General features: G+C 40.0%; 53 protein-coding genes and 1 pseudogene (1 of these 54 running past the window's edge). 27 read left to right on the top strand and 27 right to left on the bottom strand.

Going from position 1 to position 57,671, the window contains the following annotated elements; translation table 11 throughout:
• The 3 genes in view from EDC17_RS06735 to EDC17_RS06725 are tightly spaced (at most 2 nt apart) and all read left to right on the top strand, a layout consistent with a single transcriptional unit that may run on beyond the window.
• On the top strand, nucleotides 1-1,200 hold the 3' portion of the coding sequence (locus EDC17_RS06735) for a DUF3945 domain-containing protein (protein WP_072997316.1). It extends 252 nt beyond the left edge of the window; the window shows 1,200 of its 1,452 coding nt (coding positions 253-1,452); its start codon lies off the left edge, out of view; it ends in the stop codon at nucleotides 1,198-1,200.
• Nucleotides 1,201-1,202: 2 nt separating this feature from the next.
• Nucleotides 1,203-3,296 carry a type IA DNA topoisomerase gene (locus tag EDC17_RS06730; RefSeq protein WP_072997315.1) on the top strand — a complete coding sequence of 698 codons (2,094 nt, stop codon included), beginning with the start codon at nucleotides 1,203-1,205 and terminating at the stop codon, nucleotides 3,294-3,296.
• A complete protein-coding gene (locus EDC17_RS06725) occupies nucleotides 3,286-4,164 on the top strand; it encodes an ORF6N domain-containing protein (RefSeq protein ID WP_072997314.1) in 879 nt (292 codons plus the stop codon). Before EDC17_RS06730 ends, EDC17_RS06725 begins: the two co-directional genes overlap by 11 nt.
• A gap of 31 nt (nucleotides 4,165-4,195) precedes the next feature.
• Here the strand turns inward: EDC17_RS06725 and EDC17_RS06720 are convergent, their stop codons facing one another.
• Nucleotides 4,196-4,372 carry a histone H1 gene (locus EDC17_RS06720; protein ID WP_072997313.1) on the bottom strand — a complete coding sequence of 59 codons (177 nt, stop codon included), beginning with the start codon at nucleotides 4,370-4,372 and terminating at the stop codon, nucleotides 4,196-4,198.
• Nucleotides 4,373-4,545: 173 nt separating this feature from the next.
• On the opposite strand from EDC17_RS06720, the gene EDC17_RS06715 reads away from it, so the two are divergent.
• Together EDC17_RS06715 and EDC17_RS06710 are read left to right on the top strand one after the other, a co-directional pair.
• A complete protein-coding gene (locus tag EDC17_RS06715; protein WP_072997312.1) occupies nucleotides 4,546-4,983 on the top strand; it encodes a DUF1896 domain-containing protein in 438 nt (145 codons plus the stop codon).
• Entirely contained in the window at nucleotides 4,970-10,414 is a 5,445-nt protein-coding gene (locus EDC17_RS06710; RefSeq protein ID WP_072997311.1) for a helicase-related protein, read from the top strand. Before EDC17_RS06715 ends, EDC17_RS06710 begins: the two co-directional genes overlap by 14 nt.
• Before the next feature lie 38 nt (nucleotides 10,415-10,452).
• On the opposite strand, the gene EDC17_RS06705 is transcribed toward EDC17_RS06710, so the two are convergent.
• The 16 genes from EDC17_RS06705 to mobA all read right to left on the bottom strand — a co-directional run bounded on the left by EDC17_RS06705 (nucleotide 10,453) and on the right by mobA (nucleotide 29,988).
• The gene (locus tag EDC17_RS06705; protein ID WP_072997310.1) at nucleotides 10,453-10,857 is read right to left on the bottom strand and encodes a VOC family protein; all 405 of its coding nucleotides are present in this window, start codon (nucleotides 10,855-10,857) and stop codon (nucleotides 10,453-10,455) included.
• A 59-nt stretch (nucleotides 10,858-10,916) separates the two neighbouring features.
• Nucleotides 10,917-11,645 (bottom strand): helix-turn-helix transcriptional regulator, encoded by a 729-nt coding sequence (locus tag EDC17_RS06700; RefSeq protein ID WP_072997309.1) that lies wholly within the window; start codon nucleotides 11,643-11,645, stop codon nucleotides 10,917-10,919.
• Nucleotides 11,646-11,803: 158 nt separating this feature from the next.
• Nucleotides 11,804-12,628, bottom strand: a complete 825-nt coding sequence (locus EDC17_RS06695; protein ID WP_072997308.1) for an RteC domain-containing protein — start codon at nucleotides 12,626-12,628, stop codon at nucleotides 11,804-11,806.
• 63 nt (nucleotides 12,629-12,691) lie between these two features.
• Nucleotides 12,692-13,792, bottom strand: coding sequence for a BamA/TamA family outer membrane protein (locus EDC17_RS06690; RefSeq protein ID WP_165894377.1), 1,101 nt, complete (start codon nucleotides 13,790-13,792; stop codon nucleotides 12,692-12,694).
• Between the two features lie 211 nt (nucleotides 13,793-14,003).
• Nucleotides 14,004-15,161 (bottom strand): acyloxyacyl hydrolase, encoded by a 1,158-nt coding sequence (locus EDC17_RS06685; RefSeq protein WP_221405655.1) that lies wholly within the window; start codon nucleotides 15,159-15,161, stop codon nucleotides 14,004-14,006.
• A gap of 35 nt (nucleotides 15,162-15,196) precedes the next feature.
• Nucleotides 15,197-15,955 (bottom strand): LytR/AlgR family response regulator transcription factor, encoded by a 759-nt coding sequence (locus EDC17_RS06680; protein WP_072997304.1) that lies wholly within the window; start codon nucleotides 15,953-15,955, stop codon nucleotides 15,197-15,199.
• The gene (locus EDC17_RS06675) at nucleotides 15,952-16,863 is read right to left on the bottom strand and encodes a sensor histidine kinase (protein ID WP_165894376.1); all 912 of its coding nucleotides are present in this window, start codon (nucleotides 16,861-16,863) and stop codon (nucleotides 15,952-15,954) included. Before EDC17_RS06675 ends, EDC17_RS06680 begins: the two co-directional genes overlap by 4 nt.
• 181 nt (nucleotides 16,864-17,044) lie before the next feature.
• Nucleotides 17,045-17,455, bottom strand: a complete 411-nt coding sequence (locus EDC17_RS06670) for a DUF2147 domain-containing protein (RefSeq protein ID WP_072997302.1) — start codon at nucleotides 17,453-17,455, stop codon at nucleotides 17,045-17,047.
• Between the two features lie 22 nt (nucleotides 17,456-17,477).
• Nucleotides 17,478-17,987, bottom strand: coding sequence for a hypothetical protein (locus EDC17_RS06665; RefSeq protein WP_072997301.1), 510 nt, complete (start codon nucleotides 17,985-17,987; stop codon nucleotides 17,478-17,480).
• A gap of 43 nt (nucleotides 17,988-18,030) precedes the next feature.
• Nucleotides 18,031-22,494, bottom strand: coding sequence for an efflux RND transporter permease subunit (locus EDC17_RS06660; protein ID WP_132777335.1), 4,464 nt, complete (start codon nucleotides 22,492-22,494; stop codon nucleotides 18,031-18,033).
• A 14-nt stretch (nucleotides 22,495-22,508) separates the two neighbouring features.
• The gene (locus tag EDC17_RS06655) at nucleotides 22,509-23,597 is read right to left on the bottom strand and encodes an efflux RND transporter periplasmic adaptor subunit (protein WP_072997299.1); all 1,089 of its coding nucleotides are present in this window, start codon (nucleotides 23,595-23,597) and stop codon (nucleotides 22,509-22,511) included.
• A 322-nt stretch (nucleotides 23,598-23,919) separates the two neighbouring features.
• Nucleotides 23,920-24,531 carry a GNAT family N-acetyltransferase gene (locus EDC17_RS06650; RefSeq protein ID WP_072997298.1) on the bottom strand — a complete coding sequence of 204 codons (612 nt, stop codon included), beginning with the start codon at nucleotides 24,529-24,531 and terminating at the stop codon, nucleotides 23,920-23,922.
• Between the two features lie 248 nt (nucleotides 24,532-24,779).
• Entirely contained in the window at nucleotides 24,780-26,777 is a 1,998-nt protein-coding gene (gene mobC, locus EDC17_RS06645) for a conjugal transfer protein MobC (RefSeq protein WP_072997297.1), read from the bottom strand.
• 148 nt (nucleotides 26,778-26,925) lie between these two features.
• Nucleotides 26,926-27,984, bottom strand: a complete 1,059-nt coding sequence (locus EDC17_RS06640; protein WP_072997296.1) for a 3-oxoacyl-ACP synthase III family protein — start codon at nucleotides 27,982-27,984, stop codon at nucleotides 26,926-26,928.
• 278 nt (nucleotides 27,985-28,262) lie between these two features.
• Nucleotides 28,263-29,549 carry a conjugal transfer protein MobB gene (gene mobB, locus EDC17_RS06635; protein WP_072997295.1) on the bottom strand — a complete coding sequence of 429 codons (1,287 nt, stop codon included), beginning with the start codon at nucleotides 29,547-29,549 and terminating at the stop codon, nucleotides 28,263-28,265.
• Complete coding sequence (mobA, locus tag EDC17_RS06630; protein ID WP_072997294.1) at nucleotides 29,521-29,988, bottom strand: conjugal transfer protein MobA; 468 nt, start codon at nucleotides 29,986-29,988, stop codon at nucleotides 29,521-29,523. The genes mobB and mobA overlap by 29 nt, the downstream gene beginning before the upstream one ends.
• A 699-nt stretch (nucleotides 29,989-30,687) precedes the next feature.
• Between mobA and EDC17_RS06625 the strand changes: the two genes are divergently transcribed.
• From EDC17_RS06625 to EDC17_RS06615, 3 genes are read left to right on the top strand one after another with little or no spacing between them, the layout of a single operon-like run.
• Nucleotides 30,688-31,455, top strand: coding sequence for a ParA family protein (locus EDC17_RS06625; protein ID WP_132777334.1), 768 nt, complete (start codon nucleotides 30,688-30,690; stop codon nucleotides 31,453-31,455).
• A gap of 12 nt (nucleotides 31,456-31,467) precedes the next feature.
• Nucleotides 31,468-31,872 carry a DUF3408 domain-containing protein gene (locus tag EDC17_RS06620; protein WP_132777333.1) on the top strand — a complete coding sequence of 135 codons (405 nt, stop codon included), beginning with the start codon at nucleotides 31,468-31,470 and terminating at the stop codon, nucleotides 31,870-31,872.
• A gap of 3 nt (nucleotides 31,873-31,875) precedes the next feature.
• Nucleotides 31,876-32,511: a conjugal transfer protein TraD gene (locus EDC17_RS06615; RefSeq protein WP_132777332.1), complete on the top strand. Its 636-nt coding sequence runs from the start codon at nucleotides 31,876-31,878 to the stop codon at nucleotides 32,509-32,511.
• Between the two features lie 60 nt (nucleotides 32,512-32,571).
• Here the strand turns inward: EDC17_RS06615 and EDC17_RS06610 are convergent, their stop codons facing one another.
• From EDC17_RS06610 to EDC17_RS06600, 3 genes are all read right to left on the bottom strand, one after another.
• Nucleotides 32,572-33,366, bottom strand: coding sequence for a cation transporter (locus EDC17_RS06610; protein WP_026706462.1), 795 nt, complete (start codon nucleotides 33,364-33,366; stop codon nucleotides 32,572-32,574).
• A gap of 3 nt (nucleotides 33,367-33,369) precedes the next feature.
• A complete protein-coding gene (locus EDC17_RS06605) occupies nucleotides 33,370-35,541 on the bottom strand; it encodes a TonB-dependent receptor (RefSeq protein WP_037438485.1) in 2,172 nt (723 codons plus the stop codon).
• An 85-nt stretch (nucleotides 35,542-35,626) separates the two neighbouring features.
• Complete coding sequence (locus EDC17_RS06600) at nucleotides 35,627-35,938, bottom strand: hypothetical protein (RefSeq protein ID WP_026706464.1); 312 nt, start codon at nucleotides 35,936-35,938, stop codon at nucleotides 35,627-35,629.
• A 192-nt stretch (nucleotides 35,939-36,130) separates the two neighbouring features.
• Between EDC17_RS06600 and EDC17_RS06595 the strand changes: the two genes are divergently transcribed.
• From EDC17_RS06595 to EDC17_RS06530, 14 genes are all read left to right on the top strand, one after another.
• Nucleotides 36,131-36,436 (top strand): DUF4134 domain-containing protein, encoded by a 306-nt coding sequence (locus EDC17_RS06595; protein ID WP_037438482.1) that lies wholly within the window; start codon nucleotides 36,131-36,133, stop codon nucleotides 36,434-36,436.
• Between the two features lie 11 nt (nucleotides 36,437-36,447).
• On the top strand, nucleotides 36,448-36,780 hold the full coding sequence (locus EDC17_RS06590) for a DUF4133 domain-containing protein (protein WP_037438481.1): 333 nt from the start codon (nucleotides 36,448-36,450) through the stop codon (nucleotides 36,778-36,780).
• Nucleotides 36,777-39,281 (top strand): TraG family conjugative transposon ATPase, encoded by a 2,505-nt coding sequence (locus EDC17_RS06585; protein ID WP_037438480.1) that lies wholly within the window; start codon nucleotides 36,777-36,779, stop codon nucleotides 39,279-39,281. The genes EDC17_RS06590 and EDC17_RS06585 overlap by 4 nt, the downstream gene beginning before the upstream one ends.
• A gap of 28 nt (nucleotides 39,282-39,309) precedes the next feature.
• Nucleotides 39,310-39,942: a DUF4141 domain-containing protein gene (locus EDC17_RS06580; RefSeq protein ID WP_037438479.1), complete on the top strand. Its 633-nt coding sequence runs from the start codon at nucleotides 39,310-39,312 to the stop codon at nucleotides 39,940-39,942.
• Between the two features lie 2 nt (nucleotides 39,943-39,944).
• Nucleotides 39,945-40,940: a conjugative transposon protein TraJ gene (traJ, locus tag EDC17_RS06575; protein ID WP_037438478.1), complete on the top strand. Its 996-nt coding sequence runs from the start codon at nucleotides 39,945-39,947 to the stop codon at nucleotides 40,938-40,940.
• An 18-nt stretch (nucleotides 40,941-40,958) separates the two neighbouring features.
• Nucleotides 40,959-41,582, top strand: a complete 624-nt coding sequence (gene traK, locus EDC17_RS06570) for a conjugative transposon protein TraK (RefSeq protein ID WP_037438477.1) — start codon at nucleotides 40,959-40,961, stop codon at nucleotides 41,580-41,582.
• Between the two features lie 11 nt (nucleotides 41,583-41,593).
• The gene (locus EDC17_RS06565; RefSeq protein WP_037438476.1) at nucleotides 41,594-42,022 is read left to right on the top strand and encodes a hypothetical protein; all 429 of its coding nucleotides are present in this window, start codon (nucleotides 41,594-41,596) and stop codon (nucleotides 42,020-42,022) included.
• A 23-nt stretch (nucleotides 42,023-42,045) separates the two neighbouring features.
• On the top strand, nucleotides 42,046-42,333 hold the full coding sequence (locus EDC17_RS06560) for a hypothetical protein (RefSeq protein WP_002978260.1): 288 nt from the start codon (nucleotides 42,046-42,048) through the stop codon (nucleotides 42,331-42,333).
• A complete protein-coding gene (traM, locus tag EDC17_RS06555) occupies nucleotides 42,320-43,669 on the top strand; it encodes a conjugative transposon protein TraM (RefSeq protein WP_132777331.1) in 1,350 nt (449 codons plus the stop codon). The genes EDC17_RS06560 and traM overlap by 14 nt, the downstream gene beginning before the upstream one ends.
• A gap of 24 nt (nucleotides 43,670-43,693) precedes the next feature.
• Nucleotides 43,694-44,587 carry a conjugative transposon protein TraN gene (gene traN, locus EDC17_RS06550; RefSeq protein ID WP_037438474.1) on the top strand — a complete coding sequence of 298 codons (894 nt, stop codon included), beginning with the start codon at nucleotides 43,694-43,696 and terminating at the stop codon, nucleotides 44,585-44,587.
• Nucleotides 44,588-44,607: 20 nt separating this feature from the next.
• On the top strand, nucleotides 44,608-45,168 hold the full coding sequence (locus EDC17_RS06545; RefSeq protein ID WP_037438473.1) for a conjugal transfer protein TraO: 561 nt from the start codon (nucleotides 44,608-44,610) through the stop codon (nucleotides 45,166-45,168).
• A gap of 12 nt (nucleotides 45,169-45,180) precedes the next feature.
• The gene (locus tag EDC17_RS06540; protein WP_074964051.1) at nucleotides 45,181-45,630 is read left to right on the top strand and encodes a DUF3872 domain-containing protein; all 450 of its coding nucleotides are present in this window, start codon (nucleotides 45,181-45,183) and stop codon (nucleotides 45,628-45,630) included.
• Nucleotides 45,631-45,732: 102 nt separating this feature from the next.
• Entirely contained in the window at nucleotides 45,733-46,005 is a 273-nt protein-coding gene (locus EDC17_RS06535; RefSeq protein ID WP_003002444.1) for a molybdenum ABC transporter permease, read from the top strand.
• A 10-nt stretch (nucleotides 46,006-46,015) separates the two neighbouring features.
• Complete coding sequence (locus EDC17_RS06530) at nucleotides 46,016-46,816, top strand: TIGR02391 family protein (protein WP_037438472.1); 801 nt, start codon at nucleotides 46,016-46,018, stop codon at nucleotides 46,814-46,816.
• 39 nt (nucleotides 46,817-46,855) lie between these two features.
• Here the strand turns inward: EDC17_RS06530 and EDC17_RS06525 are convergent, their stop codons facing one another.
• Nucleotides 46,856-49,507 (bottom strand): phospholipase D-like domain-containing protein, encoded by a 2,652-nt coding sequence (locus EDC17_RS06525; RefSeq protein ID WP_037438471.1) that lies wholly within the window; start codon nucleotides 49,505-49,507, stop codon nucleotides 46,856-46,858.
• A complete protein-coding gene (locus tag EDC17_RS06520; protein ID WP_037438470.1) occupies nucleotides 49,507-51,108 on the bottom strand; it encodes a hypothetical protein in 1,602 nt (533 codons plus the stop codon). Before EDC17_RS06520 ends, EDC17_RS06525 begins: the two co-directional genes overlap by 1 nt.
• 169 nt (nucleotides 51,109-51,277) lie before the next feature.
• On the opposite strand from EDC17_RS06520, the gene EDC17_RS06515 reads away from it, so the two are divergent.
• The 3 genes from EDC17_RS06515 to EDC17_RS06505 all read left to right on the top strand — a co-directional run bounded on the left by EDC17_RS06515 (nucleotide 51,278) and on the right by EDC17_RS06505 (nucleotide 52,531).
• Nucleotides 51,278-51,556: a helix-turn-helix domain-containing protein gene (locus EDC17_RS06515; protein ID WP_132777330.1), complete on the top strand. Its 279-nt coding sequence runs from the start codon at nucleotides 51,278-51,280 to the stop codon at nucleotides 51,554-51,556.
• 13 nt (nucleotides 51,557-51,569) lie between these two features.
• Nucleotides 51,570-51,869, top strand: coding sequence for a helix-turn-helix domain-containing protein (locus tag EDC17_RS06510; protein WP_037438468.1), 300 nt, complete (start codon nucleotides 51,570-51,572; stop codon nucleotides 51,867-51,869).
• Nucleotides 51,870-52,141: 272 nt separating this feature from the next.
• Nucleotides 52,142-52,531, top strand: a complete 390-nt coding sequence (locus tag EDC17_RS06505) for a response regulator transcription factor (protein WP_037438467.1) — start codon at nucleotides 52,142-52,144, stop codon at nucleotides 52,529-52,531.
• An 11-nt stretch (nucleotides 52,532-52,542) separates the two neighbouring features.
• Here EDC17_RS06505 and EDC17_RS06500 read toward each other — a convergent pair whose 3' ends face one another.
• Together EDC17_RS06500 and EDC17_RS06495 are read right to left on the bottom strand one after the other, a co-directional pair.
• Nucleotides 52,543-53,529, bottom strand: coding sequence for a hypothetical protein (locus tag EDC17_RS06500; RefSeq protein ID WP_037438466.1), 987 nt, complete (start codon nucleotides 53,527-53,529; stop codon nucleotides 52,543-52,545).
• Between the two features lie 96 nt (nucleotides 53,530-53,625).
• Complete coding sequence (locus tag EDC17_RS06495) at nucleotides 53,626-54,093, bottom strand: DUF1905 domain-containing protein (RefSeq protein WP_037438465.1); 468 nt, start codon at nucleotides 54,091-54,093, stop codon at nucleotides 53,626-53,628.
• 200 nt (nucleotides 54,094-54,293) lie between these two features.
• Here EDC17_RS06495 and EDC17_RS06490 point away from each other — a divergent pair, with 200 nt between their 5' ends.
• The gene (locus EDC17_RS06490; RefSeq protein ID WP_262496547.1) at nucleotides 54,294-54,575 is read left to right on the top strand and encodes a transposase; all 282 of its coding nucleotides are present in this window, start codon (nucleotides 54,294-54,296) and stop codon (nucleotides 54,573-54,575) included.
• A 221-nt stretch (nucleotides 54,576-54,796) separates the two neighbouring features.
• A complete protein-coding gene (gene nhaA / locus EDC17_RS06485) occupies nucleotides 54,797-55,984 on the top strand; it encodes a Na+/H+ antiporter NhaA (protein ID WP_002978293.1) in 1,188 nt (395 codons plus the stop codon).
• Nucleotides 55,985-55,986: 2 nt separating this feature from the next.
• On the opposite strand, the gene arsB is transcribed toward nhaA, so the two are convergent.
• The 3 genes and pseudogenes from arsB to EDC17_RS06470 form a co-directional block, all read right to left on the bottom strand.
• Complete coding sequence (arsB, locus tag EDC17_RS06480; RefSeq protein WP_132777329.1) at nucleotides 55,987-57,027, bottom strand: ACR3 family arsenite efflux transporter; 1,041 nt, start codon at nucleotides 57,025-57,027, stop codon at nucleotides 55,987-55,989.
• A 2-nt stretch (nucleotides 57,028-57,029) separates the two neighbouring features.
• Nucleotides 57,030-57,407, bottom strand: coding sequence for a glycine cleavage system protein GcvH (gene gcvH / locus EDC17_RS06475; RefSeq protein ID WP_002978297.1), 378 nt, complete (start codon nucleotides 57,405-57,407; stop codon nucleotides 57,030-57,032).
• A 16-nt stretch (nucleotides 57,408-57,423) separates the two neighbouring features.
• Nucleotides 57,424-57,671: pseudogene (locus tag EDC17_RS06470) on the bottom strand (YfcE family phosphodiesterase); the annotation flags it as partial.

Here is a 57,671-nt window from a genome sequence, read left to right as displayed (position 1 = left end):
AAAGTTGCTGAACCCGAAGCTATTGAAAAGGCAAAGGAAATGCAGAAGCAGGTTGACAAGCCCACTCCGGAGGGCGAAAAGATGATGAAAGAACACGAAGTAAAAACCGACATACAAGAGAATAATAAACAAGAAAATAAAAATGATATGGCAACAGCACAAACAACACCGGAAACAAGCGAATACCGCTACAAGCCGGAGCAGATCGATTGGGATACAATGAAAAATATCGGATTGAGTAAGGAATATCTTGAAAAAAGAAACCTGCTCGATCCTTTGCTAAGAGGTTATAAAACCAACGAACTTGTGCCAATAGGCATCAATCTCGGCGGTTCCATCCTCCGCACAGATGCCCGCCTGTCTTTACAGCAAGGCGAAGACGGAAATGCTATCGTGGCAATACACGGTATCAAAAAAGAACCTAATCTGCATTTTGAGTTCTTCGGACACAAGTTTACAGATGAGGATAAGAAAAACCTGCTCGAAACAGGTAACATGGGGCGTGTGGTTAATCTAATCAATTCTAAAACAGGCGAACTAATGCCGTCTATTATCAGTATTGACAGGCTTACCAATGATGTAATTGCCCTGCGAACAGATTTCATTAAAATTCCCGATGAAATTAAGGGGGTAAAACTGAACGATGAGCAAAAGCAAACCTTAATGGAGGGCAAACCGCTCAAATTGGAGGGGATGATTTCCACAAAAGGAACGGAGTTCTCGGCAACCGTACAGTACAATGCTGATAAACGCTATACTGAATTTTTGTTTGACCGTAGTAACTCCAACGGACAAAAGCAAAATAACCAACAAAACAATCAGCAAAGCCAACCACAGGAAGCCCCAAAAACATTTCGGGGTAAGGAACTGACCGATGAGCAGTATAAGGATTTCAAAGCGGGTCAAACCGTGTATATGGCAGGTCTGGTCGATAAGAAAGGGCAAACGTATAACGGTTACATCACGTTCAACAAAGACACCGGAAAAACTGGCTTTGAGTTTCCAAATCAATATAAAGAAAGAATGCAACCTACCGAAGCCCACAAAACGCAAACTGCCGTCAATTCGCAGGGTAAAACCAACGAAGCGACCAAAAACATCAAAGAGCCTTTGAAGTCCGGGCAACAAAGACCTAAAAATGAAAAACAGCAGGAGCAACAAAACAAGCCTGCAAAATCAAGAGGTAGAAAAGTTAGTTAGTTATGAAAACAGTTATAGCAGAAAAACCAAGCGTAGCAAAAGAAATAGCCAGCCTGTTGGGAGCATCCGAAAAAAAGGACGGCTACCTTATAGGGAATGGCTATTTTGTTACGTGGGCATTCGGACATTTGGTCGGATTGGGAATGCCCGAAGATTACGGAATTTCGGGGTTTGATCAGGCATCATTGCCGATACTCCCCAATCCGTTTATTTTGACTGTCCGAAAAGTCAAAAAGAACAAAGGCTATACAGCCGATACAGGAGCATTGAAACAACTAAAAGTTATCGAACAACTTTTTCAACGTAGTGATAGCATTGTCGTTGCGACCGATGCAGGGCGTGAGGGCGAACTTATTTTTAGATACATTTATGAACACCTGAAATGCCGTAAACCCTTTGAACGGCTGTGGATAAGCTCGCTTACCGAAAGAGCCATCAAACAAGGCTTTGAGAAACTGAAAGACGGAAAAGAATTTGACGGATTGTATCAGGCAGCACAAGGCAGAAGCCGTGCCGATTGGTTGGTAGGTATCAATGCCACACAAGCATTGAGCATAGCCGCAGGCAACGGCATTTATTCACTCGGCAGAGTGCAGACACCTACATTGGCGTTAATTTGTAAACGCTATTTGGAAAACAAGAATTTTACGGTAAAGAAATATTGGCAAATACAGTTGTTGCACCGAAAAGAGGATATAGATTTTAAAAGCATTTCTAAAACCAAATGGGAAGACCAAAAGCTCGCAAATGATACATTGCGGTTAATCGGAAGACACGGCACTGCTACGGTTGTAGCTGTGGAAAGCAAAAACGCAACGGAGCAACCACCTTTGCTTTTTGACCTTACAGGCTTGCAAAAGGAAGCAAACAAAAAGCTGAACCTGTCTGCCGAACAAACCCTGAACATCGCTCAAAGCCTTTATGAAAAGAAATTCATCACCTACCCACGTACAGGAAGCAAATACATCCCTGAAGATATGTGGAGTGAGATTCCCAATCTCGTAAGAGCCTTGCAGGACAACGAAAATTTTAAACAAGCCATAGCCAAAATGAAATGGGGTCGTTTCAATAAACGGATTGTAAATGATCTCCGTGTTACTGACCATCATGGATTGTTGATTACTGATAAAATCCCGTCCGCACTCAACGCAGACGAAACAAAAGTCTATAACATGATTGCCTTTCGCTTGCTCGAAGCCATTTCGCAAGCCTGTGTCAAAGAGATAACCGATATAGCATTGGAAGTTTCACACTATGATTTTACGCTGAAAGGATGTAAGATCCTGGATGCAGGTTGGCGTTCCATAAAAGGCAATTTTATGGATGAAGACACCGAACCGATACAGGATTTGCCCGAACTTAAAAAGGGCGATGAACTAAAAATAAAAGAAGCCTCCGTTTTGGAGAAGAAAACCAAACCACCTGTGCTTTATACCGAAGCCGGACTTTTGTCAGCTATGGAAACCGCTGGTAAGGAAATAGAAAATGAAGAAGAACGGAAAGCCCTGCAAAATATCGGCATCGGTACGCCTGCGACAAGAGCCGCAATAATCGAAACCTTGTTTACCCGCAATTATATCCAAAGGGAAAAGAAATCTTTAATCCCGACCGAAAAAGGATTACAGGTTTATGAATTGGTCAAAGACCGTAAAATTGCAGATGTAGCGATGACTGCCGAATGGGAATTAGCATTACAGAAAATTGAAAACAACGAAGTAGATGCAAGGGTATTTCAGAGGGAGATGGAAACTTATGCCAAATCCATCACGGATGAATTGTTACAAACCTCCATTGCCAACGGGAACCTACCCCAACTTGCCTGCCCGAAATGTAAAACCCGGCAACTCATTATCCGTGACAAGATTGTCAAATGTCCTGACGAAAATTGTAGCTGGGTGCAGTTCCGCAATGTATGTGGAGTGCAAATCGGGATAGATGATATAACGAGCCTTGTCAATAAAGGCAAAACCTCGTTAATCAAAGGAATGAAAAGCAAAGCCGGAAAGAAATTCGATGCTTACATCGTGCTAAAAGAAAATGCCGAGAGTTCGTTTGAGTTTGAGAACAAGAAAAGCAATAAACGAAATGGAAAATAAACAGACTATTGTACCTAAAGAAATCAAAAATCTGATTTATACCATACGTGACAAGCAAGTGATGTTGGACAGCGATCTCGCTTCTTTATACCAAGTGGAAACAAAGAACCTCAACAAAGCCGTAAAAAGAAATATTGAGCGGTTTCCTGCTTCTTTTTGTTTTCAACTGACCGATAAGGAAGTTGAAGACTTGAGGTTCCAAATTGGAACCTCAAGTTTGAGTTACGGTGGACGGCGTTACCTGCCCTATGTTTTTACCGAACAAGGGGTTGCAATGGCTTCTGCTATACTTCGTTCTGATGTTGCTGTCAAAGTCAGTGTAGAAATTATGGAAGCATTTGTAGAAATGCGTAGAATGCTTATTAGCAATGCTTCTTTATTCCATCGTTTGGATAATATTGAATTAAAGCAATTAGAAGCCGATCAAAAATTTGAAGAAATCTTTAAGGCTTTGGAAAGTGACAAGCTCCATAGCGAAAAAGGTATCTTTTACAATGGACAGGTCTTTGATGCCTATACCTTTGTATCAGACATTATCCGAAGTGCCGATAAATCAATTATCCTGCTCGATAATTACACAGATGATACAGTGCTGACCTTGTTGGGCAAACGTAAGGATAACGTAACAGCAAAAATCTACACCAAAAATATCAGCAATCAGTTAAGGCTGGACTTACAACGATACAACAGCCAATATCCCCCGATTGAAATTGAGATTTTCTCCGATGCCCATGACCGATTTTTGATCATAGACCAGACGCAACTGTATCATATTGGAGCTTCGCTAAAAGACCTGGGCAAAAAATGGTTTGCTTTTTCCAGAATGGATATAGAAGTCGGCAGGATGCTTCAACTTCTGAACGAATAATAAACCCTCTGAAATTTCAGAGGGTTTTATTTTAGTTTTTTGATGCTTCCAACGAAACTTTTCTAAACTCTTTTAAAAGTTTCTCCAATTCAAGAGAAGCCTTACGGGCTCTTGTTCCTGCGGCTTTGTTCCCTTTTTCTGCCTGTAATTCCGCATCAGCTTTGAATGCTTCAATGCTTGCGTTGATTTTTTCGATTAGTTCATTCATTATGATAATGGATTAAAATTTATAACAAACAAAAGTACATTTTTAAGCCCTTACATCAACTACGTTTTACGACAAATCCTGCCTCTCAAAGCCAAACCCTGCCACATCTTCAAAGGCTCTTGATCTCTACTCTAATTTTAGGCTTTACGCAAAATTTCTAAACAAAAATTATTATGAGTACACAGCAAAAAGACTTGTCGTATTTCCGTTTACGACTGCAAGAGCATCTTAATTCGAGCTTTCCCGAAAAAGCCAACGATCAAAAATTTATCGACCAGCGTTCCTCGTGGGCAGCGAATGCTTATGAGGGAGCGTTCCGCTCCGGCAACGCTATCGACCAATGCAATGAGATAGCCAATTACATTCTGTTTGAAAACCTGCATTTCTCCAAATTCGATACCATTTTTCAAGTGGTCTGCAATGAGTTTGATACCCTTATGGCAGACGAGGAACTGCGACCGTTCGCCTTCAAAATGTTTCCCGTCTGTGAGCCTGTTTTTGCCAAATATAAACTGACAGATGATTTCGCTTACGGTTATGAGTTTGATGTCCTCTATACCGAACTGACGGGAACTATCGCAATATGGATAGAGGAAAATGGGCTTCAGTAAAAGGCAACACCTCCAGCACAACATCGAAGCCCTGCGGATTGCTTTTACATTAGAAAAGGAAAGACGACAAGCCACCGCAGAGGAAAGACTGCTAATGAAGCGTTACAGCGGATTTGGCGGTCTTAAATTCGTGTTGAATCCCATAGCGAATGAAATAGACATCAATCATTGGCGAAAAACCGAACATGATCTTTTTCCGATAACACAGGAACTCCATAAACTGCTCAAAGAAAATTCCGAAGACGATAAGCAATACCGTCGGTATGTAGATAGTATGAAAAGCTCGGTACTGACTGCTTTTTATACACCACCACAGGTCATAGATACGATTGCTTCGACATTGAGGAATAGCGGTCTTAATATTGATACATTCCTCGAACCCTCCGCAGGTATCGGCTCCTTTATACAATCATTTGCAGAGAACCGGGAGGCTAAAGTTACTGCTTATGAAAAGGATTTGCTCACAGGCAAAATATTAAAGCACCTTTATCCTGAAAGCACTATCCGCATTAGCGGATTTGAAGAGATACCTGAAAAAGAGCAAGGCTCGTATGCTGTAATTGCAAGCAATATCCCTTTTGGGGATACTTCGGTATTTGATCTGTCGTTTTCCCGAAGCAAAGACCCCGCAAAAGTACAGGCTGCCCGCAGCATCCACAATTATTTCTTCTTAAAAGGAAATGACATGCTTCGTGAGGGCGGTTTACAGGTGTTTATTACTTCTCAGGGTATTCTGAACAGTCCAAAGAATGAGCCAATACGCAGGGCGTTAATGGAAAACAACAATCTGGTTTCGGCTATTCGATTGCCGAATAACCTGTTTACGGATTATGCAGGTACAGAGGTTGGAAGTGATTTAATCATATTACAAAAAGATATACAAAAACAAAAAAATTCCTGGAGAGAAAATAAGTTCTGCGGCACATACATAACAGCGGAAAACTTCTCAACTAACGTATTATTGGGAGATCTCGACAGGGTGGTTCATACCGACAAAAAAATAGACACCGATCCTTACGGACAACCTGCTCTCATCTATACTCACAAAGGGGGTATTGAGGGCATAGCAAAAGACCTCAATCAAATGCTTTCCGATGATTTTGGAAAATATTTGGATTTAGGTTTATACAAAGGCAAACGGAACGATGACCCCATCACACCAATACCAATTACCCCGACAGTCGCACCTCCGGTTGCCGAACCTTTAACAGTTCAGACGGAACCACCTAAACAACGAAATATTCCACCTGCAACCGTTCAGGAAAGTCCACAGGAATTAAAGCAACTGAGCATTTTCGATTTGTTTGAGAATGCAGGGGAACCCGTAGCGGTTCTTGCTCCACCAAAGAAAACTACCCAGAGTAAAAGAAAGACAGTAAAAAGCAGGCGTGCTCCTATGGGTCGGCAAACCGACCTGTTCAGCGGTACAATGCAACAATCTTACACGCCTCCTGCTTCAAACGGTACAGTAAAGAGAAACACTCGACCGAACAACACCGGACAGGAAATAATCGGCGACTTGTTTTCACAAGTTGGCGGGAATGGCCACGCTGATAAGCCAGCCGATCCCGACATAGCAATCAACACCATCCCCGAACCTGCTCCGTACAGTGGCGAACTGCAAGCATTCCACCGAAACGACTGCCTTGTCGTGGATAATGGCTGGGTGGGTCATCTGCAAGAAGTAGAGGCAAAAGACGGTACGGCTGTTTTCCACCCCTTGCAATTGCCGCCTTTACAGAAAGCAAGAGCCGAAGCGTATATCGGGGTGCGTGATGTTTATCAACTGCTATACACCAAAGAAGCAGAACAACAGATCGAGCATAAAAAAGAAAGGGAAACTCTTAACCGTCTTTACGATGCCTTTGTGAAGCGGTACGGGAACCTTAACAATGCCGATAACATCAAGTTGATAAAAACAGATAGTGCCGGAAAGGAAATACCTTATTTGGAGCGTGTAAAAGGCGGTATTATTCATAAATCGGATATTTTCAGTCGTCCTGTAAGTTTCTCAACTGTAACCATAACAACCGACAATCCCGAAGAAGCGTTATCCGCTTCGCTGAACAAATACGGGAGCGTGGATCTGGGCTATATGTCCGAAATCAGCAATATGCCTGCTGATGCTTTGAGGGAAGCCCTGCACGGTCGTATTTATTACAATCCGCTCGAAAAGGAATATGAAATTGCTGAACGTTGGGTTGCGGGCAACGTTGTGGAGAAAGCACAAGAGGTCAGAGCCCACCTCGAAAACAATCCCGATGATGCCCAAGCCAAAGAAAGCCTTACCGTATTAGAGGAAGCAAGACCAAGACGTATCGAATTTGAGGAACTCGATTTTAATCTCGGCGAACGCTGGATACCCGCAGGCATTTATGCCCGGTTTGCATCGCACCTTTTCGATACAGAAGTCCGTATCCATTACTCCGATAGTGCCGACGATTTCTCCGTAACCTGTAAGCAAAAGAACGTACACATTTGGGATAAATATGCGGTCAAAGCCAAAAGCCGGACGTATGACGGAATTGCCCTGCTCAAACACGCCCTCATCAATACCACGCCCGATATTTCTAAAACAGTACAGGTAGATGGCAAAGATGTTAAGGTAAGGGATATGGAAGCCATACAAATGGCGAATACCAGGATTGACGAAATCCGAACTGCCTTTACCGATTGGCTTCACGCCCAAAACGATGTGTTCAAAAAAAGGCTGACCGACCAATACAACGACACCTTTAACTGTTTTGTCCGCCCGAACTACGACGGCTCACATCAGGAGTTTCCGGGATTAGACCGAAAGGGATTGGAGATTGACGACCTGTATTCGAGCCAAAAGGATGCGGTCTGGATGATAAAGCTCAACAACGGTGCTATCTGCGACCACGAAGTAGGTGCAGGAAAGACGTTGATAATGTGTACGGGAGCACAGGAAATGAAGCGTTTGGGCTTGGCACACAAACCGATGATTATCGGACTGAAAGCCAATGTACCCGAAATTGCCGAAGCCTACCGCACCGCTTATCCCCACGCCAAAATCCTCTATCCGGGCATTGATGACTTTACGCCCGAAAAACGTCTGCGGATTTTCGGTGATATTAAAAACAACGAGTGGGATTGTGTGATACTCACACACGACCAATTCGGGATGATACCGCAATCACCCGAAATACAAAAGGAAATCCTGCAAATCGAATTAGACAGCGTAGAAGAAAATCTTGATGTTTTGCGTAGTCAAGGAGATGAAGTAACCAGAGGTATGCTTGCCGGAGCGGAAAAACAAAAGGAAAACCTCGAAGTAAAGCTCAAAACGCTGCAACACGATATTGAAAACCGCAAAGATGACATTGTAGATTTCAAAATGATGGGTATAGACCATTTGTTTGTAGACGAAAGCCACCAATTCAAAAACCTGATGTTCAACACAAGGCATTCGAGGGTTGCGGGATTGGGCAATCAACAGGGAAGCCAAAAGGCACTGAACCTGCTGTTTGCTATCCGTACCATACAGGAGCGTATTGATGCGGATATGGGGGCAACTTTCCTGTCGGGAACTACCATAAGCAATTCGCTTACCGAACTGTACCTGCTCTTTAAATACCTGCGACCAAGAGCATTGGCAAAACAGGGTATTAACTCCTTTGATGCGTGGGCAGCGATTTATGCAAAGAAAACGACCGATTATGAATTTTCGGTAGCTAATAATATCGTGGCAAAAGAGCGTTTCCGATACTTTATCAAAGTACCGGAACTGGCTCAATTCTATTCCGAAATCACGGATTACCGTACTGCGGAAATGATTGGTATTGACCGCCCAGAAAAGAACGAGGTGTTTTATAACATACCGCCTACGCCAGACCAGGAGCAATTTATCGAAAAGCTGATGGAGTTTGCCAAAACAGGCAAAGGCGAATTATTGGGCAGAGAACCTTTATCTAAAAAAGAGGAAAAAGCAAAAATGCTCATCGCTACGGATTACGCCCGTAAGATGTCTTTGGATATGCGGATGGTAAGCCCTCATTACCAAGACCACCCCGACAACAAGGCTACGCATTGTGCGAATAATATCGCTAAGTATTACCACAAATTCAATGCACAGAAAGGAACGCAATTCGTGTTTTCGGATTTGGGAACATACAAACCGAACCAATGGAATATCTACTCCGAAATCAAACGCAAGTTGGCGGAAGACCACGGCATACCTGCACACGAAATCCGCTTTATACAGGAAGCGAAAAATGACAAGCAACGCAAAGAACTTATACAAGGAATGAACAGCGGTAAAATCCGTGTGTTGTTCGGTTCTACGAGTATGCTCGGTACAGGTGTCAATGCACAGAAAAGAGCCGTTGCCGTACATCATCTGGATACGCCTTGGCGACCGTCCGACCTTGCCCAAAGGGATGGTCGGGCTATCCGAAAAGGCAATGAAATAGCCAAACATTTTAACAACAATAAAGTGGATGTCATTATTTATGCAGTAGAAAAATCGTTGGACAGTTACAAGTTCAACCTGCTGTACAACAAACAGCTATTTATCGACCAGTTAAAATCCAATAATCTCGGCAAACGGACGATTGACGAGGGCAGTATGGACGAAAAATCGGGCATGAACTTCTCAGAATACGTGGCTATTCTTATGGGCAATACCGACCTGTTGGACAAAGCTAAAATAGAAAAACAGATTGCCGGACTGGAAAGCGAAAGGCAATCGTTCAACCGTTCAAAATCGAGTGCCAAATATAAATTGGAAGACTATACGGCAGAACTCGACAGAACCCAATCCCGATTTGACCGTATGAGCCTTGACTGGAATAACCTGCAAGGGCGTATTCAAAAACTGTCGGATGGTACTGTTGCTAACCTTATTAAGCTGGACGGCTTGTCGCCAAATGCGGATACAAAACAAATCGGTACAAAGCTCAATCAGCTTGCGGACAAATCCCGTACAGGGGGGGATTATGAGGAAATCGGAAGCCTCTACGGTTTTCAGCTTTTGGTAAAAACGGAAATGTCGCAAAAGGACGGTGCGGATATTCGGGTAAACCGATTTTTGATACAGGGCGAGGGAAATATCAAATATACCTACAACAACGGTATCCTTGCCAAAGATGAGAAGCTGGCATCTATGAATTTCCTTAATGCACTGGAAAAACTACCTTCCTACATTGAACAGGAACAAAAGAGAATAGCCGAAATTAAAAAGGATTTACCTGTTCTTCATGAAGTGTTGAACGGTACGTGGAGTAAAGAGAACCGATTGAACGAACTTAAAACCGAGCTGGCTTCTGTTGAGCGGAAAATACAGTTATCTATCAAGCCCAAAACACACGACGAACCCGAAGAACAAACTGAAAAACAGCAAGAAACACCAAAGGTTTCGGAAAGTATTGTGCGAACAAAAGGCATTCATTTACCAAGAGGGGTATTATAAAAGGGGCTTTTTATAAGCTCCCTTTTTCTTGGCAGACGTTATTTTACATAGTTCAGATACCAATGTACCCCAAACTTATCTATGACACACACCAGGTTGGTGTCAATCGTTGTTTGGAAAAAATCAAATGTTACATTTCCGTCAATTTTCAATTTCTCAAAAACTGATTTTTGTTCATCAGGATTATCAAAATTTACTGTCATTCCAATACCGTTTCCAAAACTGATTTCTTCCTTTTCAAAACCGTCAGAAATATAGAAATGAACGTTTTCCGCTTTAAATTCAGCGTGGGCAATTTTGTTCTTATAGGCTTCCGATACCTGATAAGGTGTTTCTGAATACCGTTGTACAAAAATTGTCTGTCCTCCAAAACAATCTTCATAGAATTTCAAGGCTTCTTCTGTTCTGCCTTTAATCGTAAAATAAGCAACTAATGTTTTCATATTCAATTATTTTTAGGCAAAGATTGTTATTAACCCTGCCATAAAATTGAACGGAGTTGCTATTTTACGCTTTGAGAGGGCAATATGCCGAATGCCTTATAATATGTTCGTGTAAAATGTGCTTGGTCTGAAAAACCACCTAAATAAGAAGAGTGTGTAAGGCTCTGTTTTTGATAAACTGCTTTTAGGGATTTGACTAATTTCGTATATAAAACAAACTCTCTAAAAGATATTCCTGTTTGCTGTTTGAAAAGATGAGAAAACCGATACATTGATAAATGGCTGTGTTCAGAAATCTGTTTGAGCGTTATGTCTTCTGTTTTTCGGATTTTATCTATTGCTTTTCTAATTCTTTTGTCTATCGCAATACCAGAAGTATAGCCAATTTCGGAAATAATTTTGTCAATTATTTTTTTGGTCAAGCTCTCGTCATTCTGCTCATCTGAAAGCCATTTTTCTAAACGTTTGGTTATATTTTTTACCTGAATAAGCGATAATTGTTTGAAGGGCTCTTTTCTGTCGGTTAGTTTTAAGCCTTGTTCAGAGAAAGGCTCGATATGGATAAAAGCAATGTAGCTGTTATCAGGATTGACAAGTTTTCGGATAGTGTTAGCCTGCATAATTACTCCCTTGCAGGAAACCTTTTGCCGCTCACACCAATAATCAATTTCATCTGAAAACGATACAGCAACGGTAATAGCGTGATGCAGATGTTCGCTGGTCTGGATGTCTTTACCGATATAAATCCCGCCAATGTCCGAAAACCCTATTTTTATGTGTTTTTTCACGATTTTTTATTGTCTTACAGACTTAGATATTGTCCTGGTTATTTACTCATTATCTTAGATGGTTTCCTTTCCGTTTCATCCTGCAAAGTTATCAAATTCAAATAAGCAAATGTTTATATCTTATGGATAAACTACATTGCGGGTATTATCAAACAAAACTACTTATCATCGTACTCATCCATTTTTCTAATCAGTGCATCACGTAAGTTGTCAAGGAATTTCGTTCGGTTTATTTTTCGGGCTTTCAGTTCCAAAAATGTATGATAAAAATCTCCTAAGTCAATATTAAATGTGCTTTCAAATGTTTTGGCAATAACCTTGATGTCGGCATTTCCATTGTCAAATATGCCGTGTGCATATAGAGCATATATCAACTCCGTTAATGCTGTTTTGCTACCTGTCCAGTTCAGTACAGGCTTTTCAGAAGTCTTATTTTGATGCGTGTTATGAAGCTGATCTTCAAGATAAACCCGTATCAGGTCATTAGCTATAATCTTCGCCGCTTTGTAATCATGAGACGTGGAAAATCTGTGGTCGGTTTCAAAATAAACAGTATCCAGACTCAATTTTATATCATATTTACCTCTGATAAAGAGCTTGTCATCAATGAAAGAATTATTAGTCCGGTAGTATTTATAAAATTCGAGATTGTTGTCAAAATACTTTTTGAGTTTTCTCAATTCTTCATTTAGATATTTTTTTATAGCCTTACTATTGTTTGGCTTTTTGGTTTCAATTTTATAAATGGCATTGTAGTAAACGAGCTTTGCCACAATTGCAGGCTTCTGATACTTGAAAAAACGGATTTCTTCATCTGTATTCTTAAAACCTCTTTTTAGAACATATTCTTTTACTTCAGACAGACAGTTTACAATGAGGTGAATAATGGTTTCTATACGTTGTATGGAATAATCGGTTTCCAACTCACATTCATGAATTGTGGTTTCCAGACTATGGAGTTTTTCATTCAAAAATTTATTCATTCAGCTTTATTTTAGTGTTTTTGGTTTAAAAGGAAAAGTCTATACAGGCGTAGCCACAGAAGATTAAAAATATTCCCCCAATGTTATGTAAAAGCCGTGGTAGCCACGGCTGAAACCATAATCCAACGATATATTTGTGCCGGATAATTTATCGACCTTAATCCTTAGCCCACCACCGACGCCTAAACTCCATTTAGAGAACAGCGGATTTTTATAGTCCTCTGTGCTATTGAGGTTTGAAAACAGTGTAAATCCGAGCAGTCCATCACGTGTGATGTCCTTTCTATATTCCGCTTCCAGATAAAACAGGGATTTCGCACGAAACCTGCTCTGCTGAAAACCACGACCCGAAGTATTGAAATCATCCCATCCAATGGATGGCAGATCAAAATAAGGAGCATTGGAATTAAATGTTGTCCAGTAATAGCTCCATAATGCGATCAGGTTCTGCCGTTCAGGAGACTTGGTCAATCTGTAATATTTTTTGGCATCCACATACAAAGAATGCCAATAACGATCACTACCCATAAATTCGGGATTCATCCTGTACGTAATATTTAAGTAGCTTCCCTTTGATGCATTTATCGAACTACCCCTCGTATCATATAGTAAATCGAAGCTGATACCGGAGGAGGTGCTGGTTGTTCCGTTCGTGGTTCCATAATTGTATCCGGAAAATTGTGTAAGTGTTGGGTCTTGGGAGTTTGTTTTAATCTTTGAATTGACATCAAGATGATATCCAACCCCTAACAACAGTCCGGGAGAAACCTGTCTGAATATTTGCTGGTAAACACGCAGATATGACCTATCGACTAATAACTTGTCATCATCAGTTTTTAGCTTTCCTAATCCGTAGGTGTATTCCGGGTATTTCAAAATCCGCATATCGCCTCGTAAAGCCCATTTGTTACGATCCAGCCAGATGTAGGAACGTACAGGGAGTCCATACCTGCCCTCAAAATCGAAATAGGGAACAAACCAGACTTCGGATAAATTCGTGTTTTTTCGGCTTCCGAGATAAAAACTTCCTGTTACCGTGGTGACCAAAGCCCTGCCACCTCCGGGAACATCTGTAGTCAATGGCAGTACGGAAAAGCTGAATGGCTTATCCGTGGTGTCACGAGGTTCCGGAGGTATGTATATTAAACATCTTTTCGATGACATCAAACAGATCCTTCTGCTTAATGGTATCCTGTTTGGCTTCAATGCCAGTAGAATCTGTGGGAGTCTGAGCATGAAGTGCCAGAGGGAGGAAACTGAGGCACAGTACTGTCCACTGCATCCCTGCTCTTATCCGCATGGGCCATTGGGGACACTCATTACTGAATGTTAAGCATTCTTTTTTATTTTTCACTACTTTCATGATTTTATGAAATTATCTATTGATGGTATAACCCACTGTCCATTCGACAAAATCAGCCTTGCCCATATGTGCTTTGATGGATACCCCGGCATTGATATTTTTATACACGTAATACCGAGCTCCAGCCCTTAGGAAAAAGGGATTTACCTCACCGTTGAACTCCTGCCTGTGCAGGTAATAGCCGATATTTCCGTTTAGCACAAGGCGTTCATCCAGGATATGTACGATATACAGGGTCGGCCCTCCCGAAAACTGGGAGCCAAAGGCTCCTGCCTTTCTGCCCGCCACTTTGCTATCGTTCCCAGAACCAGAATAATAAAAGTCCACTCCGGCTCCCAGACGCCATTTGTGGGATACGTGCCTGCTGGCATAGATCCCGATAGTCGCTTTGAGGTAGCTGTCGTCCGAGTCGGGACTGAGCTGTTTGACACCCGTCCCGAGATTGATGTGGTACAGCCATTTTTTTGGAAATGGTGCGATAGGGGCATCGTGCCTTATCATAGCTTCCGGATGTGGCTGATAGCTGACCGAAAGTGACAGTGGCACCAGATTGATACCTCGGTTAGGCAGTGCCATGGCTCCGTTTGAAAAATGGTGGAACGACACGCCGATCCCTGCCTTCCATTTTGCATGGAGGCGGTACTGTGCACGAAGGCCAAAATCGATAAAAACGTTGTTCCGGGAGCCAATTGCCAGGTTCAATGGATTGTCAACCTTGTCATAGGGTTTGAAGTTACCTGTCAGACCCAGTGCGATCCGGTAGTCAAACGACCATCTGCGGTCACTTTCCGGGGAAAAGGGAACCTGCACGAAGCCGTACACGGCGAACGGATTTCCTATAATGTCGTTGTTAAAGGTACCCGAATAGATCCCCACGCCATAGATGGGGTTATTGTAGAGTGCATTATAGGCATACCGCTTACTGTTCTGTTTCCAGCCGATCCTCAGGTTGGCTCCCTGATAGTAGGCATCCTTATAGGTCATATCCCTCAGTTCCTTTTGTTTCAGGATTCCACCGTTTTCCAGATCGAACTCAATGACCAGCGGATTACGGGCAGGAGCCTGTCGGAGGGAATCTTCCTGAGCCATGCTGAACAGTGGAAAAAAGGCAATAAAAAAAGGCAATAGGGATTCATGCCGGCATGCCGGCCAGAAAAATAGTAATCTCATTTGTATTCTTTTTTAAAACGATAGGACGGGCTGGATCAACTATCCAGCCAGGCTTTAAAGTCAGGTACACGGTCTCTGCTCACAATGACATCTTCATCAGGCTGAGGGGAAAGCACGAGCTTAAGACGGTTGCCAAAATAAATATGTATCTGCCGTATACATTTTCTTGAAACGATGAACTGACGGTTTATCCGAAAAAAGGTATAAGGGTCAACCTCTTTTTCCAGCAAGTCTAACGTGGAGGAAAGCACATGGGGCTTATTATCCAGCGTAACCAGATGCGTTAATTTATTGGAGAGCTGAAAATAGGCGACCTCATCTTTAGAGATCGTCAGTAACCTGTCTCTCCACTCTATCAGAAAATTGTTCTTAAACCTCGTTGGGTTCGCTGAAATATCTTTAAGGAGAAGTTGAAGATCGGGGATAGCAGTTACCGGATTCAACTGACGATACCTCATCAGGCTTTGCTTAATATCTTCTATCGCTACGGGTTTTAGCAAATAATCGATGCCATTTGCTTTGAATGCCTTGATCGCATATTCGTCGTAAGCCGTGGTAAAAATGACGGGCTTCTGAATATCAAATTCGGAAAAAATGTCAAAGCTGAGACCATCCGACAACTGAATGTCCATGAAATACAGATCCGGCTCATCGTTAGCGGAGAGCCATTCCAGCGTTTCCTTAACCGTGTGTAATATAGCCACGATTTCAATGTCTTCCCGAACCTTTGAAATAAGCCGTTTCAGTCGGTTGGCTGTCAACAGTTCATCCTCAATTATTATTGCTTTTATCATCGCTTAAGTTCTAAAAATGGAACCCTCACCCAAAAGAAATCATCATCGTGCTTTATCGAAACCACTTCGTTTCCGAGAAGCTGATACCTTTCTGTTATATTTTTCAAACCAATGCCTTTGCTGGCTCTTTGGGTAGTCACAGGGTTAATGTTGTTCTTTATTACGATACCGTCCTGGTCAGCAAGTATTTCTATTTTTAAAGGGCTTTGCCTGCTGATCGAATTGTGTTTGATAGCATTTTCAACCAATAACTGCATGGTTGCCGTGGCAATGCCTTTGTTCATAAGGCTGTCCGGTATATCAATTTTCACCATCAGACTTTCCTGATACCTTGCTTCGTACAGAAACAGATAAGAACGTATAAATTCCAGTTCCTCTTTCAGCGGAACTACATGGTGTTCTTTGTCTTTCAGTACGTGCCTGTAGATATTTGAAAGTTGCTGTACATATTCAACCGCCAACTGTGAATCCTCTTCTATCAGGGAAGTAAGCGTACTGAAATTATTAAAGAGAAAATGAGGATCTATCTGCATTTTCAAAAATTCCAGTTCTGCCTTAGCCACTTTTTCTTCATACTTCGCCAGCGTGACCGTCGCCGTATTCCATTGGATGAAGAACGAAGCAGCCGTAAATACCGCAGAAAAAAGTATGCACATAACTGTTCCGGTTACAAATACCTGCCGAACCGTTGTTTCATCATAGTATGCATCGGGGATCAACAGCCGTGAAAGAAACAGTACGGAACTGACGATAACCATCAATATACCGATCTGAATAAAAATCCTTTTGGTAAGTGCAGAACGCCACGGGAAATGTTTATCCAGCTTTTTGCTGACCCAAAAACTGCTTTCCATTATGGTCAACACACCGATGAAAGTCACCGCCAGATCACGGAGCACTTCGAGCACGAACTCTTTTGTGAGCGGATAATCCCACGGGTTTATCAGGAGCAGCATTCCATAGAACACTACTCCGATGATAAAGTAACCGATAAACTTAAATCCCTTTTTTTGAAATGTCATAACAGTACGAATTTAAACATTATCGTTGAGCTGACCGTGATATGCATTAGCAATTAACATTCACCTGCTATTTTCGTGTCCACGTTTGTGTCTGGTAGAACATGCCGACATAGCCCCGCACCTTTAGCTTGCCATTTTCAAGCCACATGGTACATTTATAGGTCTTTCCTTCCGATGGATCATAGATTTTGCCACCTTCCCATTTTCCGTTGTTCTGCTTAAAGTCCGTTAACATAAGCAGTCCGATAAGAGGTTTGCTACGTTTGGACTTGTCCGGGTTTTCCTGATCGGTCAATGGTTTGCCCTGTGCATCATTGGCATCTTTCAGCCATACGATCTTACCATTGAACTTGTCTCCCGACTGATAAATTTCTACAATGGCTTCACCGTCGTCTGTCAGCCATTTTCCTTTTATTTCCTGTGCATAGGTGAACGATGCTATAAGCAGCAGTGCAAAACTTAAAAATAGATTTTTCATGTTTTATTATTTTTGTTATAAATTATTTCAAGAGTTTTATTTCATTTAAACGGACGTTTCCCTTTTCCGACTTGGCAATAATCACCGCAAGATTCGGTCTTGTTGTATGGGTCTGTTTTTCGCCCACCTTTACCCCATAGGTCAGCAGGATTTCGCCGTTTTCATCTCTCTGTAAACTTACAGGGTATATTTTCGTCTCCCTGTCCGTTTCCGGAAGCACAACCGCCAATACATTTTGTTTGGAAAAATCAATAACGGTAGGCTTTCCATCATTTCCCATGTGAGCCGCCATTCCAAAAATTTCATTAAACTGTTCCTGTGTTTCAATTCTGGGATGCTCCAGTTTTGTTACTGTATTATTTACAAAATAGTTTTTAGCTAATGTGAAAGCAATGTCTGCTGTATTTAACACCGTGTCCGTTGTATTTACAGCATCTTTCAAAGCATTCTCGTTGTCCGGTTTCTTATTGTTTTGACACGCCGTAAAAGCCAGCCCTGCAAGTGTTAACAGCATTACGATTCTTTTTGTCATATTTTAAATGTTATCGTTTTTTATCGTATTAATGAGTCCGGTTCTATTGTATAGTGCCGATTGCTTTTTTCAGTGCAGCCGAAGCAATGAAAGCATCATATACTGCCTTATTGTAGCTGTTATTTGCCTGTATCAGACTGAACTGACCATCAAGTACGTCCTGATAACGTCCAACTCCCTTTCGGTAACGGGCATCTATCAGTTCCAGGCTCTTTTCTGATGCCTGTACAATATCTTTTGCAACGTTGATCCGTGACATGGCTTCTTGCAGGTCTCCCTGAGCTTTACGGTATTCCAACAGTGCCTTACTGTTAAGCTGTTCGCCTGCTATTTTCAGTTCCTGCAATGCAATAGTGGACTGCTTTGCCTTGTGATCGTTCCTGAAACCGCTGAATATAGGAATGTTGAGCTGTAGCCCCACATAGAAACTGTTCGGCCAGGTATATTGGTTCAACCTGAAATGGTCATGTTGAGCCTGAATCTGGTACTGGCTGATAAAATCCAGTGTGGGAAGCCTACGGCTTTTATCCAGATCAATCTGTTTTTTAGCCAGAGCCTGTTGTGATATATTCTGCCTGATGTCAGGTCTGCCTTCAAAAACAGGAGAGCCGTTCTGCTCTGTAAACAACAGGCTTGTAAGGGTTTCTTCAGAAATGCTTTCCTGCAACAAAACCGTACTCTCAAAAGGCAGTCCTATAAGCTCTTTCAGGTAATCCGTCGCCTGTACAATCTGATTTTCTGCCATGTAGAGGTTCGGTTTCTGATTCTGCACATTGATATACACATTCAAGGTATCCGATACAAGTGCCAGATCATTTTTATAAAGGACACGGGTATCGTGCATGGTCTGTTCTGCCCGTTCTATTGCCTTATGGACAAGTTCCCTGTTAAGGATCGCTAAGCGGATATTATAATAAGCCCTGCGTATCTCATCAGCCAGTTCCCATTTGGTCATTTCCCGCTCCGCTTCCGATAACGCTGTGTTCAGTTTGGACAACCGGATTCCTTCACGAAGCTGGGGATTAAATATCGGTAACTGTAAATCCACCAAACCGCTGAAATGATTCTTTGCCGATCCGTTTACAGGCATCATTCTTGAATTGTCAATCGTCAAATCTCCCGTTGGTGAAACACCGATACCGGGGAAAAAGAAAACGGTCGGCTTGATGTTACGTATGTAGGTGGTCGATGCGTTGATCTGCGGATAGCGGTTTGCCTCGATTTCCTTTGTCGCATACTGTGATTTCAAGGTCGAAAGTTCTCCTGCCTTGACCATTCTGTTGTTTTGAAGCCCAAGCCCGACCGCTTGCTCCACGGTCAGCCTGTACACGGAATCAGCGGGAATCGGCTGGGTCTGTGCGGACAGTTGCAGTCCACCTATCAGTAGCAGAACAGTCGCTATACCGGACTTGTTTACTTTGAGTGCCTTGCGTTGTTTTGATCGTTCCATCAAACGGGTAATACCATAATGAACGACAGGAACCAATAGCAAGGTCAGGAACATCGAACTGGTAAGCCCGCCTATAAGTACCCATGCCAGACTGCTGATCATTTCCGAAGATGCCCCTTTTGACAATGCCAGTGGTAGCATGCCAATTACCATTGCCAGCGTGGTCATCAGGATCGGTCTCAACCTTGTACGTCCGGCATCCAAAAGTGCCGCTCTGAGAGAATCTCCCTCGGCAAGTCGTTCGTTTGCCCTGTCGACCAACAAGATGGCATTCTTCGCCACAAGCCCCATCATCATGATCAATCCGAATATGGAAAAGATATTCAGTGAATTTCCAGCTAAAGCTAAAGCGACCACGGAACCTCCGACACCTACCGGAATGGAGAACAATACGACAAACGGGTATGCCCAGTTGTTATACAATGCGACCATGATCAGGTAGATCAGGCAGAGTGACATAACCAGTGCCACGGCAAGGCTTCCGAAAGCATCATCCTGCAAATCGAGGTCGCCCTCATAACGAAGCGTAACGGATGCAGGTAGCGGATTTTTAGCTACGATAGCCTTGATGTCCTCGCCGATATCTCCGGTAGGTCTGCCGGTTACCTTTGCCATCAGCATCACTGCGGACTGTTTATTTCTTCTTTCGAGCATAGATGGTGCGGTGGCTAAACGGACATCCGCAAACTGTTTGAGGTATATCATCTGACCCTGAGCGTTAACGAACGGGAAATTTTCAATATTGCTTGTGGTCGCTTTGTCCTGTTCACGCAGGGAGATACGCATATCGATCTCTGTACCGTCCTTTGTATATTTCATATCTTCGTAACCGTTCACGGCTATACGCAGTGCCGTACTGATCCCCTCTACGGTCAGACCGAGGTCACCGAGTTTTTTACGGTCTATATTTACCTGTAACGACGGTTTCTCATCCTCTACAGAGAGCTTTGGAGCAACGATACCGTCCACTTTCCTGATATCTTCCAAAAGTCGTCTTGCGGTTGCAAATACAGTATCTCTGTTCTCTCCGTGCAACAGTAGCTGTATCGGAGCGGCATTGGTTCCGAAGAGACCTACAGTGGAAACATCGACTTTCACACCCGCTTCCAGCAAGGCGATTTTTTTAAGTTCCCGTCCTATTTCTGAAATGGATTTACTTCTGTCTTTAGCTTCAACGAGCGATATGTTTATACTTGCCACGTTACCGCCACGGTTCTCCCCTGAGCCATCACTTTGATAACCGACAAGCGTAAACTGATTAGTAACTTCCGGCACTTCATTCACTCTCTGTTCAATAGATTTGACAATGCGATCCATTTCCTGGATACGTGTACCCGGAGGGGCTGTGACCATCAGCGAAAGCTCACCCTTATCCGTAGCGGGAACAAACTCGCTACCTACATGCCCTGTGAACAGCAGGCTTAGTGAAGCGATCAGGAAAGCAGCGGAAATACCGACAGTTTTCCATTTATTAACAAGTGACCATGCCAGTATCCTTTCGTAAAGATCGGTCAGCTTCGCAATCTGTTTCTCAAAGAACATCGCAAAACGGGAGAAGATAGTCTTTCCGTCCAGATGGGTAAGTTTCGCAAAACGTGACGATATCATCGGTGTCAAAGTGAAAGACACCATTAAGCTGGACAGTGTGGAAACCACGATGACTAAAGCGAATTCTTTAACAAGGCTACCTACAAGCCCCGGCACAAAAGCAAGGGGCAGGAATACCACTACGTCCACCAGTGTAATGGACATCGCAGCAAAACCAATCTCTGTACGACCGTCAAGGGATGCTTTCACTCTTTCAGATCCCATTTCCATGTGACGGTAGATATTTTCCAGCACCACAATGGAGTCGTCCACCAGAATCCCGATCACAAGAGACATAGCGAGAAGCGTCATCAGGTTCAGGGAGTAATCCATAGCGAACATCATGATGAAAGCAACCAACAGGGAGGTTGGAATAGCGATCAGTACGGTGATTGCATTTCGCAGACTGTGCAGGAACACCAGCATAACAAGTGCCACGAGCAATACCGCCAAAAAGAAATCAAAGTACACGGAATTAGCCGCTTTGAGTGTAAATTCCGATGAATCGGAAATAACAGAAAACTTAAGCCCGATGTTGCTGTGCAGGGATTCCAGTTCTGTCAGATGTTCCCGTACCAGTTTTGCGGCTTCCACGGCATTTGCCCCGGTCTGCTTGTTGACCAGCAGGGCGATGGAGTTCTTGCCGTTTACACGGTTCATGACCGTAGCCTCCTTTTGTCCTTCTGTTATATTGGCGACATCTTTTACGAATATGGTACTGCCATCCGGCTGGACACGTACGGGTTGCATACGAAGTTGCTCGAAGTCCGTTGCTTTACCTGTGGTACGCACGTCAAATTCGCCGTCTTTTGATTTTACCGCACCAATGGGTATCTCGACATTACTGCTTTGGATAGCCTGTGCAAGCTCATCCATGCCAATGCCATAGGCCCTCAGCTTTTCAAGGTCTGCGGCAACTTTAACTTCCCTTGGAGAACCACCAAGAAGCGTAACACGCCCTACATTGTTGATCTGTGAAATACCCTGTCTGATCTGCTTATCCAGCATCTCGTACAACTGTGCTTCAGGAATATTCGCAGTAGTTCCTATTCTTAGTACAGGCTCATCGTTGATACTGTAACTTTCAATAGTGGGTGATTTTACGGCAGCAGGGAGTTCAGGGAGTACTTTGTTTATCGCCCGCTGTACATCCTGAATCGCTTTTTCGGGATCAGCATCGGCAACAAACTCAATGGATACGACCGCAGAGTTTTCGGCAGAATAAGTGCTGACCCTTTTTATCTTGTTTACGCCGGATATGGCGTCTTCCAATTTTTTGGATACCGTGTTTTCTATTTCACTCGGTGCTCCTCCCGGATATACGGCTGTTACCGTAACGATGGGGGTTGCCAGTTCGGGCAATAGTTCATAGCGGAGTTTGCTATATCCCAATATACCCAGACCTGCTATGATCAGGTAAAAGACAATAAATAATATGGGGCGTTTGATCGCCAGTTCTGTTAACTTCATTTCTTTTGGGTTTATTAGTTGATATCTGCTTTGCTTTCAGTAATCTTTACCGATGTAAGGTCTATTCCTTCGGTAATATTGGACTGTCCTTTGGTCACCACGATATCACCGGGCTTCAGACCGGATATGACTTCGATATAATCTTCCAGTTCCCTGCCTTTTTGGAACGGACGGCGAACGGCTTTTTTGCCTTCACCGACCAACCAGACATAAGGGGCATTGAAATCACCTCTTACCGCCGTGCGTGGGATAACCAGTGTAGAAATTTTTTCCGATGCGTCCATATCCACATTCACCGTCATTCCGCCCATCAATGTGATGCCGTGCTGGTTGTTGTTCACCTTGGCAAGTACAGGAAATGTTTTCGCCTGATTAGCGTTGGGAATGATCGCTGAAACCACACCCTCAAAATGGTGTGTCGGATAGGCGTCTACGGTAAAACGAACTGGTTTGCCCTGTTTGATCTTGGAAATTTCCTTTTCGGGAACCTGAAAACGTACTTCAAGCTGGTTTAAAGGAATAATAACAGCGACAGGGCTTCCGGGTGACAGGTAGTCACCTACACTTGCGGATTTGGTAGCAATAACGCCACTGATCGGAGCAATGACCGTTGTACGGCTAAGTTCAGACTGGGAGATTTTCAGTTGCTTTTCTGCCATGTTCAAGGCGTGTCGGGCAGTTTCCAGTTCTACGCCTGTCGCATTGTTCTGTTTATGTAATTCGGCATACCGCTGATAGTCTACCTTTGCTTTTTCGTACTCGATCTGGTGTATCTGATGGGATGGCTGTTTCATTGGGTTTTCAAGGACAGCGATGACCTGACCTTTACTGACCTTACTACCGTTCTGGATGTTTAGTTTTACAACCTTACCATCCGTTTCCGCAACTAAATTTACCATCCCTGTGGTTTCCAGTTGTCCGGGATAAGAAAAAGAATCGTCAAACTGCTCTTCGGTAACAGCAATAGCTTCTATTGCGAACGGAACTGCTTCCTGTTCTGCACGAATCTCTTTATCCACCTTTTTTTGGTTGCTTGAAAGTTTGAACCATACCAGCCCAACGACCAGTAAAACACCGACAATTAAAAATATTTTATTACGCATGATCACTTATTTTTTTGCCAAAGGTAGCCTGGGCATTAAAGCGTATGCTTGAAAAAGAAACCGAACGGTAAATATTCACCGTTCAATTGTGTTATATCCGTTTAAGTCGTTTGCTGAGAATTTGGTTGGACACAGTTTGAAAGTCAGTAGTAGCAACTACCTATGATATAGGAATTTGGTGAGTTATTTTTTGCTTGGGAGCAAGCCGATAAAAGAAAATTAAGCATTGTTTTTTACAGGTAGTAAAAAGCCCGGTACGAAACCATGTAGCGTAGGTATATAAGCCCCTACCAATAAAAAAGCCTTGAATTTTTCAAGGCTTTTAAAATCGTTTACTGAATATATAACAGGTCAATGCGACCTCTTTTCCGTGTATCTCCATCGTGATATCCCGTTTACCCGACATAGTGAAACCCCGCCTTTCGTAAAACTGGTAGGTAGATCCGGAATCGGTATACAGGTAGATCATTTTATCTTTTTCATCCTTTTCCAATCGGTCAAGCAGGAGTGTTCCGATCCCCTTGCCCTTGATGGTAGGGTCAACAGCGAAAAAATTCAGTTCACCGTCAATTTCGTTTGTCCTTTTCAGTTCATTGAGCATCTCTACATTGGTATCGTCATATATACTGGATGCTTTCCAGTAAAAGAGATTGATAAAAAAAGAAATAGTTTTGACAAAGGCTCTGTAATAAAAGGAGGTAAAAATTTTTGGTTTACCCTTTATGTCTGCTAAGAGTACGCCCACCAATTTATTATCCATATAGGCTCCGTATGCCCGTGTTGCTTTGGTAATTTCCAAGTACCAGAAATATTTGCTGTAGATATAGAGTTCTAACTTGTTGGTTGCGTACCATGATAAGTGCATGCCTTCGACAGCAAACTTTCTTGCCATATCGAAATCCTTATCTCTGAGATTTTTTATTACTACTTCCATTTTATCTGCCTTTTTTTTCAATCAGATAGCAACCGCATATTGCTATTTTTCATACAGTTGATTCTGTTTACAAAATTATCCAATCAAAGATACCAATAGTCAAAAAAAATAATTGAATAGGGTAAATTGACTTATGAACTGTTCTATACTCATCTAAACCGGGAAATTGGTTGATGTAAAGTGTTTGGATCGTCATTCGTGTGGCAGAATTTATATTTTTTTCAATCATCTCTTAGCATAAGTCTTGGCTATTGTTGTACCAAATGTTGTAGATCAGGGTCATTCTTGATGCGTTCCATTTCACTCTCCACGATATGAACAATGTCTAATTTTATCTGACGGTAATTGTTATCAATATCCCGTTTCATATTATCTACTCCGTTTTCATCGACAAAGGATAAAATTTCGGGTATCTTCTGATACGCTTTGGTTTCGGTAGCAACCTTTTCATTATCAACCACGATTTCCGCATGAAATATTTTTTGCTCTATACGTTCGTCGAAGTTATCGGAAACAGCACCCACGAACATACCTTGTGTAAGGGTACTGATTTTTGAAGCCGGAATAAGGCTGTCTAATTGGGTTGAAATGGAAGTAGATTTATCATTACGATTAATCGTCATACTCTGCCGTTTTTGTAAAACTTTTCCGAAACGTTCTGATAAATTTTTCGCTGTTTCGCCTACGACCTGACCGCTAAAAATATTACCAACTGTGTTCTGAATTACCTTACTTTCTTTGTCGCCATAATCACGTATTAATTGACTAAAATCTTGAAAACCAAGGCATACAGATACGAAATTACTTCTCGCAGTTGCGATGAGTTGGTCAAGTCCCCTGAAATAAATTGTGGGCAATTCGTCTATGATAACCGAGCTTTTAAGCTGTCCTTTTTTATTGATTAATTTTACAATTCGGGAGTTATATAAACCCAAAGCTGCTGAGTAAATATTTTGTCTATCGGGGTTGTTTCCGACACACAAAATTTTAGGCTCTTTTGGGTTGTTGATGTCTAAAGAAAAATCGTCGCCTGTCATAACCCAATAGAGTTGTGGCGAAATCATTCTCGACAAAGGGATTTTGGCAGAAGCAATCTGACCTTGTAATTGATCTTGTGCTCCGCCTTGCCAGGCATCCATGAAGGGCGACAAATAATTTTCCAATTCGGGATAAGAGGTCAGAATGGTAAATACATCAGCGTATTTCTTATTCAGCAACTCAATAGCATGGGGAAAGGTACAGAACTTACCATTTTCGTAGATTTTAAGAAACCAGATAATGGCTGCCAACAATATAATTGGCGACTCGACGAAAAAATCCCCTTGCTTCTGTATCCACGACCTGTTAAGGTTTAGCATGATCGTATATGCCGCTTCGTAGGCATCGGATATGTCCGTCATAAAGCCGGGATTAAGCGGATTGCAACGGTGGCTCTTGCGTGGGTCGTCAAAATTTATCACATAAAATTTGGGCTGTACTTTGTACTTATCCCTGTTCTTCAATAAGTGGTTGTAGGCAATGGTAGAAAGGTCATCGAATTTGAAGTCATAGATGTACATGGAGAACCCTTTCTCAATCTGTTGCTTGATGTAGTTGTTTACGATTGCATACGATTTACCGGAACCCGGAGTTCCTAACACGATCGTTGCCCGAAAGGGATTCACAATGTTAATCCAGCCGTTGTTCCACTTGCCTTTGTAATAGAACTTCGTGGGAAGATTGACAGAATATTCGTTTTCCATCAGCTTGGTTTCCTGCTGAAAACTCTCATTTTCATTATTGAAAACGTCGTCCATCAGGTTGTTGTTGAGTAAACGGTGCATCCACACACCCGCCATCAATAAGGCAATATAACCGCCCGCCATCGTAAGGATATAAAGGAATGTTCCGGCAACTGGCGACAGCTTTAAGAGTGGCGTATTGAGAAAGAATAACACAAATCCAATACCCAACGCCACATAAATTTTAGACCATGTTATTTTTTCATTTTTTACGCCTTTTGTTCCCAGACAGCTTAAAGCCAACAATACCAAAGCGAACACTTTGGTATATAACGTATGTTCAAAAAGTCCTGCCGTCCGGTTGAAATTCCCTAATATCTTATTGATGATTTCTAATGTCCAGCCACGTTCTAAAAAGAAAGTGTAGCAAAACCAATAAAGGTGCATCAGTACCAAAAGGATACTTACTGCCCGCATAAAAGCCATTATCTTGGCTAAGCCTCTTAAATCGTCTTCTCCCTGCATTTGAAAAATTTTAAATGTTCGGGCGTGAATTTATAGGCTGTATAGCGTGTCTATAAGAATATGGCACTCAATGGCGGTGCGTGGCGGTGTTTGGCTGAATAGTACAGTTTACAATCAATCGAAATTATTATCCTGAGTTCTGTTTATTTTATGCCTTATAAACAAACGCATTGATATTCATTCCCGCACCTACCGAAGCAAACAAAACTATATCTCCTTTTTTAATAGAATGTTCAGGTAACTCTCCTCTTTTAATCATCGCAAGTAGAGAGGGAATTGTTGCTACACTGCTGTTTCCGAGCTTCTGAATAACCATAGGCATTATGTCTTTGGGAACTGCTGCATCGTATAACCTGTAAAACCGTTTAAGAATAGCTTCGTCCATTTTTTTATTAGCCTGATGAATAATGATTTTATCCAATTGGTTAATGGAAAATCCGCTGCTATCAAGGCATTCTTTCATAGCAATAGGAACACGCAAAATGGCAAATTCATAGATTTTTCTGCCGTTCATCTTGATGTATCGTATATCAGGACAACTCTCATTAGAGTACGATTTACCAAAGTGCAGATAGTCTTTTTCTTCTGAGGTAAACGAACCCGATATGTGCGATTGGATTCCCGATTCATCATTGCTGATTTCCAATATGGCAGCACCTGCTCCGTCTGCATAAATCATGCTATCCCTGTCATGGATATCTACTACTCGGGAAAGGGTTTCTGCTCCGATAATCAGGCATCGTTTAGCAATACCCGATTTAATAAAAGCATTAGCTTGTATCATTCCCTCAATCCACCCTGGGCATCCGAACACTATATCGTAAGCAACACAAAAATTGTTTTTTATCTTCAAAAGATGCTTGACCCTCGAAGCGAGGCTCGGAACCATATCGGACTGCACCGTTCCGAAACGCACATCGCCAAAATTATGGGCAAAAATGATGTAATCCAAAGTTTCAGGATCAATCCCCGAGTCCTTAATTGCGGATTTCGCAGCGAAAAAGCCCAGGTCAGAAGCTACCTGTTCTTTTGTAGCATAACGCCTTTCTTCAATGCCTGTAATTTCTTTCAGCTTATTGATAATTGTTGCGTTGTCATGTGTTAGAGCCAGTCCGTTTTCGTCAAGGAAATGATGTTTATCAAAAAACAGGTTGGTAATCGTTTGTGAAGGTACATAATTACCCGCACCAATAATTTTACTCTTCATTGTTATTTCTTCTTGTGATGCACTTCCTCATCCCTTTTTTTCCAACATTTGCAATCATTACATATTCTTGGCAAAATTAGTTTGGGCAGTAAAGTGTATCGCAGTAAAAGAAGCTGAATAGCGGATATCTGCTGTTCAATCGTAATATATCAGTTTAAACGGTTTTTTGGATATTACTCTTTTTAAATCCAATCCCCAGAGTGAGCGATAGCGGTATAAATGACCTCTTATAAAATGGAGGTCTTGGTATTATCCATATTTATATTGTGGTGTATGAGTTATTGCATTCTCCTTTTTTTTCTTTTCTTCATTCTATTAGCAAACTGTTGTTCCTCATGATCCTCGCCCTGGGCTTCAGGAATAAGCAAACCGCCAAAGGCTTCGATTAAACCGTCTTCATGTTTTTCCTTAGTATCCAGAAAGTCGAACAAATGATGCGGTTCTTCCGTGGGTAGATCCTCATCCTTTAAATGGGATATCTTTGCCTGTGGTTCATCATGTTCTTTTATTTCCGGTCTGATGTTGTTGTTCCAGTAGTCATTAAATGTATTGGCAGAAAGCTCCTTACCCAAGCGAGAACCATTCCAGACCGTTTTGGAATTGTGATCGATGAATGTAATACCGTAGATCCGTCCTACATCATTACGCCGTACCATTACCTGAATGCCCTGCTCGGCTAAGTTTTTTTTAAATTTCGATTCATCAACCGTTGTTTTTAGGGCAATGTTAATGGCGGCTTTGAGTGTCTGTTTGGTGGGATGGTCTTTCAATGCCAATTTGCATTTCGCAAAATGCAATTCCAAAGCGGGTAACCCTGCGTTTTTTCCGAACAGGGAAGCCTTGAACGGATGCCCGGCTCTTTCTCCCTTTTCATTCAACGGGATGTACAATAACCCCTGTTTCATTTTTCCCTGCAATTCGCCCTCCACTTTCTCCGTAGTAATATGGAAGAGGGATAGCAAGGCATTATACTCTCCCAAAGTTTGATATTGATAGTAATTGGGCAGGTGTCGGACAACCGAAGCGATCTGGCTTTTTACATCGCCAGCCCGATAATCCACCGGACGAAACACCTTATCATTTTGCTGATGCTCTTTGTTTGTTGCGGGTACTAAATGGTGTTGCTTTTCGAGTTCACGGCACACTTTCATTGATCGCATTTTCTCGAATTTGTCCGAAATCTTTACACCGTTTTCGTCCACGCATACCGATACGATATGGATATGGCTACGGTCAATATCTGTGTGTTTGAATACCACAAAAGGCTGTTCGCCGTACCCCATTTCACGCATATACTGTTCCGCAATTTCCCTGAACTTGTCATCGCTTACCTTATCCTTTGGGTCGGGATTGAGCGAGATATGCAGGGTATGATATTCCGTATTGCGATTTGCGATTAAGTAGGGTTCAAAAGATTGGGTCAACTGTGCTACGGTATATTCTCCGTTTGGTGTCTCAATTATCTTATGGGCAAGGAGAATTTGCCCATTTTCCTTTTCCACTTTGAGGTTATTGTATGACAATGCACCATATAAATTACTGCTTCTTCCGATTTTTGCGATCATTGTTTATGCTGTTTTTCAGATATTTTGCTTCAAATTCTTCGGTCAACTCCATAATTTTTTGGCATAAAATGACCATTTCCAATGTCTGTTTTTCTAATTTGTAAAGGAAAGCGGCAGCTTTTTTCTCCGAAAAATTGCGGTACAACAGCTTTACGATCTGGTTATAATTCACACCTATGGAGCGGAACTGACTGTGAAACGAGGTCAATCGCATATAGTAATCAACTGTTCCTTTGTCAATCTGAACCGACTTCATTTCATTTCCGAATAGTTGCGAAATGATAAATTTTGCCTTATTGGGCATTCCCGATGCTTCAAAAAGCGATAATAATTTAGCGTTTTCCTCGTCTGTCAAACGGAAAACGTGGCGGTGGGTGCTGGGATTGAGCTTTGGCTTACGACCGCCCTTATGCTGTTTCTGTTTGTTGTTCTCGTTCATCACAAATCCATTTTTAATTCATACGAAAAGCCGACTTCGGAGGTCTTTTTCTGCTCCCTGCAAGGGCAAGTTGTTTTGAGGCACTAAACTCGGTTTCGAGTGCCTCAAAACACAACTTGCCGTGTTCTGTTGAACACAAAAATCCGCCCTGCGGGACGGATTAAATGTAACAGGGAAAAACGGCTCGATGCCGTTCCCGTTACCTTCCGTTTTGTAAAAAGACTTTTGCATAAATCCGTTAATAAAAATATTTGTACAAAGTAAAGCCCTGTTTACGAAAGCATTGTATTGTATAGTAGTGCCAAACAGTGCCTTTGAACGACAAACACTGCCACAGCTCAATCAGCGGTTAAATCAATCGCTTTATTTGCCGTATAATTTTAGTGCAGGTAGTAAAAAATGTATCTAAACAAAGAAGAAAATCAGGTTTGCAAACAGGTAGTTTGGAATAAAAGCATAAGGTTTTAAAAGCATAAAACAATAAAAGTGTAAAAGCATAAAAGCGGTAAAGCAATTTACCTGTTGCAAGTTTTTCCACTTGCCAAAGAATGTACCTAACAAGGCAAAAATGAAAGCAAATACCTGTGCAGGAAAGCACCCAAAAGGGAATGCAGGAATATAGGAACGAGGTAATAATCAGATAAACCAATATTCAATCCTGCAAAACAGATAAAGTGTGTAACAATAAATTTTTGAATAATGGAAACAACAAAGAAAACTTTAAAAATCAGCTTCTCCACCCAAAAGGGCGGTGTGGGAAAATCCACGATGACCACCTTGCTGGCAAGTGTGCTTCATTACCGTTTAGGTTTTAATGTGCTGGTAATGGACTGCGACTTTCCACAGCACAGCCTGACCAATATGCGTGAAAGGGATAAGAGAACCATAATGCAGAACGACTACCATAAAAAGGCAGCAATGAAGCAGTTTCAAACCATCAACAAAAAAGCGTACCCTATTATTAAATGCAAGGCTGAAACGGCTTTGGATAAAGCATCGGAATATACAAGCCAGTCGGTGGTTGAACCGGATGTGGTTTTCTTCGATCTGCCCGGAACAGCCAATACCAAAGGCGTACTGACTACCTTGAAAAAAATGGACTTTATCTTTTCGCCCATTACTGCCGATCGTTTGGTAGTGGAAAGTACATTGGGCTTTACCAAGGCCTTTCTCGGACTTCCCCAAACGGACGAGGGAAATCCCGAACAAGAGATGTGGCTATTTTGGAACCAAGTGGACGGGAGGGAAAGAACAGGATTGTATGATGCTTATCAAAATGTTATCAAAGAACTCAACCTACCCATAATGGAAACAAGAATAATGGACAGTAAACGTTTCCGAAAGGAAACAGAAGACACAGGCAGTTATGTGTTCCGATCAAGTTTGCTGCCTGCTGAACCACAGTTGATGAAAGCAACGAAAATGGATTTGTTTGTCGAGGAATTTTTAAAAATCACTCATCTATAAAAACAGTAAAGTATGGCTTCAAATAACAAAAACAACGATTTTGAAAAACCCAATGTTGATGAGGAATACCTTATGAACATCATAAGCGGCGATGAGCTTGTAGCTCCACCGGGCAATAACAAAAAGCAGGATGTACCAAAGGAAACCAAGCCAAGGGAAAAAGCCCGTAACAGTTCATCAAAAAAAGTGGACTATGAGGAAACGTTTTTGGTCAATCGGTTTCCATCGGGGCGTAACGGCAAGGTCGTTTACATACGCCCTGAATACCACGAAAGATTGCTCCGCATCGTTCAACTGACAAGGGAAGAAAGAACAACGCTCTACTCTTACATTGACAACATTCTCGAACATCATTTCAGGGAGTACGGTGAAGATATTACCGATTATTTCAACGAACATTTTAAACCTATTCTATAAGCTATGGAAATAGTAATTGTGATATGCCTACTCATAGTCATTGTCCTGCTATTGCAGGATAAAATTGTAATTCATAAAAGGTCGAAACAAGACCCTCCGCATAAAAAAGTCAACCCGAACTTACCCGATATTATGGGACAGCCCAAACCTGTAGAACGCCTTTCAGTGCCAAACACTGCCACTGAACGCCAAATTCAGGAAAACGAAATAAACCCTGCTAATTTAGACATTGAATACGACGAAAATGAAAACGTAAGTGTTCAAATTCCGCAGGAAGAGCTGGACGAAGTTTTCAGAAATATGCCTGATTTGGAGGAAGAGGAAGAAGAATGGAACAGGTACGGAATGTCTGGTGGTGATAACGGTTTTGCCCAAGGGGTTACCTATGACGAACTAAGCTCCGTGGGGGTGTTGCTCCAAAAAGAAGAATTGGAACCAGCCCAAAAGGAAACAGCGATAGCGATAGTGCAAAAAATACAGGGGACTGAGTTATTCAACCTATTGGAAAATTCTATGGAAGATGCTTCCCGAAAAATAGCCGAGCTTTTGGATAGCACCCTTTCATCTGAAACGGAAGCCGGTTCTTCCACTTTGCGGAAAAGTGATTTGAGTGATTTTGACATTGGGGAGTTTGTGTAAAAAAATAGAAGATTTTAAATGAGCCTGAAATTTAGTTTTTCAGGCTCAATTTTTTCTCACTCATTTCGCCAACTTCAATATTCTGTATGCCCCCCTTGCCACAACTAAGAATACAATTGCTCCGATAATCAAATCGGGATAGCTTGAATTGAGCCAATGAACCAAAAGCCCTGCAACGATAACACCCGAATTGATAATAACATCGTTTGATGTAAAAATCATAGTTGCCTGTATGTGGGCTTCTTTGCTTTTGTTCTTTTGCAACAGGTAAAGACAAAATATATTTGCCATTAGTGCCAAAACAGAAACGATAATCATAGTTTGAAAATCGGGCATTTTTTCAAAGCCTAAAAAACGCCTGATAACTTCAACAAAACCAATAACAGCCAATAGGATTTGAAAGTACCCTGCAAATTTGGCGATGTTGTTTTTCCTTGCTATTGTTCCACCCACAGCGAATAAAGCCAAAGCATAAACGATACTGTCCGCAAGCATATCCAAACTATCAGCTACCAAACCCATTGAATTGGAAAAAATGCCAAACACCATTTCCAATCCAAAGAAAACGAAATTAATAATCAGTACAGTCCAAAGTAGTTTCCGTTGGTTATTATTTGTATCTGTTTCAAAAATTGCATTGCTTTCTTCAGTTGAAATCAATGTAGTATTCAGGTTTAGTGTTCCCAAAGCCGTTAAAATCGGGTCGGGATTTCCATTGTGATAAACGTTCAGCTTTCTGTTTGGAATATCAAACTCTAATGATTTTACCGTATCAAAGTTTTGCAGTTTCATACGGATTAACTGCTCCTCACTTGGGCAATCCATTTTTGTAATATTGAATATTGTTTTGTTCATCTTTTAAAGTTTAAATTTTATTCCTCCGTTAATTACAAATCCGTCCAATGGTGAATAAATATCTTTAAAAACAGGGTTGGTTATAGTACCTGTATAAATGTTATCAAAACGTGTCTGTCTTGTATCAAGGAAGTTTTCAAAGTTGATATATAAAGAAAATCTTTCCCAAATCTTTTCAGCCATAAAGCCACAGGTCCAATAATCGTTTCCTATTGTTCCGTCATTGAGCTTTTGCGGACTGAAATAATAGGCTTCTAAACCAATCTTCCATTTATCCTCAATTTCATACATCAGTACAGAGTTAATACGGTGTTTTGGGGTTAATGGATTTTCGGTAGTTGTTCCGTTTTCAATCAATCGGGTATCGGTAAAGGTGTAGCCCAGAAACAGTTTCAAATCATCATATCCTATTTTTACGTTGGTTTCTGTTCCTTTAGTATGAATGTAGCCCGATGAATTGATGAACTGATAAAGATTAGCAGATGGATTTTGAAGCAACAAAGGATTATCCAGATAAGTATAAAAAAACAATTGGTTTATGCTGAATGTCCAATCATCGCCTATATTAGTACGGTAGTTGATGTCTGCATTTGCTCCGTAGCTCCTTTCTAATTTATTGGTTTTATCGTTAATAGGCATTACGTTTTGATATTGTATGCGTTCGCTTTCTTCGGTAAAAATGGTTGGTGTTTTGTAGCCAAATCCGCCCCCGACACGTGAAGTCAATCCATTTGCAATCTTAAACAATGCCGATACTCTTGGCAAAAAAACAGCTCCATAATCAATCACATAATCCGTCCTTAAACCTGCTTCCAATTGAAGCCAATCGGTAGCCTTAAAAGAATTTTGAACGAAAGCCCCGAATGTGGTATGAGTATAATCCCTCAACGGAAATGCAGTAATCTGTTTTTCTTTAAAATTATCAGTCCAAATATTAACGCCTGTTACCCATTCCGATTTTTCTTTGCTGTGCGTATAGCTTGCTTCCGTAAAAGTAGCGGTCTGCGTTCCCTCAAATTCGTAATTCGGAATAGCCGTATTGCGGTTAAAATAACTTACGCTGTTTTTGAATTGTACAAAACTGTTTTCGTTTACAGTATGGTCAAAAACAAATTGAGTGGAATAACGCTGTGTTTTGTTTTCTTCAAAATATTGATGGGTGTTATCTCCTTTGCCTTTGATGTAGAGCATATCGCCACCCAAACGGTTTTCAATGGTGGTGTTAATACCAAAGTTCATTTTTGTTTTATCATTGAAGTAAACAAATAATTTAGGGTTCAGTACATACCTTTCAAATTGGGGAATTGCAGAAAGCCCGATTTTTGCAGGGTCGTAAGCTCCGTTGCGATTATGCGAAGCAAATATTGTCGTTCCGATTTTCTTAAACTTCTGTCCGTAAAAACCGTTGATGTCTAAACCTCTGCCTGATGTTCCGTTTAAATGAAAGCGTAAATCCCTTTCTTCCGTTGGTGTTTTGGAAATCAGATTGACCAGACCTGCTATTGCTCCACCACCATACAGCGTGGAAGTTGAACCTTTGATAACTTCCACCTGCTTTAAGTCAAGGGGTGGGATTTGCAACAAACCTAACCCACTTGAAGCACCCGAATAAATCGGGAAACCGTCTTTTAAGATTTGCGTATATCGTCCGTCAAGCCCTTGAATACGAATACTTGCGTTGGCACTTGTGGGCGATGTAGTTTGTACATGAATACCTGTACTCTCACTCAAAAGCATACGAATATCCCCTGCTTTCATATTGCCTTTTTCGTCCAATTCTTCACCTCCGATAAATTCAATTCTTGTAGGGATATTTTGGATAGTTCTTGTACTTCTTGTTGATGAAATAACGATTTCTTCCAAATCTTCCGATTGTTCAGAAAGTAGGATTTCAATCGGGGTTGTATCTTTTAACGGAAAATTAAAGCTGTCGGTACGTTGGGCAAAACCAACATAACTAAATTGAATTTCCTGCAAACCGTTTGGAATACCTGTTAATATGATTTGTCCGTTTTCATCTGAAGTTGTTGCGATTGTAGTTCCCGTAACCTGTGCGGTTACGCCCATTAAAAGCTCTTTTTTTTCACTGTCTTTAATTACAGCTTTGAACGTATTTTGTGCATATACACAAAGGTTTAGTGCCATAAAAAATGACAAAATGAGTATTTTTTTCATTGTAAAAATGATGCTTAATATGAATAAATGAATGATAGCGGTGCTATGCACCGCAGGTAATAAACTGTGCTGAAGGCACTACATATTAAACAAGCTGTGGGGGATGCCAAACGGAAAAGGGAAAATCAGAAACAGGCGGTGTTGGCATTGTTCCTAATTTTCTTTGGGGTTCTTTTACTGAATGTGTAACCGAAAAATGAAAAGTAATTAAAACAAATCCCGTACAGGTATTACAGCTAAAAAAAGGCGAACAACAACCCTTATTGCAATCTTGGTCTTCCTGTCCGTTTTGTCCTTGCTCGGTTGTATGCTCCTGCATACATTTATCCTCAATAAAAGTCGGTACTGCTGATAACAGCAATACATAAACGGCTAATATTAAAGATATAAATTTCATTTTGCGAAGATAGTAAATAAACATTGTCCAATAAATATATATATCCTCTTTTTTCCATCTCTATAACGCCACTCACCGCCAAACAATTCCACTGACTGCCACTTTGTTATAACGCCTTCATTTCTGAAACATCTTTGTCTTGAAAGCCCGCAAGGTGCGGGATAAACAGTAACAAATTAATGTGTTTCAATTATGGAAAAACAGAGAAAAAAAGTTTTGCTGGCAGCCGTAGCTATGCTGTCAGGAATTTATGCGTTCGCACAGGGAAACGGTTCGGCCGGTATCAACGAAGCTACCCAAATGGTAACAAGCTATTTCGACCCCGCAACCCAATTAATCTACGCCATCGGTGCGGTGGTTGGGCTCATAGGAGGCGTTAAGGTGTACAACAAATTCAGTTCGGGCGACCCCGACACATCGAAAACTGCGGCGAGCTGGTTCGGTGCGTGTATCTTCTTAATCGTGGCGGCTACCATCCTGCGTTCATTCTTCCTTTAATCCTTTGCTTTATGAACAGTTACAACATAAACAAAGGCATTGGCAGGACGGTAGAATTTAAAGGGTTGAAAGCACAATACCTATTCATTTTCGCAGGTGGGCTGCTCGGTACGCTTATCCTCGTGATGATACTGTATATGGCAGGCGTAAACTCTTACATCTGCCTGTTCCTCGGAGCAGGCGGAGCTTCGCTCATTGTATGGCAAACCTTTTCACTGAATAGGAAATATGGCGAACACGGATTGATGAAGATAACCGCCAATAAACGGCATCCCCGTTACATCATCTGTCGCAAGCCTGTACACCGCTATTTAAAATTCACTTCTAAACAGAATGCCGTATGAGAAATGTAGCAAAGACCACCACATTGGAAAGCAAGTTTCCTTTGCTAGCAGTAGAAAACAACTGCATTCTTTCCAAAGATGCAGACATTACCGCCTGTTTTGAAGTGCGTTTACCGGAACTATTTACGGTAGCCTCTGCGGAATATGAGGCCATTCATTCCGCCTGGCACAAAGCTATCAAGACTTTGCCGGATTTTACGATCATCCACAAACAGGATTGGTACATCAAAGAAAGTTACGCTCCCGATTTGGCAATAGAAGACCAGAGTTTTTTGGCTAAATCTTATCAACGCCATTTCAATGAGCGACCGTTTTTAAATCATTACTGCTATCTCTTTTTAACCAAGACAACCAAAGAGCGTATGCGTTTGCAAAGTAATTTTTCATCACTTTGCAAAGGTTCAATAATACCAAAGGAAATCAGGAACAAGGAAACGATACACCGTTTTATGGAAGCGGTGGCACAGTTTGAACGTATCGTAAACGATAGCGGTTTTGTAACCCTAAAACGCCTGACCGAAGAAGATATTATCGGTACGGACGAAAAACAGGGATTGCTGGAACAGTACCTTACCCTTTCGAGGGAAGCCGGAACACCGATGCAGGACATCGCACTCGGAACAGAAGAAGTCCGTATCGGGAACAAAAGGTTGAGCCTGCACACTTTATCCGATACTGACGATTTACCCGGAACGGTATCGGCTGATACCCGTTTTGAAAAGCTATCTACCGACCGTAGCGATTGCCGTTTGTCATTCGCCGCACCTGTGGGCTTGTTGTTAAACTGCAACCACATTTACAACCAATATTTATTTTTGGATAACAGCGAAGCCAATCTACAAAAGTTTGAGAAGTCCGCAAGGAATATGCACTCACTGGCTCGTTACAGCCGTGCCAACCAAATCAACAAAGAGTGGATAGAAAAGTACCTCAATGAAGCACATTCGTTTGGTCTATCTTCCGTAAGGGCACACTTCAACATTATGGCGTGGTCGGAAGACCCTACTGAACTGAAACAGTTGAAGAATGATTGCGGTAGTGCTTTGGCTTTAATGGAATGCAAGCCACGTCATAACACTACAGACGTAGCTACTTTGTATTGGGCAGGAATGCCGGGCAATGCTGGCGATTTTCCGAGTGAGGAAAGCTTTTACACGTTCATAGAGCCAGCTTTGTGCTTTTTTACAGAAGAAACCAATTACCATAATTCACCATCGCCATTCGGGATAAAAATGGCTGACCGATTAACGGGGAAGCCTATCCATTTGGATATTTCAGATTTGCCGATGAAACGTGGAATTATTACCAATCGTAATAAGTTCATACTCGGTCCATCAGGTTCTGGTAAATCTTTCTTCACAAACCATATGGTACGACAGTATTACGAACAAGGCGCTCACGTTTTGCTTGTTGACACTGGTAATTCTTATCAAGGATTATGCGAACTCATCAAAGGTAAAACCAAAGGCGAAGACGGTGTTTACTTCACCTATACCGAAGATAATCCGATTGCTTTTAATCCTTTCTATACCGATGATGGCGTGTTCGATATTGAGAAGCGTGAAAGTGTCAAGACTTTGATATTGACGCTTTGGAAACGTGATGATGAACCACCAACTCGCTCAGAAGAAGTAGCATTATCAAATGCTGTATCAGGCTATATCGAACGCATCAAACAAGAAGATGTTTACCCATCATTCAACGGCTTCTATGAGTATGTAAAAGGCGATTACCGAAAGGTACTCGAAGAAAAACAGGTAAGGGAGAAAGACTTTGACATTGCCAATTTCCTGAACGTACTCGAACCCTACTACAAAGGTGGTGAGTATGATTATCTGTTAAACTCTGATAAGCAGTTAGACTTGTTGAGTAAGCGTTTTATCGTATTTGAAATTGATGCGATTAAAGACCACAAAATCCTCTTTCCCATAGTTACCATTATCATTATGGAAGTCTTCATTAACAAGATGCGTAGGCTGAAAGGTATTCGCAAACTCATCTTAATTGAAGAGGCTTGGAAAGCGATTGCCAAAGAAGGAATGGCAGAATACATCAAGTACCTCTTTAAGACTGTTCGCAAATTCTTCGGAGAAGCGATTGTCGTAACGCAAGAGGTCGATGATATTATCCAATCGCCCATCGTCAAAGAAAGTATCATCAATAACTCTGACTGTAAAATCCTCTTAGATCAACGCAAGTATATGAACAAGTTCGATGATATACAGGCGATGTTGGGGCTTACAGATAAGGAAAAAGGGCAGGTACTTTCTATCAATATGAACAACGATGCAAGCCGACTTTACAAAGAGGTTTGGATAGGCTTAGGTGGTACGCACTCGGCAGTCTATGCCACCGAAGTTAGTTTGGAGGAATACCTTGCTTACACCACCGAAGAAACCGAAAAAATGGAAGTGATGCAGCTTGCTGCTGAACTGGACGGCAATGTAGAACTCGCCATCAAGCATATCGCAATGCAAAGGCGTGACAAAATAAATCAATAATCAATTAACATTTTAAAATTTAGAAGCAATGAAAAAAATCTTTTTTACAGTGTGTACGGCATTAATGCTCGCCGTAGCACCGTCAGCTAAAGCCCAATTTGTAGTAACTGACCCTGCAAATCTGGCATCAGGAATTATCAACAGTGCGAACGAAATCATACAGACTTCTTCCACCGTGAGCAATGTGGTAAAGAACTTCAACGAAGTGAAGAAAGTGTACGACCAGGGCAAGGAATATTACGATAAGCTGAAAGCTATCAACAACCTTGTGAAAGATGCCCGTAAAGTACAGCAAACCGTATTGTTGGTAGGCGATGTGTCCGAAATATATGTTCAGAACTTTGGAAAAATGATGAACGACCCCAATTTTACACCACAGGAATTGGTTGCAATCGGCAACGGTTATTCGGCACTGCTCAATGAAAGTACCGAACTGCTGAAAGAATTGAAGCAGATTATAACCTCGTCAAGTCTTTCCCTGAACGATAAAGAACGTATGGATGTAATTGACCGTGTGTACAAAGAAGTTAAGGATTACCACAGCCTTGTTCGCTACTACACGAATAAGAACATTTCTGTAAGCTATCTAAGAGCGAAAAAGAAAAACGACGCACAGAGAGTGCTTGAACTCTACGGAACTTCTAACCAAAAATACTGGTAAAAATGGAATGGGATAATCTTCACGAACTCCTTCGTTCACTTTACGATGATATGATGCCACTTGCTGGTGATATGGCGGCTGTGGCTAAAGGATTGGCTGGATTGGGTGCGTTGTTCTATGTAGCATTAAAGGTTTGGCAGGCTTTAAGCCGAGCCGAGCCTATCGATGTATTCCCGTTGTTGCGTCCGTTCGCTTTGGGGCTTTGCATAATGTTCTTCCCAACCATTGTGTTGGGAACCATTAATGCAGTATTAAGTCCGGTGGTTACAGGAACCCACGCCATACTCGAAGACCAGGTGCTTGATCTCAACAAACTGCAACAGCAGAAAGACCAATTAGAATACGAAGCAATGGTCAGAAATCCCGAAACCGCCTATATGGCATCAGACGAAGAGTTTGATAAAAAGCTGGATGAATTGGGCTGGTCGCCATCGGACGTTGGTACAATGGCAGGAATGTATATGGACAGGCAAGCCTACAAGATAGAGAAAGCAATAAAGGATTGGTTTCGCAATTTATTGGAAATACTCTTTCAGGCGGCGGCTTTAGTTATTGATACCATACGAACATTTTTCCTGATAGTCCTTTCGATACTGGGGCCAATAGCTTTTGCTATTTCCGTTTGGGACGGATTTCAGTCCACGCTCACGCAATGGATCACGAGGTATGTTAGTGTTTACCTGTGGCTTCCTGTTTCCGATTTGTTCAGTTCGATGTTGGCAAGAATACAATCCCTCATTTTAGAACGGGATATAGCAATGCTTGCCGATCCAACTTACATACCCGATACGAGCAATACGGTGTACATCATCTTTATGATTATCGGTATCGTTGGCTACTTCACAATTCCAACAGTAACAGGTTGGGTAATCCAAGCCGGAGGTGCAGGAAACTTTACTCGTAATGTAAATCAAACAGCGATGAAGGCAGGAAACCTTGCAGGTGCTGGTGCAGGATCTACAGTAGGAAACATTGGCGGTAAACTGATGAATAAATAACAATAAATCATTAAAAAAATGGAATTTAAAACGCTAAGAAATATCGAAAACAGCTTTAGGCAGATAAGATTATATGCCATTGTGTTTGCGGTTCTCTGCATTGGCGTGGTAGGATATGCCGTATGGCAGTCCTACCGTTTTGCAGAAGAACAACGCCAAAAAATCTATGTATTGGATAACGGAAAATCTTTAATGCTTGCCTTATCGCAGGATGCGAGCATCAACCGACCTGTAGAAGCAAGGGAACACGTCAGACGTTTTCACGAACTGTTCTTTACACTTGCTCCCGACAAAAACGCTATAGAAAGCAATATGAGCAGGGCATTCAATCTTGCCGACAAAAGTGCCTTCGACTACTATAAAGACTTATCGGAAAAAGGCTATTACAGTCGTATTATATCAGGAAATGTACAGCAACGCATCGAAGTAGATAGTGTGGTCTGCAATTTCGATACACATCCTTATGCGGTACGAACCTATGCAAAACAATTCATCATTCGGTCAAGCAATGTAACCAGACGTAACTTAATTACTTCCGGCTACCTAGTCAACTCCGTTCGCTCTGACAACAACCCACAAGGCTTCAATATCGAAAAATTTGCAGTCGTGGAAAACAGGGATATAGAAGTCATCGAACGCTAAAAAATAATCTTATGGAAGCATTATCAGATTTAAACACGTTCGCAAAAACCCTTACAGAAAAAGGATATAACGGCTATTTCCATACGCAGGGTGCGTATGCCGGAAAGTTGAAAGACAGTATCAGCGATTACCTTGAAAGCTGCCAAAAAGGTGCAGATACTTTGCCTAAACAAGACTTGTTGTTGACAGGCTACCTACAATGGTCGGGAGAAGACAAGCCAAGTGTAGAATGCAGTATGTGGGTAAATTATCTGAACGGCAAATTCTCACTCAACAGAATGGAGGTGGCAAGAAAAGACCAATTTGGGCAATTGCTAAAAAAATCGGAACTGACAAACCTCTCTTTAATAGTCGTACCCAATGCAGTTGAGGTAATTGCTTTGGTTAATGATGAACAAAAGCAAAATGTGGGTAAAATCTCCAAGCGGTTCAAGCTCTAACATCATCATAAAAAATTAAGAGTATGAAAAAACTAAGAGCAAATATGGATAGGTATTTTGATAAGCTCGACGAACGTTGGCAGGCATTGCCAGTGCGCAAGCAGCACCAATATACCCTGTACTTTTTTGTGGGATATCTACTGCTTACCGCAGGTGTAATTTTCAAAGTCTGGTACGATACCTCAAAGTCTGGAAACGATATGATCATAGAGCATATCGAAAATCCTGTCCTCAAAAAAAATGGAAGTCCTGCAAGATTGCAGGATAGTGTATCAACAATTTTAAAAAATCAAATTTATGAAAGAAAATGAGAACAAAAAATCGGTTGTTCGGGTAACGGAGGGGAACTCGACAGCAACTGCTGATGTGTTGCAAGACGGCACACAGAATAATAAGGAGAAGCTCAAAAAGCCCTTAATTTTCGGCTTAATGGCGATTGTTTTCGTGGGTTGTATGTACCTCATATTTAAACCATCCGAAGACAAAAAGACAATTGAAAATGTAGGGCTGAACGATGCGGTACCAGAGGCTACTGGAACTGGAATGCCTGCAGACAAAGGCAAGGCGTATGAACAGGAAATGCTCGAACGCAAAGAGCAGGAAAAACGCAATGCATTGGCTACACTTTCAGACTACTGGAATACAGAAGACAAAGAAGAGCCAACCGACGAACCGTTTAATGAAGAAGAGGAAAACAACAGCTTTGGCGGTAGTGGGAGAAATTCGGCAAGAAGCAGTAACCCTGCTTTGAACAGCTATCGAAATAGCCAAAGCGCATTGAGTTCCTTTTATCAAGATGATAACGCTGAAACAATGGAACTGCGTAAGCAGGTGGACGAATTGAAAGAAAAATTATCAGAAAAGGATGTGCCACCTGTGGCCACAGTTGATGACCAATTGAAGCTAATGGAGAAATCCTATGAAATGGCAGCAAAGTATCTGCCAAAAAATGCGAATACCGAAAATTCAACACCTGCTAATGGTGCTGTTCCGGATGCTATTAGTGCTATGGCTACTAACCAAAAAGAGCATTTTGTATCGTTCACATCAGCAAGAAAAAATACAGTATCAGCCCTTTACCGTGAACCATCGGGCAGTGCTTTTTTAGCGGATTGGAGCGAAACAAAGAACCGTGGGTTTTATACCGCTGGCTCTTTGGAACAAATGGCACAACCCAAAAACAGTATCAAAGCCTGTGTACACGATGCCCAAACAGTAGTTGGCGAAACAGGTGTGCGTTTACGATTATTAGAGCCTGCAAAAACACCGAGCCGTACCATTCCAAAAGGAACGATTTTAACGGCTAATGCGAAATTTCAGGGAGGGCGTTTACAACTAAAAGTTACCTCGATAGAACTGGAGGGCAATATCATCCCGGTAGATATAACCATTTACGATTTGGACGGACAGCAAGGCTTGTACGTTCCGTATTCGCCGGAAATGAATGCCCTTACCGAAATGGCAGGCAATATGAGCCAAACTGGTGGAACGAGCGTAATGCTCACGCAGAATGCCGGACAGCAGGTTGCAGCAGATCTTAGTCGTGGCGTGGTACAGGGAATTTCGGGCTATTTTGCTAAAAAGGTAAGAACCCCAAAAGTTACGCTGAAAGCAGGACATCAAGTCTTCTTGGTATCTAAACAATAATGTTGAATTCAAACAAATAAAACAATGAAAAATATTTTAAAAACCTTTTGGGCTATTGCCCTCATACTCGGCTTTGCCGTACAATCTTTTGCACAAGACAGCATCAGAACTCCGCTTGCATTAGGCAAGATAGAACCGTATAAAATGGAAGTTACCTACGATAAAACTTCGCACTTGATTTTTCCGACCGCTATCCGTTATGTGGATTTGGGAAGCGAATATCTAATTGCAGGAAAAGCAGAAGATGCGGAAAACGTGTTGCGTGTAAAAGCAACGGTAAGGGATTTCGAACCTGAAACCAATTTTTCGGTCATTACGAATGACGGACGTTTTTACAGCTTTAATGTGTATTACAGTTCTTACCCGGAGGCAATGAGCTACGACCTACTTACAATGCAAAAGGCAGTGGATAAAGCCAATGGAAACGATGTGCTTTTTGAAGAATTGGGCAATAATTCGCCTTCACTAGCAGGCTTGCTATTAGAAACAATTTACAAAAATGATAATCGGATTGTAAAGCACATTGGGGCTAAGAGTTTCGGCATTCAGTTTATTCTCAAAGGCATTTATATCCACAACGGCAAATACTATTTCCATACGGAATTGAGAAATAAAACCAATGTGCCTTTCCAGATTGATTTTATCAATTTCAAAGTAGTAGATAAAAAGGTAGCCAAACGTACTGTGGTACAAGAACGCCCGATGATACCCCTCAGAACTTACAAGCCTTTGGACGAGATTGGCGGGAAACTAACCGAACAAAACGTGTTCCTGTTAGACCAATTTACCATTGCCGATGACAAGGTACTGTTGATTGAGATTTTCGAGAAGAACGGTGGCAGACATCAAACTTTGCAGGTAGAAAATTCGGATTTGATAAAAGCTCGTTTAATAAACGATATGCACCTAAAATTTTAATAACATTTTAATCCAATAATATGAAAAAGTATATCTATACCGTGATGCTCATCTTGATGGCCATCACGGTTACACAGGCACAAAGAATGCTCCCAAAACAGAAAGGACTGGAAGTAAGTACAGGTGTAGTATCCAACGATAAAATTGGCAATGATTATTACCTCAATATTGGAATGACCGTGAACGGTAAAAACGGGAACTATCAGCTTTGGGCATTGGAATACACCCACCAATACCACGACTACAAAGACCTCCGCATACCGCAGGAAACCTACACTTCCGAAGGCGGCTACAGTTTCTTCCTTTTGGGCGATACTCGTAAAAACATTACGCTGAACTTCGGAATAACAGGTGTTGTCGGTTATGAAAGCATCAATCGTGGCGAAGCGATGTTGTATGACGGAGCAAAGATTTTGAGCGAGGATAACTTCATCTACGGAGCTGGTGGACGGCTCACTCTTGAAACATATCTATCAGACCGTTTTGTGTTAATCCTGCAAGGACGCACAAAAGTATTTTGGGGTACAGACTTAGAGCAATTCCGACCATCCGCAGGTGTGGGATTAAGGTTTAATTTTTAAAAACTTAAAACAATGATAGCAATATTTAATAAATTCAGAATAGGATTAGTGCCGATATATGTAATGCTGGCAATCCTAACAGCTTCGGTAACTTTAGTATCTTGTAGTAAAGATGATGAACTCGAAATACAGAACGATTTTCCTTTCGAGGTAAACGTGATGCCAGTTCCAAAAGATGTAGCCAATGGACAAACGGTAGAAATACGCATTGCCATACAGCGAACAGGCAATTACAGCAACACACAGTATTTTCTTCGCTATTTCCAATTTGACGGACAAGGCACATTGCGGTATTACGATGAGCAACCATATTTACCGAACGATTTATACCCATTACCCACAGAGCAATTTCGGTTGTACTATACTTCAACATCTGCCGTTTCGCAATCCTTTGATGTTTGGATTTCGGACAGCTTTGGAAATGAAAAACAGATAAGTTTTCAGTTTAATAGTGCTGATTAAAAACAATGAAATCCTGCCACAAAAAGCAGGATTTCTCTTTTTAAGGGATATTAAAACTGTTTTTTTTTGTAAATTTAAAAAGTAGATTTTAAGTGTTTTGTTATGGTCGCATCATTGGTTATAGGAATAATATTTTTGATTGCAGGTTTAGGACTTCGCTATTGGCTTAACCGACGAAAGTTTTACAGGCGTGGTCCGATGGGAGCCGAAGGTTTTTCATCTTATGAAAGTTCGGTTTTCATTAAATTTATTGAAAAGGTTGGTAAATGGATAGCTTATGGATTGATTATATTTGGACTTTTATCACTTTGGGTTTATTCTCGTGAGAAAAAAGATAGGGAAATCCAAAACATGGAAATCCAGAAACAGAATTAATCATTTTTAAATGACAAAATCCTTTGATGACATAACCTTGCGAAATATATCTGACATTATATCAAATCTATTAACGCATACAAAAATCACAGAACATTTAGCTGGTGCTAATATTTCTCAATCGCAAATTGGTACAAACAAAACCGACAGACTTTTTTATGCATTAAAAGAAAAGCAAATACAAGACAATTGTGGAAATAATGTATTGGCATTTGTAGTTAGGTTATTAAATCCTAAAAGATATAATTCCGAAGACGAATTTGAAAGAGACAGAACAACTATCAATGAAAAATTAGTTTACGAAGGGATAGAAATTGATAAAACCGGACAACCCCGACTAGTTGAAAAAGCTAAAACCATTTCAGAAGCTAAAAGCAGGTCACTTAAAATCAAAGAAAAAGTACACGGTATCGGAGTTCATTCAGAAATTTTACCATACTGCGAAGCCGAATGGCTGAAAGAAAATTATTTTCACTCTATACTAGAAATCACAAAAAGTGTTGCGGAAAGACTTAGGCAGAAAAGTGGCTATACTTCAGATGGAGCAGATCTGGTTGATGATTGTTTTGCTTTAGGAAAAGACAAAAGACCTATGCTTGCTTTTAATATGCTGAATAATCCAAGCGAAGAAAGTGAGCATAAGGGTTTCGGCAACTTCTGTAAAGGATTTTTTTCTATGTACCGAAATCCAAAAGCGCATAACCCGAAAATATTAGAAGACACTCAACTTTCAGAAATGACTGAAGTATTGGTTGTAGCTACAATTATTCATAACAAACTTGATTACACTTATAAAACAGGACTTAAATAGCGCAAATCGGATAACCCAAAAGTTATCCGATTTTTTAACTTACAAATCGGTGCATATAAAAGATGAGAGTTTTAGAGGTAAATAAATTTCGTCTGGACTGTGTTTTATGTAATCTTCTTTATCATAGTCCCACATAAAGCCAGGTCTGATTAAAGTAAAATCGTTTGTTTTATTTACGTACTGAACGTAGCTATAACCCCAAGGCGATTTGTAAATAATTTGCCCGTTAACTGCTGATGTATCAAAGTTCTTATCTTCAATCTGTTCAATCACTTTTATAAACGAAGGACATAGTCTTTCGTAAAATATCTCTAAGTTTTTTTCAAATACTTTTGTTCTGTTTTTCAGCTCGGAAATTCTAATATTAATTTTGGATTTTAATTCTACAAAATTGCTATTGAAATCATCTACATTCCTACAACCTAAATAATGAAGTGCATTTAAAGCCATAGTAAAAAAGTAATGTAATTCATCATCTTTCCATCGATTGTTAATTAAGCAAACAATTGTATTTATGAGTGCCTCTTTTTTTAGTTCCTCGATTTTCTTTTTTGTATAGTCAAATTCATACGCTTTAAATCCGCTTCTTGCCAGCATCAAAAAGTCGCCAATTAAATTTAAACAACAATCCTTTACATTGTTATTGTCATAATCGTCTACAAATGGTAAATAACTGAAAAAATGGTGCGTGTCTTGTTCGTCATACTTTGCAGATTTCCCTCCGTATTCACTTATCAACTCAAGAGCGATTAAATATTTAGTCAAATCTGTAAGTGTAGGCCTATATGTTTTTGGTCGACTATTCCCATAGAGAATTTCTTGTTGGTAATTGTAAAGGTTATCAAAGTAGTTCATCAACTTTCTTTTTTCAGATTTAAGAATGACAAAAGAGAGGTTACGAACCGTTGCCACTTCTCCTTCCTCATTTCCATTTATGTTGCCTAAATCGTCTTCTTGCTCATCAATACTTATATCAGCTTGTTTATTTGTTGAATTTCCATTTAAATTGATGAACTTCAAAACATCTAAAACACGTAGGGAAAGAGAAGAGAGTAGAAGGTTTTTTTCAAATCCAGAATTTTCTATTGCTTTATAGGAAGAGAGATCGTAAAGTTTTTCAGGTTCTTTGTCATCATTCAGCTTTGTAAACGTGCTTCTCCTACTATCTAAAAAGCTGGCTCCTGTTTCATTTTCTGTTTCATCAAAGATTGCATAATGCAACAAGTCGAGAACTTTGCTCAGCTCTCCATTTTGGATTTCGCTATAAATTTTTTCAATTTCCTCTGTCTTTGGATTAGGATGCGTTTTTGCCAAGAGGAAATAATCTGAAATCAAAAGTTTATTAGAGATAATCTCTTCACTAATATTTGTCAATTGCACATATTGGAAAGTGCCTAATTCTAAATTGAGTTTTGTTTTTAGTTCTTTCTCATAATTTGAGAATGTTTTGGAATACAAAAATCGGTTTTGTTTATCGAAGAAAACAACCTTAAATTCATCGGTATAGGTGCCATTGGAATGAAGTATAAATTCATCATAAATCAACTCTGCCGATAGCAGTTGTAGTTTAAATTGATTATTCTCGATTATAGTTTCATAAATTGATTTACTTGTAGTCGTTGTAAATTCATCAAGGGTTTTACTATTGCTTGTTTTCAGTTTTATGCCTAATTGATTTAACAGTCCACCTTTTTCTGACTGAATAAGAAGTGAAACTTCTGCATTTGAATTTTTGCCCAATAATCCCAATCCTGCAGGTGTAATATTGGCACTACCGAACAAGCAAAACTCTTTTCCATTTTTTGTCTTGAAATGAATAATCTTCCCGTGAAGTTTTGATTTTGAGTTTCCAGATTTTGCATATTGGATTTTGCTTACGCCTGCATCACACCAATCGTAAAATGTAAACGCTTTGCTCACTTGCATTGCAGAAGGGATTAAACCACTTTCATCCAATATGACTTTTACTATGGCTGAAGGAAAAAGAGAATTAAGTTCTTGCAATACTTTCCCATTTTTGTCATAATATGGAGAAATGGTAGTTATTTCTACTACTTTCTCATTGCTAAGATGTTTTAAAAGTTCGTTCCAAATAGAAGTTGTTTCAGTATTAAACAGGAAAGCAACCTTCTCTTTTTGCGACGTTTCGAAAAATTGAAATGGTTTTGTCTTTGGCAATTCATTCAGCCATTTAGAATGTTCAAGTATCCATTTTGTAGTTTTTTCATTCATCTGTCCTTTAACTGACGATGAAAGAATTGATAGATAATCCCAAGCTGACGAAAAGACTGATGAATTTTCGGTTGAACGAATATCAAAATGAAATGCTCCCCAAATCTCATCATTGTTGCCATTTCCAGAATTTGTAAGGTTTCCAGAACCAACAATAAGCAATCCTTCTTTTTCACCAAACAACATCCAAATTTTTGGATGGAATACTGACTTTTGAAAAACAGGATAAAGTGAATAACCGGCAGAAAGTTGCATTTCTTCTCCTGTCGCTTGTTGCATTAACTCTGAATAATAATGTCCATCAATAAAAACGTTGATGTTTCTCACGCCACAAGAACGCAACCATTTCATTGCTTTCATTTCAAAAAAATAAAAGTCAAAGCTGAAGGTAGTAAGAATTGCAGAATGATATCTTCTGCTTCCTATCAATGTTAGTATGTTTTCTCTTTCTAGTATCATCAGTCAATCAAAAGTTTCTTATGTAATGGCGATAAAACCCTTTGGTCGTTGATTACCTGTAAATCAAACATTATGTTTTGCAAGGCGTTCATTCTTGGCGATGTGTTTCTTGGAGGAAATGTATCTATGAAACGGATGTATTGTTCCTCAATAAAAAATTTGTGAGTAGCCTGTGAGCCGTTGCCCATTTTTCTGAGTGCAACCATTGAGTGCCTGTAAATAATTTTGCGTAAAATAAATTGTTCAACAAAATCTTGAAGTGTATCGTTTTCTGCTGTGTGAACTGTCAAGATACCATCAACCATATTCCCATCCCTTTCTATCTTTTTTCTGCTCATAAATTCTTTCAATGGATGAAGTTGCTCTCTATTATTTTTGAATATTTGAAGCAAAAGAATAAAGCCATATTTTGCTACTATAACAGGGTCGTTTGTTCCATCAATTTCCTTTTTGATGTTTTCCTCATCTTCTGTGTCAGGGATTAACTCCAAAATTTCTGCAAGTGAACTTGTTGGCTCTGTAGCTTGCTTTAGCTCTTTGCATATTTCATTTGTAATACTGCTTGAAAATTTCTTTACAAACAATGGTAGATATTGGTCTTGTTGGAAATCGTAAAGATGTTGTAATACAGCCCAAAACATCGTGCCGCAACTGTACTGCCAATACTCATTTAATTGATAGCAGTACCAACCAATATTAGTTTCCGTTTCAGGATAACCATTTGTTCCCAATTTCTTTCGGTAACTTTCCAATAGAAATCTATACCAGTCGTAATTATTTTCATTTTTAACAGCTGTATTTAAGAGCGACAAAATTGTTTCCCTTCTGTGAAAAGTAAAACGTTCTTCCATTTCTTGACTTGGTTCGTCTTTGTCCAAAAGCATTTCCACATATAGTTGCCATTCGGCATTTTCTGTTTGTATCGTGTCAATCGCAAAATATTTTATCAGTTCTGAAATATCAGAGTGGTAAAGTTTTCCTTTTTTAATATTACTATAAAATAACTCTTTTATTTGTGGTGACAATGAAACTTCAAAAGCCTCGGCTAATTGTTCCCCAGAAACTTTTTGTCTTGGGTGTGGTTTACTAATGTTGTAAATAACATCTCCATCATCATTTATTGCTGTAATAATTAAGGAAAGTGCCTGCATTGCTCCGTAATAATATTGTCCGAATGCACCGGACGGATATTTCCAATAAACATTTTTATCGGTATTGTCCTTGTCTGCTCCTTCGGCTAAGTCAAAATAAGTTTCCTCAGCTGTATTTATTAGGTTTGAAGCAAAGTTACTTCCTGTTATCTGTTGAACTCCTTTACGCTCGCTTTGCATAATTATGGCAATCATCAATTCAGCTCTGCGGATAAAACGATATTGTTCTTTTGAGTTGCCTTTCTTCTCGGTCTTGAAATAGAAGTCTAAAAGCCAACAATAAAACCCATAATAACGGAGACGATTAGTCAAATTGGAAATTCCAGGCAACATAGTGGCGTAAGTCGCTTCTGAGGTTGTTTGAAGGCCTAACGGGTCAAGTCCAGTGATTAGATTTATTGATGCTCCCCAAAACGGATAATTTGAATTGCCTTTTTGTAATACTGCCATTTAAAATTAATTTATCAGTAACCTATATTCTTCAAATTTACAAAATAAACTATCTTGAAATTTATATCGTGGCGACAAATACTACCTTTCAACGACAATCAATACAACATTTTCCAAGCCTTTACAAATCCTTGATAAATTCGACTTCCACAGCAAAATTGAGCAAAAAATGGAAGTTATCGCAATACAAAAATCCGTATTGGACGGAATGAAAAATGAACTGAAAGCACTTTTGGAATTGACCGAAAATGCCACACTGAAATACACTTCAATTTTTAAAGAAGAAAAATGGCTCGATAACCAGGAAGTGTGCCTGATGATGGATATTACCAAACGGACTTTGCAGACCTACAAGGACAAAGGCTTATTGCCTTATTCCAAACTAAACTGGAAGAATTATTATAAACGCTCGGATGTACAGGCTTTGCTCGAAGCCCACCAACCTTAAAATACCAATGACAATGGATTTATTGACGAATGAGAATGAAGAAATCATTTCCCATCAAGAAATGATTTTGATGTTGAGAAACCGTATTGAAAGCATATTAAAAAACTATCGTCCTGTAATGAATGGAGAAATTTATTTGTCGGGCGAAGATGTATGCAAACTGTTACACATTAGCAAACGCACTTTACAGCAATATCGTGATGATAATATCCTGCCTTATATTCAGATTGGTGGCAAAATTATTTATAAGGAAACAGATTTGATGACAATATTGGAGCAGAATTATATCAATCACAAAACTAATTCAGACTAAGCTTTTTTGTTGCATTAATACATCTAATAGCAAGAGTTTAGTATCTTTGCTATGTAAAATATAGAAATACTTAAAGTGTTTTTGCTTTAAGTCCCACATTGAAAACTGGTAATTTTTAGACAACGGGACAATAAGGAAGAACGCTCATGCCATAGGCGTGGGCGCTCGCTTATTCGTTGTCGGGTATACCAGTGCCTCAATGTGCGGTAAGTGTAGTTGCCTGCGCTTTCTTTTTGTGCAGGGCTACATCAACTTTAAAAAAGTATGATGATATGAAAACTGGTACATCCCAACAAAAAATTACACTCGCCTTTATCAATGATAAAAGCCCAATTTTAGATTTCATTTGTAAAGACCTCATTGCTTCAGGAACTGAAGTCTTATTTCGTTCGGAAAGCATTGAAGATGGACTATCACAATTATCTTCATTAAATGAACTCCCAAAAATTTGTATTATCGACCTTGATTTTTACAACAAGAATGTTTTTGTTGAACTTCAAGAATTAAGAACAAAATATCCAACTATAAAACTTATTGCACATAGTGATATTGATGATGAGAAAGTGGGTAAATATCTTTTAGATATTGGTTTTTCAAGTTACTTGCTGATTGGTAATGATGCGGAATATTTTAGAAAAGTAATAGAAGCCGTTATCAATTAGGATAAAATTCACTAATTCTCATACAAAATACTAGCGATTTTTTTATCATTTAGTACAAACCTTATCTGCTCATATTTTTGAATAGGGAGCATATCCTGTTCTGTAGCTGGCGGAAAATATTTTATTCCAATAGTCACGTTGGGTAAACTAAAACTCCAAGATGACCTGATTTTAAAATTCTTACCACACAATTGTTGATCGGATGAGTTCAGATACTCTTTGAATTTTGAAAGCCCTTCGATTTCAAATAATGTTTTCCAGTTTTTACGAACTTCAAAAATGATATTTTCGTCAAGATTTTTCAGGATACTACTTTCATCGGAACTGTTAAAGGCGTTTATAAAATCTCTGATGATTTTTCGTGGTTGTTTTTGAATTTCTCTGATTTCTTTCTTTTTGTTTTCAAGATAAGTGCTAAAATCCTTGTCAACCAATTCAGATAACTTATAGTATCCTGAATGAAAAGCTTCTAATGGAGATTTGTATAATCTATCAAAAAATGTTGCTTCATCCGTTTCATTGGTTTTAAAATGATCCAGAAGCAAAAAACCTTTTTCTTCAGTAGCACTGTTAACACCATCTGCAATATTTACAAAGTAGTACTGCTCTTTATCTTCAAACAAGACTTTGATTTTAGGGTTGAACTTTTCAGGATTATTTACCGATGCTTTTACAAGATATTTCGTTTCATCCAAAGGATTTTCAATCCGTCTTCCCCAGCCATCAGTCGATAATTCTGATTGGTATCGGGATATTTGAACCCGTATTTCCTTCCGTCCTTTTTCAAGGTCGGTGGTAAATTCATATCCAGGAAAAGAATTGAGAATAGCCGTGTCTAATTCCCATTCCTCATAATCACTTGTAAAATTTATTTGATAGCTAAATTCATATTCCCGAATGTAAACCGGAAATTGGAACTTGTTACCGACGATTGTTTGCTCTAATAAGGTAATATCGGATTTCCTGTTTACGGTTATTGAGATTTCAGTTTCAATCATTTTGAAATTTATTTTTACTGACAGTTTTAAAGTAATGCCATTTTTTTGTTCAAACCATTGTGCTTGAGAGTAGAAAGGAAATCAAGTGAAGACTGCTTAATCATTGTCGTCACCCAATTGGTCAATGTATTTCAAAATTAGATTTACTTGTTTGTCCTCGGATTTTGTAGAGGATATTTTTTCAATAATTTTGATCCTATCTTCTTTTGGTAATTTATTGAACGATTTTAAAACACCCGAATTTCTAAAAGTATCTAATATTTCTTTTTCTGTAATCGGCTCCTTTGAAGTCAATAAGTAAAGTGTCACAGTTACAGTGTCGCCACCACTTTTGCTGATTGCTTTCCTGATTTTGTCATTAATTGAAATTAGCTTGTCTTGTCCTCCAATCGTAAACAAATTAATACTGTCAATTGTGTAGTTGTCAATTGTACCAGATACTTTCAATGAGCCCCATTTTCCTACGATATGTTTAGTGTTAGGTACTTGGATGTGATATGTCCAAGCACCTTTACCTGCTTCATATTTCAATTCGAGCTCCTTGTTCTTTACTAAGTATTTCATCTTTTATGACCTGTATTATAGCTTTACCGCTAACCCCTTAATTTAGAAAATTTGGGTATTTTGTTTAGGAATTAGTCTATTTGTTTTAAGGACAAATTTAATGAATTAGATGCTAGGGTTATGGCAAATATTCTATTATAAACCATCATTAATCAGGCGACGTTCTTTTGCTTCTCCTATGTTTGTATAATATAATCTAAGTGAAGAAGGGCGAGAGCAGATTTTGCTTTAAATCCAAGCGGGGTAATCGGAATTTAAGGAAAGTAATGCACTTTCCGGCACTGGCTGCAATCAGGACTGATGAAAGATTCAGAGATATTTTCTTAAGAATAGTTTCAAGGCATGGGATTAAAATGAAGGCTATAGTTGCCATCCAAAGGAAATTATTGGAATTGACATACATATTATGGAAAAGTAATGCCTATTATGATTCAGAATATGAACGCAAAATAATCTCATCAGAAGTTATAACATTACCATAATTAAGGAAATAGCCCCAACACAGTTCCTTACAATTTTAAAGTGTATTAGCTTACTAGCTATTATGTCAGGATTTTACATGCATAATTTTAATAGATCTTCACTACAAAGTGACACGGATTTATTACCCAAATTAAGCTTATTTCATAGATTTAGAACCCATCTATGAGGCAGAGTAAGTTAATATTGGTAAATTGCGATATTTAACTTTTACATTTAAAACATGAAGGATAAGATCAATTTAAATATTTTCAAAGACTTTGTTCAATCAAGTAATTTTGGAGGTTTCCTCCTTTTTTTATGCGTAGTGATTTCAATGATAGTGGCAAATACATCAATGGCCGTTCCGCTACAAAATTTATTGGACACAAAGCTGGGGTATGAAAATGAAGCCATACACCTCAATTATTCCGTAAGTATGTGGATCAACGACGGATTGATGGCAATCTTTTTTCTGTTGGTAGGTCTGGAAATTAAGAGAGAAATTGTTGAAGGAGAACTCTCTTCTCCTAAAAAAGCAATCTTGCCTATCCTTGCTGCTATCGGTGGAGCAGTTGTCCCCGCATTGATTTATTTATATTTTAATTCAGGAACCCCGACAGCTTCCGGCTGGGGTATTCCCATGGCTACCGATATTGCTTTTGCATTGGCCGTAATTTCGCTGTTAGACAAAAGAGTACCAACCAGTTTAAAAATATTTTTAGCGGCTTTGGCGATAGTGGATGACCTCATAGCTATTTTAGTAATTGCCATTTTCTATTCATCCGGAATTGAGTTAGGCTATCTAGGCTATGCCGGAATTGGAATACTAGTACTGATTTTGATGAACCGATTCAATATTAAGAATCCCTATCTATATCTAATACCAGGAGTGTTTATATGGTATTTTGTGCATCATTCTGGCATTCATGCCACTATAGCAGGTGTACTGGTAGCGATGACCTTGCCAACCAATGATACAGAAGTTGAATCTCCGTTAGAGAAACTAGAACATGCACTTGTAAAACCTGTTAACTTTCTAATTATTCCCATTTTTGCATTCGCCAATACAAATATTACAATTCATCAGGAAATGATAGAAGGACTGACTTCCCCTTTAGGTTTAGGTATTTCACTGGGATTGATTTTTGGTAAGCCCATTGGCATTGTTGTAACCTCTTTGATATGCTCTAAATTAGGGATAGGTCAACTTCCTGCAAACAGTAACTTTATTCACATTATTGGCTTAGGATTATTAGCTGGAATAGGTTTTACAATGTCCATATTTATATCTATGCTTTCATTTGACAATCAGGTTTTCATTGAAGAGGCCAAGCTATCTGTTTTAATAACATCACTCATTGCGGGTATAATAGGATATGTGATTTTGAATTTATCAAGTAGAAGAAAGAGTAAGAAGACTGAAATTTAAATTCAGTCTTTTTTACTATAATATTTCTCCTTTAGCCATAAACTTGCCTTTACCAATAATATCAGTACCGGAACTTCTACCAGTGGGCCGATAACACCCACAAATGCCTGTGGCGAATGAATGCCGAAAATCGATATTGCTCCGGCTATTGCTAATTCAAAATTGTTTCCTGTGGCTGTAAATGCGATGGATGCGTTTTTGTCGTAAGGAACTTTAAGAGATTTATTGATAAAGAAGCTCACGAAAAACATCAACACAAAATAGATGATTAGCGGTATGGCTACTTTTACTACATCCATTGGTAATTCCAATATTTTATCGCCTTTCAAGCTGAACATTAATACTATCGTAAACAGTAAAGCGTACAAGGTAATTGGCGATATTGCGGGGACGAATTTTCGGTTATACCATTCTATACCTTTTGATTTTATAAGGAAGTAACGGCTTAAAAAACCTGCTAGGAATGGAATACCTAAATATATCAATACGCTTTCGGTAACATCTTTCATGGATACGCTTACATTGAAATTGGCTAATCCTAATTTTGCAGGTAATACGTTGATGAATAACCAAACTAAAAAGCTGTAAGTAAATATCTGGAAGATGCTGTTTAATGCAACTAACATAGCTGTATATTCTCTGTTTGCTTTAGCTAAGTCACTCCAGACGATGACCATGGCAATACATCTTGCCAAACCGATAAGAATTAAGCCTGTCATATAATCGGGTTCGTTACGTAAAAACAAAACCGCTAATCCAAACATCAATAGCGTGCCGATTACCCAATTGAGCAATAAGGATATGCCAATTACTTTTTTATCTCTAAATGCTTTGGGCAATAAGGAATAATCAACCTTTGCCAAGGGGGGGTACATCATTAATATCAATCCTATTGCCAATGGAATATTGGTAGTGCCAACAGATAAGCTGTTGGTAACATTAGAAATATTGGGAAAGAAATGACCCAAACCCACGCCAATTGCCATTGCAAGGAATATCCATAAAGTAAGGTATCTGTCTAAGAATTTTAATTTTGGTTGCATTGCTAATTTGTAAGTTCTTTATATTGGTTTGATGTCAATAAGTCTTCTAATTCTGTAATGTCTTTTATTTCAATTTTAATCAACCAACCGTCTTTATAAGGATGGTCGTTTATGAGTGTTGGTGCTTTCAAAAGTAGTTCGTTCGTTTCAGTGATTTTACCCGATACAGGCATAAATAAATCACTGACCGTTTTAACTGCTTCAACAGAGCCGAATACTTCGTCCTGCTGAAAACTATATCCAACGTTTGGTAAATCCGCATATACGATTTCGCCCAATTCACTTTGCGCAAATTCTGTAATGCCTATTGTACCTGTGTTGTCCTGTATGCTTATCCAGGTATGTTCTTTTGAATACTTTCTTTCGGTTGGAAATTCCATTTTTATAAATTTTAGATTAGTAACCTCTTCTTAAATTTTCTGCGTATTCGTTTGGTAAAATGCTTTCTTCAACTGCTTTTGCAGCCCTTTCAATATCATAATCAAAGCGTATAAATTCTACACTGATACTATCTTTGTCCAACACAGAACTGTTTTCATTAATCGTAAACATTACATAACCGCCTCTTACATCGCTGTCCTTCGGTTTACCAACCGAACCGATATTAATGGCGTGTCTGAAATGATTTTGACCGTCAATACCCG

The sequence above is a fragment of the Sphingobacterium alimentarium genome (assembly GCF_004342685.1).
GTDB classification, from domain to species: Bacteria; Bacteroidota; Bacteroidia; order Sphingobacteriales; family Sphingobacteriaceae; genus Sphingobacterium; species Sphingobacterium alimentarium.
Note: the sequence above shows the minus strand (reverse complement) of the source record. Positions and strands in the feature narration are given on the sequence as shown.

Coding starts and splice junctions, on each gene's coding strand:
- EDC17_RS06685 (WP_221405655.1), bottom strand. CDS start 15,161: ATGAGATTACTATTTTTCTGGCCGGCATGCCGGCATGAATCCCTATTG.
- EDC17_RS06625 (WP_132777334.1), top strand. CDS start 30,688: ATGGAAACAACAAAGAAAACTTTAAAAATCAGCTTCTCCACCCAAAAG.
- EDC17_RS06520 (WP_037438470.1), bottom strand. CDS start 51,108: ATGGCAGTATTACAAAAAGGCAATTCAAATTATCCGTTTTGGGGAGCA.
- arsB (WP_132777329.1), bottom strand. CDS start 57,027: ATGCAACCAAAATTAAAATTCTTAGACAGATACCTTACTTTATGGATA.
- EDC17_RS06640 (WP_072997296.1), bottom strand. CDS start 27,984: ATGAAGAGTAAAATTATTGGTGCGGGTAATTATGTACCTTCACAAACG.
- mobC (WP_072997297.1), bottom strand. CDS start 26,777: ATGCAGGGAGAAGACGATTTAAGAGGCTTAGCCAAGATAATGGCTTTT.
- EDC17_RS06515 (WP_132777330.1), top strand. CDS start 51,278: ATGGAAGTTATCGCAATACAAAAATCCGTATTGGACGGAATGAAAAAT.
- EDC17_RS06580 (WP_037438479.1), top strand. CDS start 39,310: ATGAAAAAAATCTTTTTTACAGTGTGTACGGCATTAATGCTCGCCGTA.
- EDC17_RS06585 (WP_037438480.1), top strand. CDS start 36,777: ATGAGAAATGTAGCAAAGACCACCACATTGGAAAGCAAGTTTCCTTTG.
- EDC17_RS06595 (WP_037438482.1), top strand. CDS start 36,131: ATGGAAAAACAGAGAAAAAAAGTTTTGCTGGCAGCCGTAGCTATGCTG.
- EDC17_RS06525 (WP_037438471.1), bottom strand. CDS start 49,507: ATGATACTAGAAAGAGAAAACATACTAACATTGATAGGAAGCAGAAGA.
- EDC17_RS06600 (WP_026706464.1), bottom strand. CDS start 35,938: ATGAAATTTATATCTTTAATATTAGCCGTTTATGTATTGCTGTTATCA.
- EDC17_RS06690 (WP_165894377.1), bottom strand. CDS start 13,792: ATGTCATCGAAAAGATGTTTAATATACATACCTCCGGAACCTCGTGAC.
- EDC17_RS06560 (WP_002978260.1), top strand. CDS start 42,046: ATGAAAAAACTAAGAGCAAATATGGATAGGTATTTTGATAAGCTCGAC.
- traN (WP_037438474.1), top strand. CDS start 43,694: ATGAAAAATATTTTAAAAACCTTTTGGGCTATTGCCCTCATACTCGGC.
- EDC17_RS06665 (WP_072997301.1), bottom strand. CDS start 17,987: ATGACAAAAAGAATCGTAATGCTGTTAACACTTGCAGGGCTGGCTTTT.
- traK (WP_037438477.1), top strand. CDS start 40,959: ATGGAATTTAAAACGCTAAGAAATATCGAAAACAGCTTTAGGCAGATA.
- EDC17_RS06680 (WP_072997304.1), bottom strand. CDS start 15,955: ATGATAAAAGCAATAATAATTGAGGATGAACTGTTGACAGCCAACCGA.
- EDC17_RS06535 (WP_003002444.1), top strand. CDS start 45,733: ATGGTCGCATCATTGGTTATAGGAATAATATTTTTGATTGCAGGTTTA.
- EDC17_RS06725 (WP_072997314.1), top strand. CDS start 3,286: ATGGAAAATAAACAGACTATTGTACCTAAAGAAATCAAAAATCTGATT.
- EDC17_RS06565 (WP_037438476.1), top strand. CDS start 41,594: ATGGAAGCATTATCAGATTTAAACACGTTCGCAAAAACCCTTACAGAA.
- EDC17_RS06610 (WP_026706462.1), bottom strand. CDS start 33,366: ATGAACAAAACAATATTCAATATTACAAAAATGGATTGCCCAAGTGAG.
- traJ (WP_037438478.1), top strand. CDS start 39,945: ATGGAATGGGATAATCTTCACGAACTCCTTCGTTCACTTTACGATGAT.
- EDC17_RS06540 (WP_074964051.1), top strand. CDS start 45,181: ATGATAGCAATATTTAATAAATTCAGAATAGGATTAGTGCCGATATAT.
- traM (WP_132777331.1), top strand. CDS start 42,320: ATGAAAGAAAATGAGAACAAAAAATCGGTTGTTCGGGTAACGGAGGGG.
- mobB (WP_072997295.1), bottom strand. CDS start 29,549: ATGATCGCAAAAATCGGAAGAAGCAGTAATTTATATGGTGCATTGTCA.
- EDC17_RS06730 (WP_072997315.1), top strand. CDS start 1,203: ATGAAAACAGTTATAGCAGAAAAACCAAGCGTAGCAAAAGAAATAGCC.
- EDC17_RS06650 (WP_072997298.1), bottom strand. CDS start 24,531: ATGGAAGTAGTAATAAAAAATCTCAGAGATAAGGATTTCGATATGGCA.
- EDC17_RS06510 (WP_037438468.1), top strand. CDS start 51,570: ATGGATTTATTGACGAATGAGAATGAAGAAATCATTTCCCATCAAGAA.
- EDC17_RS06615 (WP_132777332.1), top strand. CDS start 31,876: ATGGAAATAGTAATTGTGATATGCCTACTCATAGTCATTGTCCTGCTA.
- EDC17_RS06500 (WP_037438466.1), bottom strand. CDS start 53,529: ATGATTGAAACTGAAATCTCAATAACCGTAAACAGGAAATCCGATATT.
- EDC17_RS06705 (WP_072997310.1), bottom strand. CDS start 10,857: ATGAAAACATTAGTTGCTTATTTTACGATTAAAGGCAGAACAGAAGAA.
- mobA (WP_072997294.1), bottom strand. CDS start 29,988: ATGAACGAGAACAACAAACAGAAACAGCATAAGGGCGGTCGTAAGCCA.
- EDC17_RS06695 (WP_072997308.1), bottom strand. CDS start 12,628: ATGAATAAATTTTTGAATGAAAAACTCCATAGTCTGGAAACCACAATT.
- EDC17_RS06720 (WP_072997313.1), bottom strand. CDS start 4,372: ATGAATGAACTAATCGAAAAAATCAACGCAAGCATTGAAGCATTCAAA.
- EDC17_RS06655 (WP_072997299.1), bottom strand. CDS start 23,597: ATGCGTAATAAAATATTTTTAATTGTCGGTGTTTTACTGGTCGTTGGG.
- nhaA (WP_002978293.1), top strand. CDS start 54,797: ATGAAGGATAAGATCAATTTAAATATTTTCAAAGACTTTGTTCAATCA.
- EDC17_RS06495 (WP_037438465.1), bottom strand. CDS start 54,093: ATGAAATACTTAGTAAAGAACAAGGAGCTCGAATTGAAATATGAAGCA.
- EDC17_RS06545 (WP_037438473.1), top strand. CDS start 44,608: ATGAAAAAGTATATCTATACCGTGATGCTCATCTTGATGGCCATCACG.
- EDC17_RS06715 (WP_072997312.1), top strand. CDS start 4,546: ATGAGTACACAGCAAAAAGACTTGTCGTATTTCCGTTTACGACTGCAA.
- EDC17_RS06660 (WP_132777335.1), bottom strand. CDS start 22,494: ATGAAGTTAACAGAACTGGCGATCAAACGCCCCATATTATTTATTGTC.
- EDC17_RS06620 (WP_132777333.1), top strand. CDS start 31,468: ATGGCTTCAAATAACAAAAACAACGATTTTGAAAAACCCAATGTTGAT.
- EDC17_RS06590 (WP_037438481.1), top strand. CDS start 36,448: ATGAACAGTTACAACATAAACAAAGGCATTGGCAGGACGGTAGAATTT.
- EDC17_RS06505 (WP_037438467.1), top strand. CDS start 52,142: ATGAAAACTGGTACATCCCAACAAAAAATTACACTCGCCTTTATCAAT.
- EDC17_RS06710 (WP_072997311.1), top strand. CDS start 4,970: ATGGGCTTCAGTAAAAGGCAACACCTCCAGCACAACATCGAAGCCCTG.
- EDC17_RS06605 (WP_037438485.1), bottom strand. CDS start 35,541: ATGAAAAAAATACTCATTTTGTCATTTTTTATGGCACTAAACCTTTGT.
- EDC17_RS06670 (WP_072997302.1), bottom strand. CDS start 17,455: ATGAAAAATCTATTTTTAAGTTTTGCACTGCTGCTTATAGCATCGTTC.
- EDC17_RS06530 (WP_037438472.1), top strand. CDS start 46,016: ATGACAAAATCCTTTGATGACATAACCTTGCGAAATATATCTGACATT.
- gcvH (WP_002978297.1), bottom strand. CDS start 57,407: ATGGAATTTCCAACCGAAAGAAAGTATTCAAAAGAACATACCTGGATA.